55 protein-coding genes are annotated in these 56563 nt (G+C 60.3%); 35 read left to right on the forward strand and 20 right to left on the reverse strand.

Annotated features, from left to right (window positions below; all coding sequences use genetic code 11):
- Positions 1-551, forward strand: a 551-nt coding sequence (locus tag MGEO_RS21440; RefSeq protein WP_085640869.1) for a hypothetical protein, incomplete at its 5' end; no start/stop codon positions are given.
- Positions 552-586: 35 nt separating this feature from the next.
- Here the strand turns inward: MGEO_RS21440 and MGEO_RS17755 are convergent.
- Entirely contained in the window at positions 587-1141 is a 555-nt protein-coding gene (locus tag MGEO_RS17755) for a recombinase family protein (RefSeq protein WP_085640871.1), read from the reverse strand.
- Positions 1142-1447: 306 nt separating this feature from the next.
- Between MGEO_RS17755 and MGEO_RS21770 the strand changes: the two genes are divergently transcribed.
- A complete protein-coding gene (locus MGEO_RS21770) occupies positions 1448-1630 on the forward strand; it encodes a hypothetical protein (RefSeq protein ID WP_211297960.1) in 183 nt (60 codons plus the stop codon).
- A 346-nt stretch (positions 1631-1976) separates the two neighbouring features.
- Here the strand turns inward: MGEO_RS21770 and MGEO_RS17760 are convergent, their stop codons facing one another.
- From MGEO_RS17760 to MGEO_RS17775, 4 genes are all read right to left on the reverse strand, one after another.
- Positions 1977-2594 carry a hypothetical protein gene (locus MGEO_RS17760; RefSeq protein ID WP_085640873.1) on the reverse strand — a complete coding sequence of 206 codons (618 nt, stop codon included), beginning with the start codon at positions 2592-2594 and terminating at the stop codon, positions 1977-1979.
- Entirely contained in the window at positions 2591-3043 is a 453-nt protein-coding gene (locus MGEO_RS17765; protein WP_233139985.1) for a YbjQ family protein, read from the reverse strand. Before MGEO_RS17765 ends, MGEO_RS17760 begins: the two co-directional genes overlap by 4 nt.
- 58 nt (positions 3044-3101) lie before the next feature.
- Positions 3102-4031, reverse strand: a complete 930-nt coding sequence (locus MGEO_RS17770; protein WP_085640877.1) for a hypothetical protein — start codon at positions 4029-4031, stop codon at positions 3102-3104.
- A 414-nt stretch (positions 4032-4445) separates the two neighbouring features.
- Complete coding sequence (locus MGEO_RS17775; RefSeq protein WP_085640879.1) at positions 4446-5867, reverse strand: DUF6538 domain-containing protein; 1422 nt, start codon at positions 5865-5867, stop codon at positions 4446-4448.
- Between the two features lie 203 nt (positions 5868-6070).
- Here MGEO_RS17775 and MGEO_RS17780 point away from each other — a divergent pair, with 203 nt between their 5' ends.
- The 6 genes from MGEO_RS17780 (at position 6071) to tsf (ending at position 11571) form a co-directional block, all read left to right on the forward strand.
- Entirely contained in the window at positions 6071-6961 is an 891-nt protein-coding gene (locus MGEO_RS17780) for a YicC/YloC family endoribonuclease (protein ID WP_085640881.1), read from the forward strand.
- A 3-nt stretch (positions 6962-6964) separates the two neighbouring features.
- Complete coding sequence (gene gmk / locus MGEO_RS17785; protein ID WP_085640883.1) at positions 6965-7606, forward strand: guanylate kinase; 642 nt, start codon at positions 6965-6967, stop codon at positions 7604-7606.
- Positions 7603-8124, forward strand: coding sequence for a gamma carbonic anhydrase family protein (locus tag MGEO_RS17790; RefSeq protein WP_085640885.1), 522 nt, complete (start codon positions 7603-7605; stop codon positions 8122-8124). The genes gmk and MGEO_RS17790 overlap by 4 nt, the downstream gene beginning before the upstream one ends.
- Before the next feature lie 96 nt (positions 8125-8220).
- Entirely contained in the window at positions 8221-9522 is a 1302-nt protein-coding gene (locus MGEO_RS17795; RefSeq protein ID WP_085640887.1) for a HupE/UreJ family protein, read from the forward strand.
- A gap of 309 nt (positions 9523-9831) precedes the next feature.
- A complete protein-coding gene (gene rpsB / locus MGEO_RS17800) occupies positions 9832-10608 on the forward strand; it encodes a 30S ribosomal protein S2 (RefSeq protein ID WP_085640889.1) in 777 nt (258 codons plus the stop codon).
- Between the two features lie 87 nt (positions 10609-10695).
- Positions 10696-11571: a translation elongation factor Ts gene (tsf, locus tag MGEO_RS17805; protein ID WP_085640891.1), complete on the forward strand. Its 876-nt coding sequence runs from the start codon at positions 10696-10698 to the stop codon at positions 11569-11571.
- A gap of 317 nt (positions 11572-11888) precedes the next feature.
- Here the strand turns inward: tsf and MGEO_RS17810 are convergent, their stop codons facing one another.
- A complete protein-coding gene (locus MGEO_RS17810; RefSeq protein ID WP_085640893.1) occupies positions 11889-12650 on the reverse strand; it encodes a LuxR family transcriptional regulator in 762 nt (253 codons plus the stop codon).
- Positions 12651-13200: 550 nt separating this feature from the next.
- Here MGEO_RS17810 and MGEO_RS17815 point away from each other — a divergent pair.
- The 6 genes from MGEO_RS17815 (at position 13201) to phoB (ending at position 19359) form a co-directional block, all read left to right on the forward strand.
- The gene (locus MGEO_RS17815) at positions 13201-14238 is read left to right on the forward strand and encodes a substrate-binding domain-containing protein (protein ID WP_085640895.1); all 1038 of its coding nucleotides are present in this window, start codon (positions 13201-13203) and stop codon (positions 14236-14238) included.
- An 84-nt stretch (positions 14239-14322) separates the two neighbouring features.
- Positions 14323-15795 (forward strand): phosphate ABC transporter permease subunit PstC, encoded by a 1473-nt coding sequence (pstC, locus tag MGEO_RS17820; protein WP_085640898.1) that lies wholly within the window; start codon positions 14323-14325, stop codon positions 15793-15795.
- On the forward strand, positions 15792-17114 hold the full coding sequence (gene pstA / locus MGEO_RS17825; RefSeq protein WP_085640900.1) for a phosphate ABC transporter permease PstA: 1323 nt from the start codon (positions 15792-15794) through the stop codon (positions 17112-17114). Before pstC ends, pstA begins: the two co-directional genes overlap by 4 nt.
- Before the next feature lie 15 nt (positions 17115-17129).
- Entirely contained in the window at positions 17130-17930 is an 801-nt protein-coding gene (gene pstB, locus MGEO_RS17830; protein WP_085640902.1) for a phosphate ABC transporter ATP-binding protein PstB, read from the forward strand.
- Positions 17931-17934: 4 nt separating this feature from the next.
- The gene (gene phoU / locus MGEO_RS17835; protein WP_085640970.1) at positions 17935-18666 is read left to right on the forward strand and encodes a phosphate signaling complex protein PhoU; all 732 of its coding nucleotides are present in this window, start codon (positions 17935-17937) and stop codon (positions 18664-18666) included.
- Between the two features lie 3 nt (positions 18667-18669).
- Positions 18670-19359 (forward strand): phosphate regulon transcriptional regulator PhoB, encoded by a 690-nt coding sequence (gene phoB, locus MGEO_RS17840; RefSeq protein ID WP_085640904.1) that lies wholly within the window; start codon positions 18670-18672, stop codon positions 19357-19359.
- 30 nt (positions 19360-19389) lie between these two features.
- On the opposite strand, the gene MGEO_RS17845 is transcribed toward phoB, so the two are convergent.
- A complete protein-coding gene (locus tag MGEO_RS17845) occupies positions 19390-20439 on the reverse strand; it encodes an ATP-binding protein (protein WP_085640906.1) in 1050 nt (349 codons plus the stop codon).
- Positions 20436-21617 (reverse strand): trans-sulfuration enzyme family protein, encoded by a 1182-nt coding sequence (locus MGEO_RS17850; protein WP_085640972.1) that lies wholly within the window; start codon positions 21615-21617, stop codon positions 20436-20438. The genes MGEO_RS17845 and MGEO_RS17850 overlap by 4 nt, the downstream gene beginning before the upstream one ends.
- 135 nt (positions 21618-21752) lie before the next feature.
- On the opposite strand from MGEO_RS17850, the gene MGEO_RS17855 reads away from it, so the two are divergent.
- The 4 genes from MGEO_RS17855 (at position 21753) to MGEO_RS17870 (ending at position 25337) form a co-directional block, all read left to right on the forward strand.
- On the forward strand, positions 21753-22640 hold the full coding sequence (locus tag MGEO_RS17855; RefSeq protein WP_085640974.1) for a PfkB family carbohydrate kinase: 888 nt from the start codon (positions 21753-21755) through the stop codon (positions 22638-22640).
- Between the two features lies 1 nt (position 22641).
- A complete protein-coding gene (locus tag MGEO_RS17860) occupies positions 22642-23559 on the forward strand; it encodes a pseudouridine-5'-phosphate glycosidase (RefSeq protein WP_085640908.1) in 918 nt (305 codons plus the stop codon).
- A gap of 82 nt (positions 23560-23641) precedes the next feature.
- Entirely contained in the window at positions 23642-24322 is a 681-nt protein-coding gene (locus MGEO_RS17865) for a DUF502 domain-containing protein (protein WP_085640910.1), read from the forward strand.
- Positions 24323-24419: 97 nt separating this feature from the next.
- Positions 24420-25337: a calcium/sodium antiporter gene (locus MGEO_RS17870; protein WP_085640912.1), complete on the forward strand. Its 918-nt coding sequence runs from the start codon at positions 24420-24422 to the stop codon at positions 25335-25337.
- On the opposite strand, the gene MGEO_RS17875 is transcribed toward MGEO_RS17870, so the two are convergent.
- The 3 genes from MGEO_RS17875 to MGEO_RS17885 form a co-directional block, all read right to left on the reverse strand.
- On the reverse strand, positions 25321-26352 hold the full coding sequence (locus MGEO_RS17875) for a patatin-like phospholipase family protein (protein ID WP_085640914.1): 1032 nt from the start codon (positions 26350-26352) through the stop codon (positions 25321-25323). The two genes, MGEO_RS17870 and MGEO_RS17875, sit on opposite strands and share 17 nt — an antisense overlap.
- 82 nt (positions 26353-26434) lie before the next feature.
- The gene (locus MGEO_RS17880; protein WP_085640916.1) at positions 26435-27208 is read right to left on the reverse strand and encodes a 3-hydroxybutyrate dehydrogenase; all 774 of its coding nucleotides are present in this window, start codon (positions 27206-27208) and stop codon (positions 26435-26437) included.
- A gap of 78 nt (positions 27209-27286) precedes the next feature.
- Complete coding sequence (locus tag MGEO_RS17885; RefSeq protein WP_085640918.1) at positions 27287-27655, reverse strand: nuclear transport factor 2 family protein; 369 nt, start codon at positions 27653-27655, stop codon at positions 27287-27289.
- 242 nt (positions 27656-27897) lie between these two features.
- Between MGEO_RS17885 and MGEO_RS17890 the strand changes: the two genes are divergently transcribed.
- From MGEO_RS17890 to MGEO_RS17895, 3 genes are all read left to right on the forward strand, one after another.
- Positions 27898-29715 carry an extracellular solute-binding protein gene (locus MGEO_RS17890; RefSeq protein ID WP_085640920.1) on the forward strand — a complete coding sequence of 606 codons (1818 nt, stop codon included), beginning with the start codon at positions 27898-27900 and terminating at the stop codon, positions 29713-29715.
- A 5-nt stretch (positions 29716-29720) separates the two neighbouring features.
- The gene (locus tag MGEO_RS21200; RefSeq protein WP_233139987.1) at positions 29721-29837 is read left to right on the forward strand and encodes an entericidin EcnA/B family protein; all 117 of its coding nucleotides are present in this window, start codon (positions 29721-29723) and stop codon (positions 29835-29837) included.
- Between the two features lie 121 nt (positions 29838-29958).
- Positions 29959-30192: a hypothetical protein gene (locus MGEO_RS17895; RefSeq protein WP_085640922.1), complete on the forward strand. Its 234-nt coding sequence runs from the start codon at positions 29959-29961 to the stop codon at positions 30190-30192.
- A gap of 9 nt (positions 30193-30201) precedes the next feature.
- Here the strand turns inward: MGEO_RS17895 and MGEO_RS17900 are convergent, their stop codons facing one another.
- Entirely contained in the window at positions 30202-30822 is a 621-nt protein-coding gene (locus tag MGEO_RS17900) for a helix-turn-helix domain-containing protein (protein WP_085640924.1), read from the reverse strand.
- Positions 30823-30900: 78 nt separating this feature from the next.
- Between MGEO_RS17900 and MGEO_RS17905 the strand changes: the two genes are divergently transcribed.
- The 9 genes from MGEO_RS17905 (at position 30901) to MGEO_RS17945 (ending at position 39691) form a co-directional block, all read left to right on the forward strand.
- Positions 30901-32409: a class I adenylate-forming enzyme family protein gene (locus MGEO_RS17905; protein ID WP_085640926.1), complete on the forward strand. Its 1509-nt coding sequence runs from the start codon at positions 30901-30903 to the stop codon at positions 32407-32409.
- 68 nt (positions 32410-32477) lie between these two features.
- Complete coding sequence (locus MGEO_RS17910; RefSeq protein WP_085640928.1) at positions 32478-33113, forward strand: DsbA family oxidoreductase; 636 nt, start codon at positions 32478-32480, stop codon at positions 33111-33113.
- 5 nt (positions 33114-33118) lie between these two features.
- The gene (locus MGEO_RS17915) at positions 33119-33490 is read left to right on the forward strand and encodes a potassium channel family protein (protein WP_085640930.1); all 372 of its coding nucleotides are present in this window, start codon (positions 33119-33121) and stop codon (positions 33488-33490) included.
- A 66-nt stretch (positions 33491-33556) separates the two neighbouring features.
- Complete coding sequence (locus tag MGEO_RS17920; protein WP_085640932.1) at positions 33557-34777, forward strand: multidrug effflux MFS transporter; 1221 nt, start codon at positions 33557-33559, stop codon at positions 34775-34777.
- A gap of 37 nt (positions 34778-34814) precedes the next feature.
- Positions 34815-36029 (forward strand): NADP-dependent isocitrate dehydrogenase, encoded by a 1215-nt coding sequence (locus MGEO_RS17925; protein WP_085640934.1) that lies wholly within the window; start codon positions 34815-34817, stop codon positions 36027-36029.
- 5 nt (positions 36030-36034) lie between these two features.
- Positions 36035-36859 (forward strand): TPM domain-containing protein, encoded by an 825-nt coding sequence (locus MGEO_RS17930; RefSeq protein WP_085640936.1) that lies wholly within the window; start codon positions 36035-36037, stop codon positions 36857-36859.
- A 45-nt stretch (positions 36860-36904) separates the two neighbouring features.
- The gene (locus tag MGEO_RS17935) at positions 36905-37525 is read left to right on the forward strand and encodes a YitT family protein (protein ID WP_085640938.1); all 621 of its coding nucleotides are present in this window, start codon (positions 36905-36907) and stop codon (positions 37523-37525) included.
- A 237-nt stretch (positions 37526-37762) separates the two neighbouring features.
- Positions 37763-39298, forward strand: coding sequence for a trimethylamine methyltransferase family protein (locus tag MGEO_RS17940; RefSeq protein WP_085640940.1), 1536 nt, complete (start codon positions 37763-37765; stop codon positions 39296-39298).
- Between the two features lie 63 nt (positions 39299-39361).
- Positions 39362-39691 carry a DMT family transporter gene (locus tag MGEO_RS17945; RefSeq protein WP_085640942.1) on the forward strand — a complete coding sequence of 110 codons (330 nt, stop codon included), beginning with the start codon at positions 39362-39364 and terminating at the stop codon, positions 39689-39691.
- A gap of 55 nt (positions 39692-39746) precedes the next feature.
- On the opposite strand, the gene MGEO_RS17950 is transcribed toward MGEO_RS17945, so the two are convergent.
- On the reverse strand, positions 39747-40328 hold the full coding sequence (locus MGEO_RS17950; RefSeq protein WP_085640944.1) for an outer membrane protein: 582 nt from the start codon (positions 40326-40328) through the stop codon (positions 39747-39749).
- Positions 40329-40646: 318 nt separating this feature from the next.
- Here MGEO_RS17950 and typA point away from each other — a divergent pair, with 318 nt between their 5' ends.
- Together typA and MGEO_RS17960 are read left to right on the forward strand one after the other, a co-directional pair.
- A complete protein-coding gene (gene typA, locus MGEO_RS17955; protein WP_085640946.1) occupies positions 40647-42467 on the forward strand; it encodes a translational GTPase TypA in 1821 nt (606 codons plus the stop codon).
- Between the two features lie 38 nt (positions 42468-42505).
- Positions 42506-43198 (forward strand): DUF6639 family protein, encoded by a 693-nt coding sequence (locus tag MGEO_RS17960; protein WP_085640948.1) that lies wholly within the window; start codon positions 42506-42508, stop codon positions 43196-43198.
- Positions 43199-43229: 31 nt separating this feature from the next.
- On the opposite strand, the gene MGEO_RS17965 is transcribed toward MGEO_RS17960, so the two are convergent.
- The 3 genes from MGEO_RS17965 to recA form a co-directional block, all read right to left on the reverse strand.
- Entirely contained in the window at positions 43230-43517 is a 288-nt protein-coding gene (locus tag MGEO_RS17965; protein ID WP_085640950.1) for a DUF1330 domain-containing protein, read from the reverse strand.
- 3 nt (positions 43518-43520) lie between these two features.
- The gene (alaS, locus tag MGEO_RS17970; protein WP_085640952.1) at positions 43521-46196 is read right to left on the reverse strand and encodes an alanine--tRNA ligase; all 2676 of its coding nucleotides are present in this window, start codon (positions 46194-46196) and stop codon (positions 43521-43523) included.
- Between the two features lie 199 nt (positions 46197-46395).
- Positions 46396-47475, reverse strand: a complete 1080-nt coding sequence (recA, locus tag MGEO_RS17975) for a recombinase RecA (RefSeq protein WP_085640954.1) — start codon at positions 47473-47475, stop codon at positions 46396-46398.
- Between the two features lie 180 nt (positions 47476-47655).
- Between recA and MGEO_RS17980 the strand changes: the two genes are divergently transcribed.
- The gene (locus tag MGEO_RS17980) at positions 47656-48267 is read left to right on the forward strand and encodes a gamma-glutamyl kinase (RefSeq protein ID WP_085640976.1); all 612 of its coding nucleotides are present in this window, start codon (positions 47656-47658) and stop codon (positions 48265-48267) included.
- Positions 48268-48281: 14 nt separating this feature from the next.
- Here MGEO_RS17980 and MGEO_RS17985 read toward each other — a convergent pair whose 3' ends face one another.
- From MGEO_RS17985 to guaB, 3 genes are all read right to left on the reverse strand, one after another.
- Complete coding sequence (locus MGEO_RS17985; RefSeq protein WP_085640956.1) at positions 48282-50603, reverse strand: hybrid sensor histidine kinase/response regulator; 2322 nt, start codon at positions 50601-50603, stop codon at positions 48282-48284.
- 88 nt (positions 50604-50691) lie between these two features.
- Positions 50692-51849: an RsmB/NOP family class I SAM-dependent RNA methyltransferase gene (locus MGEO_RS17990; protein WP_085640958.1), complete on the reverse strand. Its 1158-nt coding sequence runs from the start codon at positions 51847-51849 to the stop codon at positions 50692-50694.
- Positions 51850-51867: 18 nt separating this feature from the next.
- Positions 51868-53316, reverse strand: a complete 1449-nt coding sequence (guaB, locus tag MGEO_RS17995) for an IMP dehydrogenase (protein ID WP_085640960.1) — start codon at positions 53314-53316, stop codon at positions 51868-51870.
- A gap of 137 nt (positions 53317-53453) precedes the next feature.
- On the opposite strand from guaB, the gene MGEO_RS18000 reads away from it, so the two are divergent.
- Complete coding sequence (locus MGEO_RS18000; RefSeq protein ID WP_085640962.1) at positions 53454-54413, forward strand: agmatinase; 960 nt, start codon at positions 53454-53456, stop codon at positions 54411-54413.
- Positions 54414-54510: 97 nt separating this feature from the next.
- On the forward strand, positions 54511-55662 hold the full coding sequence (locus tag MGEO_RS18005) for a CaiB/BaiF CoA transferase family protein (protein WP_085640964.1): 1152 nt from the start codon (positions 54511-54513) through the stop codon (positions 55660-55662).
- A gap of 347 nt (positions 55663-56009) precedes the next feature.
- Here the strand turns inward: MGEO_RS18005 and MGEO_RS18010 are convergent, their stop codons facing one another.
- Entirely contained in the window at positions 56010-56477 is a 468-nt protein-coding gene (locus MGEO_RS18010) for a DM13 domain-containing protein (protein ID WP_085640966.1), read from the reverse strand.
- Positions 56478-56563 lie beyond the last annotated feature (86 nt).

A 56563-nucleotide genomic window follows, 5' to 3' on the forward strand; every position in this document is an offset into this window, starting at 1 on the left:
TCCTGACCCTAGAGTGTTACGACAAGGTACTGGGCTTCGAAAAACCCCAAAGCACATCTGAAGCTGAAGCTGAAACCGGTGTACCCACGGAAACTATCGAAGAAGAGGTATCAAGCGGCAACAGTTGGGTCCTAGTCAAAGAACGAGATGGGTTTACCGAAGCGGATACTTCCTATGTGTACCTTGAAAGCGCGCAGGCAGGAGGAGGTATGCAAGACCTCAATGCCATAATCATTCGCTGTAATGGAGAAGGCGGCACGGAATTGTATGTTGTATCGGATGGATACTTGGGAAATGATCGTTTGCGCGTTAGGTACAGGTTTGATGACAATGAACCGATCTCCGAACGCTGGTCCCCATCGACTGACGGTCGTGCAGCATTCTTACCGAGTGGTTACCGTGATTTCCGCAGTGGGCTAACTTCGTCCGAAAGTGTACTTATGGAGGTAGAAGCCTTCAATGGAGCACGTCATCAGGGAGAGTTCGGAGGCCTTAGCAACAATGCAGAAGATCGCGACTTTGTAATGTCTGGCTGCAAGAGCAATAGCTGACCCCAGTTAGCCTTGGGTTCCATAGGGACCTCAACTCAGTTGGCTAGAATGCGATAAAGGCTCGCTCTCGAGATACCCACCTGCTCACAAACCTTCGCCTTTGACATACCCGTAGCAAGCAGAGCCTTTACACTGTCAGCCTTTGCCATAGCCGTAGGTTTACGTCCTGTGTATTTCCCCTCTGCGCGAGCCTTGGCAATACCTTCCCTCTGCCGCTCTAGCATCATCTCACGTTCGAATTGAGCAACGCTAGCCATCACGTTGAGCATCATCTTGCCAGTAGCCGTAGAGGTATCGACCTGTTGCCCCCCCATAGACAGGATCACCAACCCTGCGTCAGTGTCTTCCAATGTCTCCAACAGATCGCCTAGGTGCCGTACAGAACGTGCCAGACGGTCCAGCTTGCATACCACCAGCTTGTCACCAGAGCGAAGTGACTTGATGGCTGCGTCCAACTGCTCTCGTTCACCAACACTAGAAACCTGCTCTTTGTAGATGGTCTCACATCCGTGGTCCCGAAGGTCTCTAACCTGCGCATTTAACCCTGCGTCCTGTTCCAAGGTCGAAGTTCTTGCATATCCAACCAGCATGAGATGTCTCCCGTGATTCTCAATAGAATATTAGTATATTTTGAGAAATGCTTCAATAGAGTTGGTAATACGGCGTTTTAAGGCATCGTTCTCTTGTGCCATTGGGGCTTGGTCTATTGAGACAGTTGCCGACAACAGGGCGGATCCAATCTTGGTGGTTACATTGAGTTCTTAAGCCATTGTCATTAGGGTAAAGAGACGATGTATCAAAGGCATAGGTGATAAATGGCTAGTCGGAATCCGTCTGGAAATTCAAAAAGTGGAGTTGGCGTTTTCACATTTGTAGCAAGTCTTGTTTCGTGGGTCGTGGCGTTGGTTGGCACCATCGTTGGAGCCGTGTTGATCTTCGCGGGCGTTACCAGTGGTTCGAGGGAAATTGCCTTCTCTGGTGTAGCCATAATGATTGGCGGTTGGGTCAGTTCGGCAGGTCTCGGAACACTTGCAGAGATTAGCATCAAGCTGAGTAAACTTGGTGGCGATGATCAATGACACCCCCCCACATGGGAAACAGGGACCAGCCCCTACGTAAGAAATTGGCACCTCAGAGCGTGCACTGGCTACATAATTGGGTGATATTTATCAGTAGGTTACAGGTGAATACTCATGTCCGCACGAGTAGTTCACATGTATCCAAGCGTATGATCTTGCGTCAAATGTTGTGGTTAGGTCGGTCCTTGGTTAAGCCATTGGGAATACATGTGTTTTTTATGGCAAGTGGCTGTATCTACTTGAGACTATTCGGGTGCCACTCAAGCAAGCCTATGGTTCTTGCCCGAACATTGATAAAAATTCCGACCAACTCGCTACAGTCATTATGTATGGCTGTCAGACGAAACTATTTTTCCTGAAGCTGCTCACGTAATCGGGCGATGACGTCCTGCCACATACGACTATTCTTGATGAGACGTTCATTTTGCGCTTTGAGTTCTGCAATTTCCGCCTCCAACTCAATCAACCTTGCTAAACTTGCTGTGGTCTGGCTCTTGGTTGTCTTGGGCTCCTCTCGCGCGCGCTTCAGTTCCTCTCGCGCAAGCTGAAGGTCAACTTCTGACTGGTTCAGGTTCGCCTCCAGCTCCTTCATTCTAATTCTAAGTTCGGCCAGCTTGCCAAAGTCATTGTTAAGAGTTCGAGCGGCAGCAGTAACATCAGTACAAGTAAAGGACACCAAACCATTAGACTTGGACAGAACATCCAGTTGTAAGTTGTTGTACAGAACCGCGAGGAAATCAGGCCCCTCAAACGACCCAAGGATGTTATCGCTGATATCCCACTTTGCAGACAAAGGATTTTCTACGTTACCATCAATTAGCGCAACGGGGCCCTCTTCACCTTCGTGGAACGCGAGCACTAGCCCAAGATTTCGGGCTTCATCGTAACAAGCAAAACCAACATCCTGTGCTGCAGCTGCGCTACTCATCAATACCGCCGCGGCAGTGCTCCCGAACGGTCTCATTCTTCAATCCTCACAGCTGTTCCTGACGCCACCAGCATCACCATTGTCCAACCTGTCTCCCCGATCTGGGTATAATCTAAGTCCACACCGACGACCGCATTGGCACCGACAGCATGAGCCTCTCTCTTAAGTTCGTATAGGACGGTTTCACGAGCGTCTCGCATGGTCTTTTGAACTGCTTCTGAGCGCCCGCCTACAATGTTCCTTACTGTCGCAAACAAGTCTTTGAAAACATGCATTCCATACGCGCACTCTGCTGTGACGATGGAAATTCGTTCTTGAATTTGGAGGTCTTGCGCTTGTGTCTCAGTGGTAAGCATTACAGCTTCAATGGCCAGATCGCGTTCCACACGTTCTTGATGCTGTTGCTGGATTACGGGACTACCCGTTTCAATCGTATTTAGGTAATGACACTGGGCGCATAGACCGCCGTACCCGGATTCAAGCATTCCGAATTTCTTGCCACATCTCGAACAGTTCGCCATCCGTACACCTTACGCGTTTACTTCAACGTACTTTACATGCAGATACGTATTGTTCTTCGGCAGTCTCGAGAACCATGTAAAACATTGCAACCGCCATATCGCTCCCCATTTGCTCTGCAGGGCTTTCTGTCGCCTGCGCACTGTCCGCTAAGAAATTTTCGAGGATCGACGGGTGAGTTTTTCTCAAGAACGCACCAAGAAGGGCTCCGGTCATCATAGCTTGGTCTTCATTCGCATTTAATATGAATTGCGCTGACGCCGTCGATAGACCGGTAATTTGTGCAATCGTTGCTGCATCTGCACCTTCGTTCTCTTGCAGTGATGTCCAGATGTAACGAAGCTCGCGTTCACTAAGGTTTTGAACCAGATTTTGAATTTCGGAATAAGTGCTGCACGCAATGGGTGAAATGGCGGAACCAGTCTCCTGCGAAACAGTGTGGATGGTCGCAATTGATGAGGTTAAGCTGGATTGCTGATCACCCTCGTCTTTGCAGCCCTGAAATGGATAGTAGTCGCTGCCCGAAGAATAGTAAGTCTCATACGGGAACCGCTCTGATCGAAGAGCCATGAACTCAGTTCCAATCCTAGCCGCCATCTGCTGATCAGAAATTCCGGCAACACAAGGGTCTGCTATATCTTCAATTCCGATCAAGTCTCGGGTTTCAGCGGCTGACCTCGCAGCTTCCAAGAAGCAAGTCCATGTATCCGCATAGCTATCATTGCGAGCAGAGCACGCGTTGACGACAGGCTCAGCGGCTGGGCCGTAGTAATCACTGGTAATCATGTCCCCCAGAAGCTGAAAGGCGATGGCACCTTCTTTTAGACAAGTCGGAAAATTTGATGCGTTGGCTTTTGCATTGCATTCAGCGATCACAGCTTGGGGGATATCTTCAGACTGCGCCAACGCGTATGATGTCGTCATGGGAAGAAATAGTAAGGCCCAAAGCTTCATTTCCTGCCTCCAATGCGGTTAGATGCGTATTTCCAACCTAATACGACACAGAACGACACGTGAAGGGAGAACACGCGACCAGCCGGGTTCAGTTGTCGCGATAATGAACGTATGGGGTGCGAAATTATGTTTTTTGCGCAGCAGATTCTGTAAAGAATCGCGACTGTTTACACCCACTCAGAAAGCTCTGAAGCCACCTTGCAAGTCCGTACCGAATTTCACTTCCGAGCGTGACTCACCAAGTGCTTGGGATCAACCTTCGTTCACAGTAGTGCAGTGAAGCAAGGGTCAGCTGCATGTATTGTCAAAGCCCATTGCCCAAGGTTCCTGAGTCATCCCGCACCACAAATGCCCCTTACGCGGCTTCCATCCCGATGTGCACGGACACGGGTTTCCTTGGGTGATGCGTTTCTACTAAAGCCAAGGGTGGTCAATGGACATGATGGCTTCATAACGTGTCCTAAGGCTTGGTCCTTGTCCGTAACCAGCCGCAACATCACCTTGTCTATGACCTGTGATGAAGTCTGAAACTTCCTTGGGTACACCTGCGTCTCGTGCAAGGTCTTTAAAGGTGTGACGAAGACTGTGGGGAACTACCCTTGGGTCATCTATGAGGTTTCTGATGTGTTCCCTCAGGCGTCCTTTGCTGAAAGATACTGGAACAACATCGGCATTGTCATGCAGGGGTACTAGCCGCCTTGAGCCTTTGGTTTTGGGATCATCTTCCCTTAAGTCCATATACCGGATGCTGCCTTGTTCCCGCACAGGTGGTTTCTTGTGCAGTTCCCCGATACGCATCCCTGTTGTTATTAGGATTGCGAAAGCCTTACGATCCTCCTCGGGCATGTCCATCTGGAACAGGGCGTACAGTTGGTCATGGGTGAAGGGAAGGCGCTCTACAGCATCACTGCCAATGCCTTTGAGGTCTAGTCCGATCCAAGGATTATGTCCTATGTCGAGGTCTCTGTGTTTGTTGGCCCACTTGAATACATTAGACATAGCAGCGCGTAACACTCGTATACTTGATGCACTGGAGTCCTCACCAATCTCATTCAGGAAGTCATAGGCGTCGTATACAGTCACATCCTTTAAGGGTTTCTTTCCAAAGTCAGGATGATCGTGCCACTTACGTAACTGCCATCTATCGTTCTTGCGGGACTTCTCAGGCCTAGTTTCTTTGTATCGGTCCAACAGGTCACCCAAGGTCTGACCACCTGTCTGCACCTCTGGGGCATCAACTGCAAAATTCTTCATTTGCTCTATGACATTCCTCCGAAACACAGGGTGGTCTTGTGTCCTGTCGGCAATGCCTAGAAGTGCGTCTGTACTTAGTTCCTTTGATTGCAATTCATCTTTGTCCCCTTGGAAGTGCTTAAGCGGTATCGAGTGTCCAAGTGCGGTCAAGAGTTTGCAAAGGTCTACGTGAGTGCTGATCTTAATGGTAGGTTGCAGTTGGTATTTACCGTCGGGGTTCCGGTCGATGCCATGCAGGCCACTCGCATAGATACCCATAAAACCCATGCCTCTGCCCTTGAACGCAGATGTATCGACTGTGATGTAGCCGTTGGTGTACCATTGTTTTGTGTTGATACCCTCTTTTTCCAGCAAGGGCCTGATACTCTCGTAGAACTTGTCGCTGCGTTCCAAGAGCGTGTCGAACTCGTCATATATCACCTGAGTCAACTCGTGCTGTCTGAGTTGGGCTTGTCGTTTGTCGCTGGTACCTGTGCTGCGTCTGGCCTGTGTGTCGGTCCCGAAAGTGAGTTCCTTGGGCTTGGTAACACAGACGTACCATTTGCCTTTCCTCCGTTGCAGAGTGCTTGGTTTGTACTGCATGGTTTCTCCCCCAATATAGGGTCCAATATAGGGTCCAGTGCCCAAAAAAATCCAATAAGAAAAGAACGCTAGCACGGGCAGGCCGCAATTTGGCCCAGAGTCTTAACAAATGGTTAACGTCGCAGGATCGCCTGCGGCTTGCATCGCCCGGACGCAACGCGTAACCCGATGAGCAGAACAGGGGACCATCCGGGGGATACAGAATGCGCCACTCCATGACGGGTTTTGCCTCCGGGCAGGGTGAAGCTCTGGGACTTGCGTGGTCCTGGGACCTGCGCAGCGTCAATGCCCGTGGCCTGGACATTCGCGTGCGCGTTCCCGACTGGATCGACGGGTTGGAACAGGCTTTGCGGGCGCTGCTGACCAAGCGGCTCGCGCGCGGCAGCGTCACGGTATCCCTGCGACTTCAATCCAACGGGGCCGAGGCCACTCAGGAGCTTAACGAAGCTGCCTTGGATCGCGTGCTTATGGCGATGCTCCAGATCGAGGCGGAAGCGATGGCGCGCGGGCTGTCCCTGACCGCATCCTCTGCCGCTGATCTGATCACCCTCCGAGGCGTCATGGATACCGCCCAGCAGGCCGCTGATCCGGCCGAACTCCGCAAGACGCTGCTCGCTGATTTCGAGCCGGCGCTCGACAGCTTCATCGCGTCTCGGCAAAACGAGGGAACCGCGCTGGCAGAGGTGCTCACCGGACAGGTTGACCAGATTGCGGATCTGGTCACACAGGCAGAGACCGTCGCAGAGGCCCGAAAGGATGAACAGGCCGACAGGATGCGGGCAGCAATGGCACGTGTCATGGACGCCCAGGACACCATCGATGAGCAGCGCATCGCACAGGAACTTGCCCTGATCGCGGTCAAGGCGGACGTGACCGAAGAGATCGACCGTCTGCGCACCCATGTCGACGCTGCACGCGGTCTGCTTGACGCCGATGGCGCGGTGGGCCGAAAGCTGGATTTCCTGATGCAGGAGTTCAACCGCGAAGCCAACACGCTCTGTTCAAAGGCGCAGTCCGCACCACTGACGGCCGTCGGGCTTGAGCTGAAATCGGTGATCGAACAGATGCGCGAACAGGTGCAGAATGTGGAGTAAGCCATGACCAATCGCCGGGGTCTTCTGATCATCCTGTCATCGCCCTCGGGTGCCGGGAAAAGCACATTGTCACGCCGCCTTCTGGACTGGGATCCCTCGCTCAGCTTTTCGGTTTCGGCGACAACCCGTGCGCCGCGTCCCGGTGAAGTGAATGGTGAGCATTACCATTTTCTCAGCGAGGACGCGTTCAAGCGCGACGTGAACGCGGGCGACATGCTGGAACACGCGCATGTCTTCGGGAATTTCTACGGCAGCCCGCGCAAGCCGGTGCAGGCGGCCATCGACGCCGGCAATGACGTGCTTTTTGACATCGACTGGCAGGGCGCGCAGCAGATCGTGAACTCGGCCCTTGGTCCGCACACGCTGTCGATCTTCATCCTTCCGCCGTCGATCGCGGAACTGCGTCGGCGTCTGGAGAGCCGTGGGCAGGACAGCGCCGAGACCATCGGGAAACGGATGCAGAAAAGCTGGGACGAAATCAGCCACTGGGGCAGCTATGATTACGTTCTGGTAAATGACGATCTGGACCGCACCTTTGCCGATCTGCAAACCATCGTCACCGCGACCCGCCTGCGCCGCCTGCAACAGCCGGGGCTGGTCGAACATGTCCGCAAGCTGCAACAGGAATTCGAGGAATTGACATGACGCTTTATGCTTTGGACGATATTGCACCTCAGATCGCGGAAGACACATGGATTGCCCCGGATGCCAATCTGATCGGCCGCATTATCGTTGAGGACGCGGCAAGCGTCTGGTTCTGTTCAACCCTGCGGGGGGACAATGAGACGATCACCGTCGGTGCGGGCAGCAACATTCAGGAAAACTGCGTGCTGCACACCGATATGGGCTATCCGCTGACCATCGGAAAAGGATGCACCATCGGCCATAAGGTGATGCTGCATGGTTGCACCATCGGCGACAATTCCCTCATCGGGATGGGCGCCACCGTCCTCAATGGCGCAAAGATCGGCAGCAACTGCCTGATCGGGGCCGGGGCGCTGATCACCGAGGGCAAGGAAATCCCGGATGGATCGCTGGTCATGGGCGTCCCCGGGAAGGTGGTGCGCGACCTGGACGAGGCCGCGATAGAGGGTCTTCGGAAAAGCGCGCTTGGCTATCAAGCCAACATGCGCCGCTTCCGCGTCGGTTTGCGCCCGGCATAAGCCAGCCTGTCCGCAGGACTTTTTTCACCCTCATGGGTTGAACATGCGCGCGGCAACGTCACTGTTGCCGTATTGCGGAACGAGAGAGTGAGTGCGATGAAAACGATCTGGATCAATCTTTGCCTGATGTTTGCAGCCGCAATGGCGACTGCCCACGAGGTGCGCCCGGCGATTGGTGATCTCGAGGTGGTCGAGGGGCAGGTCGAGATCACCCTGACCCTGAACGGAGAAGCTCTGGCCGCAGAGGTCAGTCTCGAAGGCATCGCAAATACCGACGAACTGGACGCCTCCGCAGATGTGGACCGGCTGCGCGGGCTTGAACCGGACGCACTCCGCGCGGAACTGCAATCCCGCATGACCGGCTTCACCGAAAGCCTGAGCGTCACCGCCGGAGGTCAGGCCGTTCCGCTGACCGTGAACGCGATAGACGTCGACGAAGTCGGCAACACCGAACTGCCGCGCGATACCGTGCTCAGCATGACCGGACCGATTCCCGAGGGAGCGGACACGATCAGCGTTACATGGCCTGCTGCCTACGGCGCGCTCGTGCTGCGCCAACAGGGTGTCCAAGAACCCTATACCGGCTACCTCGAAGGTGGTCAGAGCAGCGGAGACATCCAGCTCGGCGGCGGCGATGAGGCCGGCGGTTGGGCCACCTTTGCCACCTATATCCCTGTCGGGTTCGATCACATCCTGCCCAAAGGGCTGGACCATATTCTTTTCGTCCTCGGCCTCTTCTTCCTGTCGACACGGTTCACGCCGCTGCTGTGGCAGGTCACGTCCTTCACGCTGGCGCATACGGTGACGCTGGCGATGGCGGTGCTGGGCATCGTTTCGGTGCCTGCGAGCATCGTGGAACCCCTGATCGCGGCGTCCATCGTCTATGTGGCGGTTGAAAATATCGTGTCCGACAAGCTCCACCGATGGCGGCCCTTCGTGATCTTCGGTTTCGGTCTGCTGCACGGTCTGGGATTTGCCAGCGTGTTGGGTGAATTCGGCCTGCCGGACGGGCAGGTGATCCCGGCGCTGATCGGGTTCAACATCGGGGTGGAACTGGGCCAGCTTACCGTCATCGCAATCGCCTTCATCCTGGTCTGGTACGCCATTCGGGTCGACGAAGGAGAGGCGGATGTCGCCCCGGCGCAGGGAATATACGGTGCGCTGGCCGTGATCCTCGTAGGCCTGGGCTTTGCGATGAACACGGAAGGCTTCCAGGAGGTGATGGGGGCCTCTGCCATGGTGTTCTTCTGGCCGCTCGCGGCCCTCGCGGTGCTTTGCGCGGTGTCCGCCACTCTGGTTGAACAGATCGATGCCTATCGTCGCTACGTGGCCGTTCCAGCCTCTGCAGCGATTGCGCTGGTCGGCGCATATTGGTTCATAGAGCGGGTCTTTCTGTAATCCGAAAAAGCGCAACTTTGGCCTATTGCCTTCAGCCGAAGGCGATAGGTCCGCTTACCTGTCGGTGTCCCGGATTTCCGGCGAAACCGACCGCATCAGATTTTGCCGGACGAAGGGTAGCATTTTCGCAAACAGCCCCAAAATGTTCCCTCGATCTGGCTCTTGCACATGCAGGAAACCCCCGCTATACGCGCGCCACTGACACCGCAGGCGGGGTCGGGCCTTTGGGGGAGACATCCCCAAATGTCCACCGGTTGGCCATCTGGCTGATACCCCCGCTGAGGATTGAAACCGGAAAGGATACGACACATGGCTCTTCCAGAGTTCACCATGCGTCAGCTGCTTGAAGCTGGCGTTCACTTCGGCCACCAGACGCAGCGTTGGAACCCGCGCATGAGCGAGTTCATCTATGGCGCGCGCAATGGCATCCACATCATGGACCTGACGCAGACCGTTCCGATGCTCGACGCAGCATTGAACGTGATCCGCGAAACCGTGGCCAAGAACGGCCGCATCCTGTTCGTCGGCACCAAGCGCCAGGCGCAGCAGCCGATCGCAGAAGCCGCTGAAAAATGCGCACAGTATTACATGAACCACCGCTGGCTGGGCGGTACGCTCACCAACTGGCAGACCGTTTCCAAGTCGATCCAGCGTCTGAAATCCATCGACGAACAGATGGACGCCGGCGCAGAAGGCCTGACCAAGAAAGAGCGTCTGGGCATGGAGCGCGAGCAGGGCAAACTGCAGGCGTCGCTGGGCGGTATCCGCGAAATGGGCGGCGTGCCTGACCTGCTGTTCGTCATCGACGTCAAGAAAGAAGCGCTGGCCGTTGCCGAAGCCAACAAGCTGGGTATCCCGGTTGTGGCGATCGTCGACACCAACTGCTCGCCCGAGGGTGTGGATTACATCATCCCCGGCAACGACGATGCAGCCCGCGCCATCAGCCTCTACTGTGACCTGGCCGCGCGCGCCGCTCTGGACGGCATGACCGCTCAGATGGGTGCCGCCGGTGTTGACCTTGGCGCCCTCGAAGACGCGCCGGTTGAGGAACTGGTCGAAGAAGCGCAGGCCGCCACAGCCGAATAAGCGTTACCGCGCCGTTACACAGATATGACAGGGCAGGGCGGTCCATGGGCCGCCCACGCGCCCGTAAAACTATGAGGAGAGCCGAAGATGGCGATCACAGCAGCACTCGTGAAAGAACTGCGCGAAATGACTGGCGCAGGCATGATGGATGCCAAGAAAGCACTGGTGGAAAACGACGGAGACATGGAAGCGGCCGTTGACTGGCTTCGCACCAAAGGTCTCGCCAAAGCCGCCAAGAAATCCGACCGGACTGCCGCAGAAGGCCTCGTTGCCGTTAAGGTTGAAGGTGGCAAGGGCGTTGCGGTTGAGGTGAACTCTGAAACCGACTTCGTCGGCAAGAACGCTGAATTCCAGGCGATGGTCAACGCAATCGCAGGTGCCGCGCTGACAGCATCCGATATCGAAGACCTGAAGTCCAAAGATCTCGGCGGCAAGACCGTACAGGACACCATCACCGACAAGATCGCCACCATTGGTGAGAACATGTCGCTGCGTCGCATGTCGACCGTCGAAGGCGGGCAGGTCGTGTCCTACGTCCACAACGCTGCCGCAGACGGAATGGGCAAGATCGGCGTTCTCGTTGCGCTGTCTGCCGACAACGAAGCCTTCGGCAAGCAGGTCGCGATGCACATCGCAGCTGTAAACCCGGCGTCGCTGTCCGCAAACGACCTGGACCCGGCCGTTGTCGAAAAAGAGCGCCAGATCCAGATCGACATCGCACGTGAGTCGGGCAAGCCCGAGCAGGTGATCGAGAAGATGATCGAAGGCCGGATGAAGAAGTTCCTCAGCGAAGTGACCCTTCTGGGTCAGTCCTTCGTGATCAACCCGGATCTCACTGTCGAAGCCGCCGCAAAAGAAGCCGGCGTCGAAATCACCGGTTTCGTCCGTCTCGAAGTGGGCGAAGGCATCGAGAAGAAAGAAGAAGATTTCGCAGCCGAGGTTGCCAAAGCTGCTCAGGGCTAATTTCCTGAAATCTTTATAAAAAGTGAAGCGGCGCTGTCTTAATTGGCAGCGCCGCTTTCTTCGGGAGCAATGGACTGCATCATATTGGGGATGATGCGATCCCCCGACGGGCCGGAAAAAACGAACCGCGACAGGTCATCCTTTACCGGGCAGGCCGGGTTTCTTTGAATGAGACCCGCAGAGCCCTGAAAATATATGGGATGCGGGTCCCTTGTTCCTTGGCCAAAATTGCCACCACTCACGGAACATCAACAGTCTGCCAATTTACGCGAGGTCAAGGAAGTCCGGATTTCCGTACCTCACAGTTTTTTCACGCCTCAGGCGTCGCTGTTGAACATCTGGTTCTGTAGAGCGGCCTTCAGGACTGCCTGCGCCGTGGTATCGACGTTCAGAGCTTCACGGGCCAGGCGCAGGTGTTTTTCGACCGTTGCGGGCGTCAACCCCATGATCGTCGCGATGTCCTGCATCGTCTTGCCGCCGCCGACCCATTCCAGCGCCTCGCGCTGCCGTTTCGTGAGCGTCTGGTTCGGCGGATTATAGGGCAGGGTCAGGATCTTCAGGTGAACGATATTGTTCATCAACTGGATCAAGTCACCCGAAGCGTCCCACACAGCATCCACATCCGCCTGAGACATTCCAGGCTCTGCAATCAGTGCGATGGCGCCTTTGGCGCGATCCGACAGACTGCGGAAACTGATCGAGTAACCGGCTGTGATGCCGTTCTGCGCGTTGAACTCAAGAATGCGCCGCTCGTCGTCAGTGACGGTTCCGCTTTCCATCATCATCCTCAGAAGCGTCCAACTCGATGCGCCATCATTCTCAAGCGCCCAACGCACCATCGGAGCCGAACGGTACAAACCATCGTTGATGAACCGCGTCACGTAGCCGGAGTCGATGTTCGACAGAACGATAAAGTCGTCCGGATCGCCAAGCGAGGTCGCTGTCCGGAACCGTGTGAAGCCGTAGAGCAACCGATCAAAGCCGAAACCCGCCATGCGGCGGCAATGCAGATCCCACAATTCTTCAATGCTGCTGGAATGCGTCAGGTCCAACAGGGCTGCATTTTGTTCGGGTGTCATCGTAACCGGATTCTCAATACCACACAGCGTGTCTACGGTGCGGACAGTCGTTTTGTCTATACGGTGCTCTGGCTATATATTACATAATACTGATTATAAGATTAATGTAGGCACCAAGACGCCACTTACTCTATTTGAATCAAGCGCATACGACACACAGTTAATGCTCCGTGGAAACGCATGACCGAAGCAGGAAATTCGCAAACCGCACTACTCTGTCTGTCTGCACGCAAAAAGACCCGAGTCGATTCCTACTCCAGACCGAACCATCATCAGTGAAATGTCACCAAACACGTACCACCTGGCCTTGAGTGCTCGGAAAGCCCTATTCAATCCATTTGTTCCGGCACAGATCGAATAAATCAGCCGAAGATAAAACCACCTTCTTTTAAAGCCTTGCGGAAAACTCCGCATAATTCCGTTACGTCAACGCCCGGTGTCATAAAACAGTTACGTAACTGTCACAAAAGCATGGCCAAAGCTGACTAGACACGGCGCCAACGGTCATCAGGGGGATGGCCGAGAGACATCCAATCAAGGAGCTGACGTAATGTCTGTAAAACTCTCTGTATCCGCACTCGCGATCGTCGCGGTATCTGCAACTGCCGCTGCTGCGCGTGACAACGTTCAGGTGGCTGGGTCGTCGACCGTCCTGCCCTACGCGTCCATCGTTGCCGAGGCCTTTGGCGAAAACACCGACTTCCCGACACCGGTTGTCGAATCCGGTGGCTCGTCTGCCGGCCTGAAGCGCTTCTGCGAAGGTGTGGGCGAAAACACAATCGACGTGGCAAACGCTTCGCGTGCGATCCGCGAAAAGGAAATCGCCGCCTGCGCGGAAAACGGCGTGACAGACATCATCGAAGTCCGCATCGGCTATGACGGCATCGTGTTTGCGTCTCAGCAGTCCGGCCCCGCGTTCAGCGCATTCGAGCCGTCCGATATCTTCAACGCCATCGGCGCGAAGGTTCTCAAGGACGGCGCAATCGTCGACAATCCGCACAACTCCTGGGCCGAGTTCAACGCAGACCTCCCGGACGCGGAAATCGCGATGTTCATTCCCGGCACCAAGCACGGCACACGTGAAGTGTTCGAGGAAAAGGTTCTGCTGATCGGCTGCGAGGCAACCGGCGCAATGGAAGCCATGATCGCTGGCGGAATGTCCGAGGACGATGCGGAAGACGCCTGCCTTGACGTGCGTCAGGACGGCAAGTCGGTCGACATCGACGGTGACTACACTGAAACCCTCGCCCGTATCGACGCCAACACCAACGGCATCGGCGTGTTCGGTCTCGCGTTCTACGAGAACAACACCGACAAGCTCAAAGTGGCCACCATGTCCGGCGTCGAGCCGACAACCGCCACCATCGCATCCGGCGAATACCCGGTCTCCCGCCCGCTGTTCTTCTACGTCAAGAAAGCGCATATCGGTGTGATCCCGGGCCTAAAGGAATACGCACAGTTCTTCGTTGCCGATGAACTCGCAGGCCCGAACGGCCCGCTGGCCAACTACGGCCTCGTATCTGATCCGGAACTGGCAAAGACCCAGCAGATGGTTGCAGACGAAAAGGTCATGGGCGCAGACATGTAATCTGCCCTGACGCTTCGACAGGAGGCGGCATATTTCGCCGCCTCCTTTTCCTTTTAGGTCATTTTCAAAACCGCTGGGGGCAAAATGCCACTACTTTGGCTCTTTCTGATCGTGCTCGCGATTGCGGCAGGGGCATACGTCCTTGCCCGGGTTCGCGTGCTTGCGATGGCAGGCGAGAATCGTCGCGCCTTGCATTCGCTGCCGGTCTATTACGGCAGCAATGCCGCGATGAAATCGGGCGTCCCTGCCCTGCTCGTTCTGGCGGTCTGGCTCGTGGCGCAGCCGTTGGTGATCGACACGATCGCCTCCGGTCACATCCCTGACAGCGCCATCGCGGAAACCACATCGCGCGGTCTGGTCATGGCAGAAGTACGCCGCACCGCCGACGGCATCGATATGGCCATTGCGTCCGGAGAACTGAGCGAAACAGCGGCGCGCGACCCGCAGGCTGACATAGAGGATCTGTCGGCGCGCCTGTCCGACGCCGGCGCAATCCTGACATCCGAGATCACGCCGCCTGTGTTCCGCGCGGCACAGGAACTGCGCGCTCTGAGCGCTGTCGGAACGCAGGCCATGACGATCATCGTCGTGCTGATCGCACTGTTCGGAGCGCTGTGGGCTCTGCGCGAAACAAAACCGGACTTCCGGGCGCGCAACGTCGTCGAACAGGGTGTGCGTGGTCTGCTCATTGCAGCTGCGTCGATTGCGATCCTGACCACCCTCGGCATCGTTCTGTCGCTGGTCTTCAACACGGTCGAGTTTTTCCGCCTCTACCCGGCGTCCGAGTTTTTCTTCGGCACCAACTGGGCCCCCAGCTTTTCGGGCCGCGGCGGAGCTTCGGATCTTGGCATTGTGCCGCTTCTCTGGGGGACCTTCTACATCTCGCTCGTGGCGCTCATCGTGGCAGTCCCGATTGGCCTGTTTGCCGCGATCTACCTTTCCGAATACGCCAGCCCCAAGGTCCGCGCGGTTGCGAAGCCGTTGCTCGAGGTTCTGGCGGGCATCCCAACGATCGTCTACGGCCTGTTCGCCCTGTTGACCGTCGGTCCGCTGCTTATGCGCGTCTTCGGGGATGAGGGTCTGGGCTGGATGCAGGCGGGCACCGCCGTGATGACGGCAGGCCTGGTCATGGGCATCATGCTGATCCCCTTCGTGTCCTCCCTCTCCGATGACATCATCAACGCCGTACCGCAGGCGCTGCGCGATGGCTCTTACGGCCTCGGAGCCACACAGTCCGAGACCATCCGGCAGGTGGTTCTGCCAGCCGCCCTGCCCGGCATTGTCGGCGCGATCCTTCTGGCTGCATCCCGCGCCATCGGTGAAACCATGATCGTGGTTCTTGGTGCCGGGGCCGCCGCGCGGCTGAGCCTCAATCCCTTCGATGCGATGACCACGGTCACCGCCAAGATCGTGTCACAGCTGACCGGCGACTCCGACTTCGCTTCCCCTGAAGCCCTCGTCGCATTTGCCCTCGGCATGACCCTCTTTGTCATCACACTCGGGCTCAATGTCTTCGCCCTCTACATCGTGCGCAAATACCGGGAGCAGTACGAATGACCGACATCAGCATGGGCGGTTCCGCACCGAAATCCTCGCTTACAACCGTGGATGCGCGCACACGCAAGCGCAACGCGGCCGAAAAACGCTTCAGGGCTTACGGGCTGACGGCCATCGCGATTGGCCTGTTATTCCTGATCGTTCTGGCTGTCTCCATCATCCGCTCCGGTGTTCCTGCCTTCACGCAGACCGAGGTCCATATCGACTTCACAATCACACAGGAGCAATTCGACGACGCCGAAAGCCAGATGCTCAAGACGAGCGCCTATCAGAAGCTGTTCATCGCGGCGCTGCAGTCTCAGCTTGAAGACCGTGGGCTGGAAGTGTCCTTCGACCCGGCCGCAATCGAGCGGCTGCTTGGCAAGACCGGCGGCACGATCCGCGAATACTATCGTGAAAACCCGGATCAGATCGGCACCCCGGTACGGTTTGAACTGGCCGCATCCTCGCGCGTTGACGGCTATTTCAAAGGGCGCGTGTCGCGTGACACGGTCGTGGACAGCCGCTTCCTGATGGTGAGCGATCTCGACCTTGTGGACGCGTTGCACGATGTGGGGATCATCACGCAGGCCTTCAACTGGAACTTCATCACCGGGTCGGACACCGGCGTCGACAATCCCGGCGGAGCCGGGATCGGCGTGTCGGTGATCGGGTCATTCTTCATGATGCTGGTGGTGCTGGTATTGTCCCTGCCCATCGGCGTGGCCGCGTCGATCTATCTTGAGGAATTCGCACCGCAGAACTGGTTCACCGACCTGATCGAGGTGAACATCTCCAACCTCGCCGCGGTGCCCTCCATCGTCTTCGGCATCCTTGGCCTCGCGGTATTCATCCAGTTCATGCACCTGCCCCAGTCGGCACCGCTTGTCGGCGGTCTTGTGCTGACACTGATGACCCTGCCGACGATCATCATCTCGACCCGCGCCTCGCTCAAGGCGGTGCCGCCGTCGATCCGCGAAGCCGCACTGGGTGTCGGTGCCTCCAAGATGCAGACCGTGTTTCACCATGTGCTGCCGCTGGCGGCGCCCGGCATCCTGACCGGAACCATCATCGGTCTGGCTCAGGCGCTTGGCGAGACAGCGCCGCTGCTGTTGATCGGGATGGTCGGATTCATCGCCCGCGCCTACCCCGAAGGCGTCGTATCGGGTTTCGTCGATCCGAACTCGGCCATGCCGGCGCAGATCTACACCTGGGCCGCACGCGCAGATGCGGGCTTCTATGAAAAGGCCTGGGGCGGGATCATCATTCTGCTCATCTTCCTTCTGACGATGAACATCATCGCGATCATTCTGCGTCGCCGCTTTGAGCGCCGCTGGTAAACAGGACCCGGCACCATGTACGATGCACCCCACTACACCAGACAGGAGACCGGCGTGACGGACGTCAAAATCAAAGCCCAGGACGTGCAGGTTTATTATGGCGACAATCACGCCATCAAAGACGTGACGGTTGATATTCAGGACAAGACCGTGACGGCGTTCATCGGACCGTCGGGCTGTGGCAAATCCACCTTTCTGCGCTGCCTGAACCGCATGAATGACACCATCGATATCTGCCGCGTCGAAGGCGATATCCGGATCGACGGCGACGACATTTACGACAAGCGCGTGGACCCGGTACAGCTGCGCGCCAAGGTGGGAATGGTGTTCCAGAAGCCGAACCCTTTCCCCAAGTCGATTTACGACAACATCGCCTACGGCCCGCGCATCCACGGCATGGCCCGCAACAAGGCCGAGATGGACGACATCGTGGAACGCGCCCTGCGTCGCGGCGCGATCTGGGATGAGGTCAAAGACCGCCTGCAAGCGCCGGGCACCGGCCTCTCCGGCGGTCAGCAACAGCGCCTCTGCATCGCCCGCGCCGTGGCAACAGAACCCGAAGTGCTGCTGATGGACGAGCCGTGCTCTGCGCTTGACCCGATTGCGACGGCCCAGGTTGAGGAACTGATCGACGAACTGCGCCAGAACTATGCGGTGGTGATCGTGACGCACTCGATGCAGCAGGCCGCCCGCGTCAGCCAGAAAACTGCGTTCTTCCACCTTGGCAATCTCGTGGAATACGACGACACTTCAAAGATTTTCACAAACCCCGAAGACAGCCGCACCGAAAGCTACATCACCGGACGGATTGGATAAGATCGTGACACATGAACATATCTCGAGCGCCTTCGATCGCGATCTGGAAGGCATACAGGCCCGCATCATGAAGATGGGTGGCCTTGTGGAACAGGCAATCCTCGACTCCGCGCAGGCCCTCGAAACCCGGGATCAGGAACTGGCTGAACAGGTCCGCGCCAATGACAAGGTCATCGACGAACTGGAAGAGCTTCTGAACGAGGAAGCCGCCCGCGTCATCGCGCTGCGCGCGCCCACGGCCATCGACCTCCGCGTGATCCTCTCGGTCATGCGCATGAGCGCCAATCTCGAACGTATCGGCGACCTCGCCAAGAACCTCGCCAAGCGCAATGCGGTCCTGATGACCATGCCGGCAATCAACGGCTCTGCCGCGCAGTTGCGTCGCATGTCACGGGACGTTCAGATCATGCTCAAGGATGCGCTGGACGCGTATATTCAGCGCGACGAGGTGCTGGCCCGCGATGTGATCGAACGTGACGTGGACATCGACCAGATGTACAACACGCTCTTCCGCGAATTCCTGACCTTCATGCTCGAAGATCCCCGCAACATCACCCCCTGCATGCATCTGCATTTCATCGCAAAGAACGTGGAACGCATGGGGGATCACGTCACATCGATCGCCGAGCAGGTCGTGTTCCTCGTCACCGGCGAGAAACCGGAAGAGCCCCGCCAGAAAGAGGACAACACTTCAACCGATGCCGACCTGTCGCATTCGGTCGAACTTGGGGACTAAGCCATGTCCGCCGGACAACCCACTGTTCTGGTCGTCGAAGACGAACCCGCACAACGCGAAGTCCTTGGCTACAACCTTGAAGCCGAGGGATTTCGTGTCGCCAAGGCAGAAAACGGCGAAGAAGCCCTGATCCTCGTCGATGAGGAACAGCCGGATATCATCGTCCTCGACTGGATGCTGCCCAATGTCTCGGGCATTGAAGTGTGCCGCCAACTCAAGACCCGCCCGGACACGCGGAACGTGCCGATCATCATGCTCTCGGCCCGCTCGGAAGAGGTGGATCGGGTGCGCGGCCTCGAGACCGGGGCGGATGACTATGTGATCAAACCCTATTCGGTGGTCGAACTGATGGCCCGTGTCCGAGCGCAGCTGCGGCGCACCCGGCCGGCCGCTGCGGGTCTGCGTCTGGAATTCGAGGACATCGTGCTGGACGCAGAAACCCACCGCGTCACCCGGGATGGCAGCGAGATCAAGCTGGGGCCGACGGAATTCCGCCTGCTGTCCACCCTGATGGAAAAACCGGGCCGTGTCTGGTCACGCGAACAACTGCTCGACCGGGTCTGGGGACGGGACATCTATGTCGATACGCGGACGGTCGATGTGCATATCGGGCGCCTGCGCAAATCGCTCACAATGTCGGGCGGGACCGATCCCCTGCGCACCGTGCGTGGTGCCGGATATTCCCTGGGCTGATCCGAACAGCTCCGAACGGCGCTGCCTCATTCAGTCCTGACGGCCATCCAGTGGCAGGATCACGGTAAAGGTACTGCCGGACCCGAAGCGGCTTTCAACCTGCAACCGTCCCCGGTGCCGGTTGACGATGTGTTTCACGATCGCAAGGCCCAGTCCGGTGCCCCCAAGCTCCCGAGACCGGTGGCTGTCGACGCGGTAGAACCGCTCGGTCAGCCGCGGCAGATGCACCGCGTCGATCCCCGGACCGGTGTCGCTCACCTCGATCCTGACCCCCTGCCCGCGCAAACGGCTCTCGTAGTCCGGCACCCCGAGGTGCATGCGAACCGAACCGCCGCGGTTTGAATACTTGATGGCGTTCTCAACGAGGTTGGTCAGCACCTGCCGGATCTGATCGGCATCGCCGGGGACCACGACCCGCGCCTCGGGAAGATGTACGGTCAGTTCAACGCCCGCGTCCTCCGCCAACCGGGCAAGACTGTGCCGCGTCTGTTCGATCACACCACCAAGATCCACAGGATCAATGGGACGCACCCGTTCGTCTGCCTCGACACGACTGAGCGACAGAAGATCCGACACCAGCCTGTTCATCCGCTCTGCCTCGGCCCCCATGATGCCCAGAAACCGCTCCTGCGCTTTCGGGTCGTTTCGCGCCGGTCCCTGCAGGGTTTCGATGAACCCGAGCAGAGCGGTCAAAGGCGTCCGCAGCTCGTGACTGACATTGGCAACGAAATCCCGCCGCATCTGTCCCGCCTGCTCCATCGGGGTGATGTCCTCGAAGGACACAAGGATACCCGAGCGCCCCAGCATCGGTACTGCGCCACAGGTCACGCGATAGGTGATGTCATGCTGCCCGTCATTGGTCAGGTAGCGCGTTTCCCTGCGCGTGCCGTCCTTTTGCACCTGCTCGATCGTGTCGAGCAGGATCGGCTGGCGCAGCGCCGTGATGAAGTGCCGCCCCTCGATATTCCTGCCCAGCAGGCGCTCCGCTGCCGGATTGGCTGCAAGGATCCGCTCGTCCGGTGCGATCAGCACCGCCGGGATCCCCAAAACCATCAGAATATCGCGGGGGGCTGCCGTCATTTCGTGGCCGCCACCGCAGCAAGCCCGGCATCAAACGCAGCGATCAGCGCGTCCGGGTCCTCAAGTCCGACAGATACGCGGAAGAAGCCTTCGGTCATTCCAAGTTTCTCACGGCCCTCGGGCGTCAGCGCCCGGTGCGACGACGAGGCCGGGTGCGACAGGGTGGTACCGACATCGCCAAGTGTCGGCGCAAACGCAATCTGGTCCGCCCCTTTCGTAAAGGCATTGGCTGCATCGCGACCACCGTCCAGTTCAAAGCTGACCATATTGCACCCCCGCCCCTGCAACACGCCCTGTGCGCGGGCGCGGTCCGGGTGGTCTGGCCGCGTCGGATAAAGCACGCGCTTGACCATGGGCTGCGCCGCGAGGTGGTCCGCCAGACGCGCCGCCGTGGCCTCGGCCCGGTCGAACCGCAGGTCAAACGACATCAGGCCCCGCTCGGCCAGCCAGCAGTCGAACGGGCTGGGCGTCAGTCCGGTCGTGACCGCGAAATCGTAAATCGCTTTGCTCAGAGACGCATCACGGGCCGCCACCCAACCAAGGGTCACGTCGGAATGCCCGGCCAGCAGTTTGGTCACCGAATGCAGCACCACATCGGCGCCAAGCGCAAAGGGCTGAACGGCGCGCGGTGTGGTGAACGTGTTATCCACGACAAGCAGAACGCCCTTTTCCCGACAAAGCTCTGCAATCCCATCGATATCGGCAATCCGCAGCGTCGGATTTGACACCACTTCGATTAGCACCAGTCGGGTGTTCGGCTGCAAAGCCGCCGCCACAGCCGTCACATCGGTCGGATCCGCCAAGGTCGTATCGATGCCGAGCCGGGGCAGATCGTCCCGCATCATCCGAAGCGACCGTCCATAAAGCTGATCGCCCCCGACAACATGATCGCCGGCCTTGCACAGGCCCAGCAGAACCGCGGTCACAGCCGCCATGCCCGACCCCAGAACCAGCCCCGGTTGCGGTGCAGCCTCCATGGCGTCGATCCGGCGGGCCAGCACATCGGCATTCGGATGACCCTCGCGCGCGTAGGTGTAGCCCTCGGTCCGACCCTCGTACTGATCGTCCAGCCGGTCCGGCGTCTCGCTCGCATAGACCACCGATGGCATGATCGGCGTGACCACCGGGGTCGACGCGCTCTCGGGCAGCCCACCGGGGCGCATCAGGGTGCGTTTCATCATTGTTGCCTGTCTCCAACCAAATCTTTGCAGCAGGCCTGCCACAAAGTCTCGACCGCAACAATGGGAGGCGCGACGGCACGTTCCGAAATCCCGGTCTTGCAACAGCGGGCAGGTCAGGCGATGACACGGGATATGACGACACGCCCGGATATTCTCTGCATCGGCTCGGTCCTCTGGGACGTGATCGGCCGTTCCGACCGCCACATGAAACACGGGGCCGATGTGCCCGGTCACATCACCCGGCTGCCCGGCGGTGTGGCGCTCAATATCGCGATGACACTGGCGCGGTTCGATCTGACGCCCGCCCTCCTCAGCGTCGTCGGGCGTGACCCGGAGGGCGAAGAACTTGTCACCGCCTGCGAGCGCCTCGGTCTGATCACGGATCACCTTTACCGCTCGGATGATCTGCCCACCGATCAATACATGGCGGTCGAGGGGGCGAACGGCCTGATCGCCGCGATTGCTGACGCACATTCGCTGGAACAAGCGGGCGACAAGATCCTGCGCCCCCTGATCACCGGCCCCCTCGGATTTGTAGAGGCTCCCTTCCCCGGACCCGTCGCGCTCGACGGGAACCTGACAGAGTCGCTTCTCGACCAGATCGTGCATCATCCGGCCTTCTCACAGGCGGACCTGCGCATTGCTCCGGCTTCCCCCGGCAAGGCCGAACGGCTTCTTCCCTTCATCCGCGCAGGGCACGGCGTGCTCTACGTCAATCTCGAAGAGGCCGGCCTGCTCTGCCAAACCGAATTCGAAAGCGCACCGCAGGCCGGGGCCGCGCTGGTGGAACGGGGGGCTGCCCGCGCTCTTGTGACCGATGGCGGCAATGTGACCTGCGACGCCACCCGGGATGGCATCCTGGCGGAACGTCCGCCCGAAGTGATGGTGACCCGCGTGACCGGGGCGGGCGACACCTTCATGGCCGCTCATATCGCATCCGAACTTCGCGGCGCCGACCGCCCCACCGCGCTGCACCGCGCCCTTGCCACAGCGGCGGCCTATGTCGCCGGAGGAACCTGATATGACCACCCTGCCCCTGGACATCTCCCTCGCCGTCAAAAACGCGCTGGACGCCGGTAAGCCGGTCGTGGCGCTGGAATCGACGATCATCACCCACGGTATGCCCTGGCCGCAGAACCTCGAAACGGCCCGTGCCATCGAGGCCACGGTGCGCGAGGCCGGTGCCGAACCCGCAACCATCGCGGTGATCGACGGGCGGCTCTGCGTCGGTCTGAGCGCAGACCAGCTGGAGGCACTTGCACAGGCCAAACAGGTCGCAAAGCTTAGCCGCGCCGATATGGCTGTGTGCATTGCGCGCGGCGGTACAGGGGCGACCACCGTGGCCGCCACCATGATTGCCGCTCATATTGCCGGGATCGAGGTCTTCGCCACCGGCGGAATCGGCGGCGTGCATCGCGGCGCGGATCAGAGCTTTGACATCTCCGCCGACCTGCAGGAACTGTCGCAGACCCCAGTGACCGTAGTGGCCGCAGGTGCCAAAGCCATTCTGGACCTGCCCAAGACCCTCGAAGTGCTGGAAACCCTTGGCGTTCCGGTCATGGCCTACGGTCAGGACAGCCTGCCTGCGTTCTGGTCCCGTGCCTCGACACTGAAAGCGCCGCTGCGCGCTGACACACCCTCCGAAATCGCCCGCGCGCACAGGATGCGCCGCGCTCTCGGTCTGCCCGGAGGCCAACTGATCGCCAATCCGATCCCGGCCGACGCCGAAATCCCCCACGCCGAAATCCACCCGATCATCACCCGCGCCACACAGGACGCCGAAGCACACGGCATCGCGGGCAAGGCGCTGACCCCCTACCTCCTGCAACGCATCTTTGAACTGACGGACGGACGCTCGCTCGACGCCAATGTCGCACTGGTGCTCAACAATGCCCGGCTGGGCGCGCAGATTGCACAGGAATTGACATCTTTGCGTTGAAAACCAGGCTGATGCGCCCTGCGCCCATTGTAGAGCCGTGCCGAACTTCCTACCTTCGCAAAGAACCAGTCACGGACAATCTATGACGACCCTATTCGATCCAGAGCGGCGCAAACCCAGCCTGTTCTCGCGGTTGCGCGCCAGCTTTCTGACCGGCATCGTCGTGATCGCGCCGGTCAGTCTGACCATCTGGCTCATCTGGTCGATCATGGGCTGGGTTGACGGATTTGTGCTTCCGCTGGTGCCCAGCCGCTTCAATCCGGAACAGTATATCGGCATCAACCTGCGTGGCGTGGGTGTGATCATCTTTCTTCTGTTCACCATCTTTGTCGGATGGGTGGCCAAGGGGCTGATCGGACGGTCACTGATCCGCTTTGCCGAAAGCCTCGTTGAACGGATGCCCGTGGTCCGGTCGATCTACAGCGGCGTGAAACAGATTGCCGAGACGATCTTTGCCCAGTCGGAACGCAATTTCGAAAAAGCCTGCCTCATCCAATATCCCCGGAAAGGGATCTGGGCCATCGGGTTCATTTCGACCGGGGCCAAGGGTGAAATCGCGCAGCGCGCCGAAACGATGGGAAACCTTATTTCGGTGTTCGTGCCCACGACACCCAACCCGACTTCGGGTTTCCTGCTCTTCTTTCCCGAAGAGGACGTGATCGAACTCGACATGACCATCGAGGACGCCGCCAAGCTGGTGATCTCGGCCGGGCTGGTCTACCCCAACGCCAAAGACCCGACCCAACCCGCCAAGGCTGCTTAATAATTTCGGCTGAGGACCTTGACGCAGCCATTGGCGCTGCACAGGTCTAGAACACGTCTCGCAGCGGTTGTGCACGCGACACGGTGGGGAATTTCCGGTGGATGTTGTCTTGGTGTTGTTCGGGCTGGCAGCCTTGCTGTTCGGCGGCGATGCCCTCGTGCGGGGTGCCGTCGGGGTGGCCCGCCGGTTTGGCGTGTCGCCTCTGGTCATCGGTCTGACGCTGGTCGGTTTCGGCACCTCTGCACCCGAACTCGTAACGTCGCTCAGCGCCGCGCTCTCCGGTGCCCCGGCCATTTCACTGGGCAACGTTGTGGGCAGCAACATCGCTAACATTCTTCTGATCCTCGGTCTGGCCGCGCTGGTCCGCCCGGTTGTCGCACACATGCCGGCCCTGCCGCGCGAAGCGGCTTGGGTCGGCGGCTCTGCCCTTCTGCTTGCGGCCCTGTCGCTCAGTGGTCAGGTCGCAACATGGGCGGGCGCAGGTCTTCTGGCCCTGCTCGCAGCCTATCTCTGGGGCGCATTCCGCAGCTCCCACGCGCCGGATGACGACCTGTCCATCCCGGCAGACCCGCTTGCCGGTGCCGCTCTGCGCCTGATCGCAGGGATGGCCCTGACCATCGCAGGCGCCATCGCGCTGGTGGACGGCGCAACCGGCATCGCGCGCGGCTACGGCGTGCCCGAGGCTGTGATCGGCCTGACACTGGTGGCCGTCGGCACGTCGCTGCCCGAACTCGCCACATCGGTCATCGCCGCGCGACGCGGCCAATCGGATGTCGCTCTGGGCAATATCCTTGGCTCCGGCATCTTCAACATCCTCGGCATCCTCGGCACCACCGCGCTGGTCGCGCCGCTGCCGATGGACCCGGTCATCAGCCGCGACATCTGGATCATGCTCGGCACAACCGCGCTTCTTCTGGCCCTGCTGTTCTGGCGCGCCCGGATCAGCCGCCTGTCTGGATCTGCCTTCCTCGCGCTTTATGCGGGTTACATGGCCTGGCTCAGCCAAACATTCTGACAAGATCCGCCGTCTGCCGTCGGCCCAGATCCTGTTTGTGATCTGCAAGAAACGCGCCTGCGGCATGACGGCCCGCAGCCTTGAGATCCGCAATCACCGAAGGCACCGGAACCAGCTTCGTCGCCACAGACAGATCGTTCATCAGGTCGTCATCGGCGATCATGTGAACCCGCATGTTTTTCATCGCGCCTTCCCGCACCGCGCCTTCGGCAATCAGACGCTGCACGAATTCGATGGCCCGCAACTCTCTCAAGAGCGAGGAATTGAAACTGATTTCGTTGATCCGGTTCTGAATTTCGTTCGGCATCACCGGCACGGCGTCGCGCTCGAGCGGGTTGATGTTCACGATCACCACATCATCGGGCAGATCGCCATGGAACAGAGGAAACAGCGCGGGATTTCCGGTATAGCCCCCGTCCCAGAACGCTTCGAGTGTTCCGGTCTGGGGATCCTCCACCTCGACCGCCTGAAACAGGGTCGGCAAGCAGGCCGAGGCGAGAATGCTCTTCGTGCTGATCGCATCCCCTTCGAAAATCCGCACTTTGCCGTCCCGCACCTGTGTTGCACAGACAAAGAATTTCGGGCCGTCCTTTGCGCAGACCCGGTCGAAATCGAACTGCGCCACGATCTTTTCCAGCGGATTCTCGTAAAGCGGCCCCCAGGCATAGGGAGACATCATCCTCCCAAATGTATCGCCAAGCAGGTAAGCGGGCGAAAACTCGATGCTCTTGCTCACCACACCCGGCGTCGGCAGCCAGGCCTGCATCCATTTCGGAACAGCCATGTCATCAAGCCGCGCCACCTGTGACCAGAGCCAGTCCAGAGTGTCGCGCGCGCCCTCCCGACCATTGACCAGCCACCCTGATTTGAGTGCGGCCCCATTCAGGGCACCGGCAGACGTCCCGGTGATCGCCGCGATCTCGATATCCTCTTCTTCAAGAAGACGGTCCAGCACACCCCAGGTGAACGCACCATGCGCGCCACCGCCCTGAAGCGCAAGATTGATGGCCACCATGGCGAACCTGCTCCTTCATCTTGCCCCTGAACTCCGGGGAGCGCGAGGGGCTGGCCCCTCGCATCATGCGACCGGGTGCGCCTCAGAGCGCGGTCCAGCCTCCATCGACCGAGATCGTCGTCCCGGTGATCTGCGCCGCAGCATCGGAACACAGGAACACAGCCGTACCGCCGATCTGTTCGACCGTCGCAAACTCTTTTGACGGCTGCCGTTCGAGGATCACCTTCTGCTTCGCCTCCTCCTCGGTCATGCCGTATTTCTTCGCCGTGTCGGGGATCTGCGCTTCCACCAGTGGCGTCAGAACGTAGCCCGGACAGATCGCGTTGCAGGTGATGTTCTCGCGTGCGGTTTCCAGAGCCGTGGTCTTGGACAGCCCGACAACGCCATGTTTGGCGGCGATATACGCGGATTTATAGGGCGAGGCCGTCAAGCCATGGGCGCTCGCAATGTTCACGATCCGGCCCCATCCCGCCGCGCGCATCATCGGCAGCGCAACCGCCGTGGTGTGAAACGCGGACGACAGGTTGATCGCGATGATCGCGTCCCACTTCTCGACCGGGAACTCATCGATCGGCGCGACATGCTGGATGCCGGCGTTGTTCACGAGGATGTCGCAGCGACCGGCCTGCTCGATCAGTGCGCGGCACTGGTCGGGCTTTGACATATCCGCCTGGATGTAGCGTGCGGTGACACCGTGTTCCTTGCCGATTGCCTCCGCCAGCGCATGGTCTTCGTCCCGGTCGGTGAATGAATTGATCACCACGTCAGCACCGGCGCGGGCCAGTTCATGGGCCACGCCCAATCCGATTCCAGAGTTCGATCCGGTGATGACAGCTGTTTTTCCTTTAAGCGACATGATCGCTCTCCTTGGTCTTTTTCGCTTGTGCAGCACGCTACATGCTGCGTTTGCGAAACACAAAGGAAGGATGTGCCCTTACATCTCCGGCGGCTGTGCGCCGAAAAATCCGATGATCTCTGTCAAACGTCCATCGGCGCCCACGCGGCCGCAATCAATGCCCTGCACCGGGATGGAGCCGTCCTCCAGCACCATCTGCCAACCAAAGCGGATCCGGTCATGGTGCCGGTCAACACCGGTACTCAGCTCGATTCGCGCACCCGGAAACTGCGCCTGCACACGGCCGATATGCGCATGAAGCGAATCGCGTCCCTGCGCCTCTCCGCTGGGGTCCTGATAAAGCCCGTCCTCGGCCCATGCGATCTCGAGCAGCGCGCCTCGCGCGCCCCCGTCCGCCTCGCACCACGCGTCGGTATAGGCCTTTAGAACTTGGTCCAGGCGATCCATGCGAGCCCCCTTTCTGTTGCGTCATCCTTGCAGGTCGGAATGCTTTGGCACAGAAAAAAACCCCGGCACGAAGCCGGGGTTAAGTTATTGAGGCAGGTTTCATACAGGCAAGAAACCTATCGAGCAGTAAGTTCTTTATAGGCAATCTTTCGCAGCGATCCAAGCTAAAAGTTTGAAAAGGCACAAAAGCCCCGTTACCGTCAGCGACAATAAAACAAGGGCAGACAGGGATTGTTGCAAAAATGAGACCGGATTTTTTCTTGAGCCGCCGGATCGGCATCGCCGCGCTGGCACTTGCATGTGCCGCGCAAGCGGCCACGGCAGAGCCGCAGCACGGCATAGCTATGTATGGCGACCCCGAATTGCCACCGGATTTTGTGTCCCTGCCCTATGCCAATCCCGATGCCCCCAAGGGCGGCCGGATCGTCACAGGCGAGGTTGGCAGCTTCGACAGCCTCAACCCGCACATCTCCAAGGGCTCTACACCCTGGCAGCTTCGCTTCCTCGCCTATGAAAGCCTGATGGGCCGGAACTGGGATGAACCCTTCACGCTTTATGGCCTTCTCGCCGAATCAATCGAGGTGGGCGAGAATCGCGAATGGGTTGAATTCGTCCTGCGCGAAGGGGCCAAATTCTCGGACGGCACGCCACTCACCGTCGAAGACGTGATGTGGTCCTATGAAACCCTCGGCACGATCGGCCACCCGCGTTATCACGGCGCGTGGAACAAGATCGCCTCGATGGAGCAGACCGGCCCGCGCTCCATTCGGTTCACCTTCAACGAACAGGATCCGGAAATGGCGCTTCTCATCGGAATGCGCCCGATCCTGAAAAAAGCCCAGTGGGAGGGCAAGGATTTCGACGCCTCCGGCATCGACGAGGTGCCGATCACCACTGCCCCCTATGTCATCGACGATTTCGAAGCCGGGCGCTTCGTCAGCCTCAAGCGTGATCCGGATTACTGGGGCGCCGACGTGAACTTCATGCGCGGTCAGGCCAACCTCGATGAAATCCGCATGGAGTTTTACGGCGACGGCACCGCCATGTTCGAGGCCTTCAAGGCCGGCGTTCTGAACTCCAGCCGCGAATTCAACGTCGAGAAATGGGACACCCAGTACGATTTCCCCGCGATCGACAACGGCGATGTGATCAAGTCGGTAATCCCGCATGAACGCCCCTCGGGCATCACCGGGTTCGTGATGAACACCCGCCGGGATGCGTTCAAGGATTGGCGCGTGCGCGATGCGATGCTGCATGCCTTCAACTTTGAATTCATCAACGAAACCATGACCGGCTCCAAACAGCCGCGCATTACGTCGTATTTCTCCAACTCGGTTCTGGGGATGCAGGACGGCCCGGCCGAAGGACGCGTTCGGGAACTTCTCGAACCCTTTGCCGATGAATTGCTTCCGGGGGCCCTCGATGGCTACGCGCTGCCAGTCAGCGATGGCACCGAACGCAACCGCGGAAACATCCGCACGGCGATCACTCTGATGGAGGAGGCTGGCTACACCATCACCGACGGTCAGATGGTCGGCCCGGACGGTGCGCCGTTCACCTTTGAAGTCGTTCTCAGCCAGGGAAGCGCCGAAAACGAGGCCATCATCGACCTCTTCATCCAATCGCTCGAACGGATGGGAATTACTCCGACGGTCACCACCATCGACAGCGCCCAATACAACGAACGCGTCAACACCTACGATTTCGACATGACCTATTACCGGCGCGGTCTCTCGCTCAGCCCCGGCAACGAACAGAAACTGTATTGGGGCTGTGACGGCGTAGAGGCTGAAGGCACGCGCAACTACATGGGCATGTGTTCCCCGGCTGCCGAAGCCATGATCGACGCAATCCTGAATTCACCAAGCCGGGACGATTTCATCGCCTCCACCCGTGCGCTGGACCGGATTCTCACCACCGGGCGTTACGTGATTCCGATCTACCAATGGAACATCAGCCGGATCGCTCACGCCAAGGAACTGAAATACCCGGAAAACCTGCCCATCTACGGCGACTGGATTGGCTGGCAGCCCGATGTCTGGTGGTGGGAAGAGGAGTAATCCCCTTGCGCCCTTGGATTGCAGCACTTCTGGTGGCAGGCGCACTCAGCGCCTGCGCCACGGTTGACAGGATCGGACAGGATATCTCTGCCGGATCCCGCACCGTTCAGGGCTGGTTCTGACCTAATCTTCGACCAAAGTCTGCGGTCAACTGCCCCATTTGACCGCGCGCCGCTTTTCCCCAGCAAAATCTGCATGCCATCGTGCACCGTGCGAGGGGCGTTTTTAGGGAAGGAGCGCCTGATGGACTGGACTGAACTCACCGAAAACTGGAACGGCGCTCTTGCGCGCCTCGAAGCCCGGTTTCCCCTTCTGAACCGTGACTCGCTGCCCCATCCTCCCGAGTCTCTCTCGGGCCTGACACGGCATCTTGCCGACACCCACGATCTGACCGCCCTCGAAGTACGCGAAGAACTGACCGATTGGCTGTTTGTCGAATCCCTAGCCCGGCAGGCGAGCGAATTCGGGCTCGGCTGATCCCGGTCCTCAGTTCAGCGATGTCACCCAGAGGATGCTGGCATCGTCATCGGAAACCGAAATCACGTTATGCCCCATGGTGGCATCGTAATAGGCGCTGTCACCACGCCGCATTTCCACCGGTTCATAGAATTCAGTGTAGAGCCGGATCACACCGGTGAGGACGTACAGAAACTCCTCCCCGTCATGGCGCACCCAGCCGTCGAATTCATCGACCGACCGCGCGCGCACCCGCGCCCGGTACGGAAGCATCTGCTTCTTGGTCAGCGATTCCGCCAAAAGCTCGTGTTCATAAGTGGTTGTGGCGTGTTGTTGACCCTGTCCGCTTGGTGTCACCACCATCCGTCCATTCACCTTTTCCCGCTGGGGCGGTGTGAAAAGCTGTGGCACGCTGATCTGCAACCCTGTCGCCAGTTTCTTCAGCGCGTCATAGGTGGGCGACATCTGACCGTTCTCGATCTTGGAAAGCGTCGATCGCGCCAAGCCCGCCTGCTGCGCCGCCTGTTCAAGGGTCCAGTTCCGCGCCTTGCGCAGATCACGCACCCGTTCGCCAAGGTTAAGTGGCTCGGGCTGGTCATGCGCGCCGCTGTCGCGCGCGATGCGTATCAGGTTCTTCGGATCATCGGTCATGGCAAAACCTATAGTCGGGCGGCGCATACCCCGCAACCTGCGCTTGCGGCGCTTCCGATTGCGGCCTAGGGCTGTGACATGACATCCGTTTTCGACAACGGCCAGTGGCCCCCCTGCCCGCAGGATTTCAACCTGACCGCCCATGTTCTTGCCGCAGCGGACCGCCTGCCGGACAAGATTGCGCTCGCCGTTGTCAAACCCACCGGCGCGCAGCGCTGGAGCTATGACCGTCTGCGCAGCGCCATCCTCGGCACGGCCACCGGGTTTCTGCAAAGCGGGCTGAGCCCGGGCGACCGCCTGCTGATGCGCGTCGGCAACTCTGTCGAGTTCCCGGTGGCTTACCTCGCCGCAATCGCCGTTGGCATAGCCCCCATCCCGACCTCATCGCAGCTGACCGAACCCGAAGTGCAGGTCCTCATCGACATGACGGCGCCTGCCGCCATCCTGCATGACGGACAAACCGCCTGCCCGGACACCCTCCGCGTGATCCGAACGGCGCAGATGTCCGAGTGGTACGGCCTTCCACCCGCAGCCTATGCATTCGGAGACCCAGAGCGGCTGGCGTACATCATCTTCACCTCCGGCACCTCCGGCAAACCGCGCGCAGTCTGCCACGCCCATCGCGCGATCTGGGCCCGCGGGATGATGATGGACGGCTGGTATGGGCTGACCGAACACGACCGCCTGATGCACGCAGGCGCATTCAACTGGACATACACTTTGGGAACCGGCCTGCTGGACCCATGGACAAGGGGCGCGACAGCGTTGATCCCGGCTCAGGGCGTGGATCACGCGCAGATTCCCTTGCTTCTGAAGCGCCACGAAGCCACGATTTTCGCCGCAGCACCCGGCGTTTATCGGAACATCCTGAAGTCCGGCCCGCTGGACCTCCCCAAGCTCCGTCACGGTCTTTCTGCCGGGGAAAAGCTGCCCGCATCGATCCGGGAGGCCTGGCACAACGCCACGGGCAGTCAGATGTACGAAGCCTTCGGCATGTCGGAATGCTCGACCTTCATATCGTCCTGTCCGGGCACAACCGGGTTGAGCGCCAACAGCCTTGGCTGGCCCCAGCAGGGCCGCCGCATCGCGATCGTCGACGAAACGGGACCGACCCCTATCGGCTCAGAGGGGATTATCGCCGTGCATCAAGCCGACCCCGGACTGATGCTGGGCTATCTCGATCAGCCAGAGGAAACACGATCGCGCTATCAGGGCGACTGGTTCCTGACCGGCGATCTCGGACAAATGACGGAAACCGGCGAAATACTCTACCTGGGCCGCAACGATGACATGATGAATGCGGGAGGATACCGCGTCAGTCCTCTTGAAGTCGAAACCGCCCTGCTTGCGCACCCGGACGTCCACGAGGTCGGTGTCACCGATATCGAGGTCAAACAGGACACCCGTATCATCGCCGCCTATTACGTGGCGGATTGTGACCTCGATCCCGACGCTCTTGGCGCGTTCGCCGCCGAACGGCTTGCCCGTTACAAACAACCTCGACTCTATCAGCGCATCGCGGCACTCCCGCGCAACGCCAACAACAAGCTCATGCGCCGCGCGCTTCCCGAACAGCGTCCGGGCTGATCCGGACCCGCTTATCATTCGTCCAATGGTCTGCTAGACCAAGGCGAACGGTTTGGAAGGAAAGCGTAATGGTCAAACTCGATATCATGTCAGACCCGATCTGTCCCTGGTGCTATATCGGGAAAGCCAATCTGGACCGCGCTCTCGCACAGCGGCCGGACCATCCCTTCATGATCACCTGGCACCCGTTTCAACTCAACCCCGACATGCCCAAGGGAGGCATGGACAGGCGGACCTATCTTGAAACCAAATTCGGCGGCAAAGAAGGCGCGGTCAAAGCCTACGCGCCCATCGTGGACCACGCCGAAAAGGCTGGTGTGACGATCAATCTCGAAGCCATCAAGACGACGCCGAACACTCTCGATGCGCACCGCCTTATCCATTGGGCCGGAATCGAGGGACGACAGACCGAAGTGGTGGATGCGCTGTTTCAGGCCTACTTCGTAGATGGCCGAGACATCGGCGATGCAGACGTTCTGGCCGATATCGCGGACTCCTGTGGCATGGATGCGAGTGTTGTCCTGCGCCTGCTGGCCACCGACGAAGACCGCCGCGAGATCGTTGAGCGTGATGCCGCTGCGCGTGGAATGGGGATCAACTCCGTTCCCACATTCATCGTCGCCAGCCAGCACGCCGTTCCCGGTGCCCAACCCACCGAACTTTGGCTCAAGGTTCTCGACGATCTGGCGCAGACCGCCTCCTGACGCACATGCAACTCCCGTTCCGCATCATCACACTGGTTGTCACACTCGCGATGATCGTGATCGGGGGCACGGCCTTTTTCCGCTGGGCCGAAGGCTGGAGCTGGCTCGACTCCTATTTCTTCACCGTCGTGACGCTCTCAACGGTCGGCTATGGCAGCCTCGTACCTGCGACCGCTCTGGGAAAAATCGGGACCACGGTGTTCATCTTCCTGGGCTTGGGCGTATTTGCCTTTGCCGTTCAACAGTTTGGCATGTTCGCCATGCGCCAGCGCGAAGAACACACCGAATGGCTCGTCGCCCGGTTTCAGGAGCCCGACGAGACCGCCAACACCGACGCCGATCCGGCTGAACCGTCAACCCCGCCCGACAAAACCTGAACACGATCACCTCTGTTCCCACAAAGCACATGGTGCTAGGGCACTGGCATACCTTCCGGAGTCCCCATGTCCACCGCCATGTCGCGTACAGAGTTTGTCGCCCTGATGGCCATGCTTGCCGCGACCGTGGCGCTGTCCATCGACGGCATGCTTCCGGCCTTGCCGCAGATCGCCGAACAGCTCTCGCCCGACAACATCAATCAGGCCCAACTGATCGTCACCAGCTTTGTTCTGGGTATGGGTCTGGGCACCTTCGTGACCGGACCGCTCTCGGATACGTTCGGACGCAAACCCGTGATGCTCTGGGGGTCTGTCCTGTATATCGTCAGCGCGGTTGTCGCATCGCGCGCGCAGTCGCTTGAGGTACTGCTGGCCGCGCGCGTCTGTCAGGGGTTGGGTGCAGCGGGACCGCGCGTCGTGGCGATGGCGGTGATCCGCGATCTCTATGCCGGGCGCGGCATGGCGCAGATCGTGTCATTCGTGATGATCGTCTTCTCACTTGTCCCGGCCATCGCACCGCTGCTCGGGTCCATCGTGATCGACATCTGGAACTGGCGCGCGGTGTTCTACGGGTTTGTCGCCTTCTCGGCGATCTCCGCCCTGTGGGTCGCCATCCGCCTGCCCGAAACGCTTGCCCCGGAAAACCGCCGATCCCTGCGCATCGATGCGCTGCGGGGTGCCGTGGTGGAAATGTTCGTCCACCCCGTTGTCCGCATCTCAATCGCGGTACAGGCGCTGTCCTTCGGCATGCTGTTTGCCCTCCTGTCCTCCATCCAGCAGATCTTCGACATCACGTTTGGCAGGGCCGAGTCCTTCCCGCTCTGGTTCGGAGCGGTCGCCATCGTCGCCGCGTCCTCCGGCCTGCTGAATGCACGACTGGTGATGCGGCTCGGCATGATGTTTCTTGTCCGCGCCATGTTGCTGGCGCAGGTCTTTCTGTCTGCCGCAATGATCCTCGTCGCCATCGCCGCGGCCAATGGGCACGTGTCAAACGACCTGTATTTCGGCGCGTTTATTCTGTGGCAGGTGTCGCTGTTCTTTCAGGCCGGCATGACCATCGGCAATCTGAACGCCATCGCGCAGGAGCCGATGGGCCATATCGCGGGCATGGCCACCAGCGTGATCAGTTCGGTTGCGACGGTCTGCGGCGTGATCCTCGCCGTACCGGTGGGACTGCTGTTTGACGGCACCGCCCTGCCACTGTCGGTCTCGATCTTCCTTCAGGCCGCAGTTGGTCTGGCCCTCATGCGGCTCATGGTCCGGGTCGATGCGCGGCTGACAACCTGATACGCTCAAAACCAAGACTGCGGAAAGGACGCGCCCCATGACGAAAATCAAGGTCGATAACCCCATCGTTGAAATGGACGGCGATGAAATGACCCGCATCATGTGGGATTTCATCAAGCAAAAGCTGATCCTGCCCTACCTCGACATTGACCTTCTTTATTACGATCTCGGCATCGAGGAACGCGACCGCACCAACGATCAGATTACCGTCGACGCCGCCGAAAAGACCAAAGAAGTCGGCGTTGCCGTCAAATGCGCGACCATCACGCCGGATGAAGCGCGCGTCGAAGAGTTTGGCCTCAAGCAGATGTGGCGCAGCCCGAACGGCACGATCCGCAACATTCTGGGTGGCGTGATCTTCCGCCAGCCGATCATCTGCCGCAACGTGCCGCGCCTTGTACCGGGATGGACAAAGCCCATCGTCGTGGGCCGCCACGCGTTTGGCGATCAGTATAAAGCCACGGATTTCAAATTCCCCGGCGCGGGCAAACTGTCGATGAAGTTCGTCGGAGAAGACGGCACCGTGATCGAACGCGAGGTCTATGACGCGCCATCGGCAGGCGTGTTCATGTCGATGTACAACCTCGACGCCTCGATCCGCGATTTCGCCCGCGCGTCGTTCAATTACGGTCTGAACCTTGGCTGGCCGGTCTACCTGTCCACCAAGAATACCATTCTGAAACAATACGATGGCCGCTTCATCGAAATCTTCGCGGAAATCTTCGAGGCTGAATTCAAAGACGCGTTCGATGCCAAAGGCATCGAATACCAGCACCGCCTGATCGACGACATGGTGGCCTCCGCGCTGAAATGGTCAGGAGGCTTTGTCTGGGCCTGCAAGAACTACGACGGCGACGTGCAGTCCGACTCCGTGGCGCAGGGGTTCGGGTCACTAGGCATGATGTCGTCCGTCCTGATGACCCCCGATGGCAAGATCGTCGAGGCCGAGGCGGCACATGGCACCGTCACCCGCCATTACCGCCAGCATCAGGCCGGAGAGCAGACCTCGACCAACTCCATCGCATCCATCTACGCTTGGACCGGCGCGCTCAAGCACCGTGCGAAGCTGGACGAAAACATCAGCCTGCGCGCCTTTGCCGAAACGCTGGAGCGGGTGGTCGTGGAAACGGTAGAGGCCGGGTACATGACCAAGGATCTCGCCCTTCTGGTCGGGCCCGAGCAAAGCTGGTTGACCACGATGGGCTTTCTGGAAAAGCTGGATGAACGGTTGAACGCGGCTTTGACGGGGTAAGAACGATGCGGTGGTGTCTGATCCTTCTGACGGTCCTTGCTGCGCCGCTCTGGGCTCAGACATACCCGGACTACGAGCGGACCACGATCACCGATCAGGCCGATCTTCTGAGCGACGAGGAAGAAACCGCGCTCGATGCACGTCTGGCAGGTCTGCGCCGCGACACCGGGGTTGAGTTGGCCGTTCTGACCCTGCTTTCACAGACACCCTACGCCCCTGACGACAGCATCGAAACCTTTGCAACGGGACTGTTCAATCATTGGGGAATTGGCGATGCCTCGCGCAACGATGGCATCCTCGTTCTGATCCTGTCCGAAGACCGGGCCATGCGGATTGAACTGGGCGCAGGCTATGGGCGCGACTGGGACAGGACTACGGCCGAGGTGATCAATCGCTCGTTCCTGCCCGGCTTCGAGTCAGGCGACTATGCCAGTGGAATTTCCACCGGTGTCGAAGATCTGATCGCCTCCATCGCGCTGCCGTTTTCGGGTGGGCAGGAGGCGCCCGCCTCATCGGAACCTCCAATGGGATGGATCGTCTTCACCGCCATTTTCGGCTCGCTCCTGCTGATGGCCCGACAGACGATCGGCGACTGGACCACCCGCTTCCGCCGCTGCCCGAATTGCGGACATCGGACGCTCAATCGAAAGCGCAAGGTGCTGCGCAAGGCCAGCCGCAACTCCGAAGGCAATGGCGAGGTTCTCACCCGCTGCTCCCAGTGCAGCTATCGCGATCAGCGGACCTATACGATCCCGCGCACGCGGTCTTCGTCGTCAGGCAGTTTCAGCGGCGGACGCTCCGGTGGAGGTGGGGCAACCGGACGCTGGTGAAACCACCGGGTTGACAAGGCCAGGATATGTCATAATTCCTGACCTATGTTTCTGCTGAGCAAACCACCCGCCGACCGGCACACACTTTTCGAAGACGCACAAGGCATCCTTGTCGGTGCAACGCTTGTTGCACTCGCGGTGCAGTTTCTGACGGCATCAAACCTGTTGACCGGGCAAATCGCAGGCCTGTCGCTTCTCGGCAGTTACGTCACGCCGTGGTCCTTCGGCGCAATCTTTTTCCTCCTCAATCTGCCGTTCTACCTGTTGGCCATCCGGCAGCTTGGCTGGATCTTCACGCTCAAGACCTTCGGGGCGGTCACGGTCATGTCGGTGATATCGGAAGTGCTGCCAGCGGTTCTGCGGATCGAAACCCTGCACCCCGCCCTTGGCGCTGTTCTTGGCGGAATCCTAGCCGGTGTCGGCCTGATCGTTCTCTTTCGCCATGGTGCCACGCTGGGCGGCGTCGGCATCGTCGCGCTGTGGCTTCAGGACACGCGCGGTTTCGCGGCCGGGAACACGCAACTGCTTTTCGACCTGTTTGTTTTTGGTCTGGCGGTGTTTCTGATTCCCTTTGAGGTGGTGATCTGGTCCCTGCTGGGCGCTGTGATCCTGAACCTGATCATCACGGTAAACCATCGTCGCGACAGGTACGTCGCCCGATCCTGAGGCGTTCTGCCCATTAATCGGTCAAAAACGACATTCTGTCGCGAATGGCACAGAATGTCGCACCGCGACACCCCAGCATTTGCATAACTCAATCGGAGACGCAGATGCGCGGTGACCGGTCCGCCCTTTCCTTGGTGATACGCACCATCGGTGCGCGCCGGGGCCGTGCTGCGCGTGGCAGACCCTGAGAGGCCAAACGCCCTCGCCCTGCCCGATCCACGTTTTGAAAGACCTCACATGACCGATACGTCCCCCCGCCGCGCCGGAGGCCGTGCCGCCCGCCGTCAGGCCCGCGCCAACCCGCTTGCCGAAAATCTGCGTCCCATCCGCCCCGGCATGACCGGAGGACGTTATGAGCCGCTGACCGCTTCGGACCTCGACCGCATCCACAACGCCGCCCTTCGGGCGCTCGAGGAAATCGGTCTCTCCGACGCTCCTGCCTCTGGCATCAGGATCATGACAGAGGCCGGGGCGATCCTTGGCGACGATGGCCGTATCCGATTCCCGCGTGCGCTCGTCGAAGACATGCTCGCCAAGGCCAACCGCACCGTGACTCTGTGTGGCCGTGACCCGCTCCATGACCTCGACCTGTCCGGCACCCGAGTGCATTACGGCACCGCAGGCGCCGCGGTACACATGGTGGATGTGGACACCGGACACTACCGCGAAAGCACGGTACAGGATCTGCACGACGCCGCGCGCATCGCGGATCAGTTGGACAACATCCATTTCCTGCAACGCCCCATGGTCGCCCGCGACATTCCCGACAACAGAGAGATGGACCTAAACACCATCTACGCCTGCTGTTCCGGGACGCTGAAACATGTCGGCACCTCTTTCACCGAACCGTCCTTCGTGCCGGATGCTTTTGAATTGCTCCACCTGATTGCAGGCGGCGAAGAGGCGTGGCGCGCGCGGCCCTTCGTGTCGAACTCGAACTGCTTTGTCGTACCCCCGATGAAATTCGCCACCGAAGCCTGCGAGGTGATGGAAGCCTGCATCCGGGGCGGAATGCCGGTGCTGCTCCTCAGCGCCGGTCAGGCCGGGGCCACTGCCCCAGCGTCGATCGCTGGTGCCATCGTCCAGGCCGTCGCGGAATGTCTTGCGGGGGTGGTCTATGTGAACGCCATGGCGCCGGGGCATCCAACGATATTCGGCACATGGCCCTTTGTGTCCGACCTTCGAACGGGCGCAATGTCGGGCGGGTCGGGTGAACAGGCGCTTCTCACGGCAGGTTGCGCACAGATGCACCGCTACTACGGCCTCTGCGGCGGCGCAGCGGCGGGTATCGCGGATGCCAAGCTGCCCGACATGCAGGCTGGATGGGAGCAGATGTGCTCGAACGTCATGGCAGGGCTCTCGGGCCTCAACATGGTCTACGAAGCCGCCGGGATGCACGCCTCGCTGCTGGGGTTCTGCCATGAAAGTCTGATCCTCGGCGACGACCTGATCGGACAGGCGCTGCGTTGCGTGCGAGGGATCGAAGTGACCGAGGACGACCTGAGCCTCGAGGTCATGCGCGCCACCTGCCTTGGCGGTCCGGGTCATTACCTCGGCAGCGACGACACGCTGAACCGGATGCAGCGCGACTATGTCTACCCGGTGCTGGGCAACCGCGCCTCGCCCAAGGAATGGGTCGAACAGGGTCGGCCGATCCTTGTTGAAAAGGCCACGGAACGGAAAGAGAGAATTCTCTCAAAACCGTCGCGTGCGCGTTTCGATCCGGTCACCGACGTCGCGATCCGAAACCGGTTCAACATCCACCTGAATTGATCCAGCCCCATGGCGCGGGGGCTGGTCCCCCCGCGCTGAATGGGCCAGGTCCGGAGTCGTTCCATGCCCTATTTCATCCTCATGCTGGCCGTGCTGGCCGAAACCATTGGCACCACAGCGTTGCAGGCCAGCCAGCAGTTCAGCCGCCCCCTGCCCTCGGTCATCGTCGTGATCGCCTATGGTGCCGCGTTTTACCTGCTGGCCGTCGCTCTCAAGACCTTTCCGGTAGGCATCGCCTATGCCATGTGGTCCGGGATGGGCATCGTCTTTATCGCGATCATCGGCTTTGCGGTGTTCGGCCAGCGGCTCGACTGGCCCGCGATCCTCGGGATCGCGCTGATCATGGCGGGGATTTTGGTCATCAACCTCTTCTCAAACACCGCCACCCACTGAAAAACGCGCACCGGACGGGCCGATGCGCGTTTCCATGCCTTACGAGCGCGTGGGATCAGAAGCGGAAGCTGCCCCGGATCGACACCGTGTCCGCTTCGACATCGACGCCGGTTCCGTCGAAATCGTCAAAGCGGTGAGCAAGGTATTCGCCACCCACAGTGATCTGCTCGGTGACTTTGTATTCGACACCCAGACCGCCAACGAACCCGGTGTCGTCACCGATATTGGTGTTCAGCTGTGCCGCACCCACGGTGCCGTAAACCAGTGTCCGGCCAAGGTCGTAGCCACCGCGCACCTTCGCACGCAGCACGTCATCCACCTCGATGCCGCCCAGCTGGATATCCTCGCCGGTCTGGTAATCGAGTTCACCACCAACGACGAACTGGCCGAAATCGTAGTCATACCCACCGTAAACGCCATAGACGCCTTCGCTGTCGTCCAGATCATCGGCGTCGGCAGAGAGGTTGCCGAAGCTCAGGCCGCCATAGGCACCGGTCCAGTCGCCGCCCATCTGGGTCGGGGCCACGGTGACCGGCTCCACGATCATCGGCTCCACCGGAGCCAGATCGGCGCTGCCTGCATAGGTCGAGGTCGCTGCCGTGGCCACAAGGGCTGTTCCAAGCAGAATATGTTTCATGAGAGTTCCTTTCTCGGTTTGCCTCATTTCACGGCGGCAGTGCGCATCTCGCCTGCCGCGCTGTTGTGCCAACGTCGGAACTCCTGATCCTGTTTCAAGCAGCGGGGCAGCACATTCTGAAAAGCCCCCGAAATCCGGCCAAAGGCCGCCCAATCCGGCCCCTCCGTCAGTGCTTTATTGCCGGTTCCCTGTCACGCTGTTGTGAGGCACCTTTGGTGCCATCCCGGCAACACTTATCTCATCGGCCTTTTTTGCTGGCCTTCTCCGGCGGTCCCTTGTAACCCCCGCCCAACTCTTCCCTGTACGAGACCAAGATTCATGGACCTTCGCAACATTGCGATCATCGCCCACGTTGACCACGGCAAGACGACGCTGGTTGACGAACTGCTGAAACAATCCGGTGCCTTCCGCGCGAACCAGGCCGTCGCCGAACGCGCGATGGACAGCAACGACCTCGAACGCGAACGCGGCATCACCATTCTGGCCAAGGCCACCTCGGTCGAATGGAAAGGCACACGCATCAACATCGTCGACACCCCCGGCCACGCCGATTTCGGCGGCGAGGTGGAGCGCATCCTGTCGATGGTCGACGGGGTTGTTCTGCTGGTGGACGCGGCCGAAGGCCCGATGCCGCAGACCAAATTTGTGACCTCCAAGGCGCTGGCGCTTGGCCTGCGCCCGATTGTCGTTCTGAACAAGGTCGACAAGCCCGACGCCGAGCCCGACCGTGCGCTGGACGAATGCTTTGACCTTTTCGCGAACCTCGACGCGAACGAAGACCAATTGGACTTCCCCCACATGTACGCGTCTGGCCGGTCCGGCTGGGCCGACATGTCGCTTGACGGGCCGCGCAAGAACCTCGACGCGCTGTTCAAACTGATCGTCGATCACGTGCCTGCCCCCAAGCAGATCAAGCATCAGAACGAAGACTTCCGCATGCTGGCCACCACGCTCGGCTCCGACCCGTTTGTGGGCCGCATCCTGACGGGCCGTGTGGAAACCGGCCGCCTCAAGGTGGGTGCCACCGTGCAGGCGCTCAGCCGCGTGGGCCAGAAGATCGAACAGTTCCGTGTCACCAAGATCCAGGCGTTCCGGGGTCTCGGAATGCAGGACATTGACGAGGCACTGGCGGGTGACATCGTCAGCATCGCGGGCATGTCCAAGGCTACTGTGGCCGACACGATTTGCGCGCTGGCCGTGGATGAGCCGCTTGAGGCTCAGCCGATCGATCCGCCCACCATCACCGTCACCTTCGGCATCAACGACAGTCCACTGGCGGGCCGCGACGGCAAGAAGGTGCAATCACGCGTGATCCGCGAACGTCTGCTGAAAGAGGCGGAATCCAACGTCGCGATCAAGGTCAAGGACACCCCGGGCGGCGAAGCCTTCGAGGTTTCGGGCCGTGGCGAACTTCAGATGGGCGTTCTCATTGAAAACATGCGTCGCGAAGGGTTCGAACTGTCGATCTCGCGCCCGCAGGTGATTATGAAGGAAGACGAGAATGGCCAGCTTCTGGAACCGGTCGAAGAAGCCACGATCGACGTGGATGACGACTATTCCGGCGCAGTGATCGAAAAGCTGACCGGCACGCGCAAGGGTGAACTGGTCGAAATGCGCCCTGCCGGTGCCGGCAAGACCCGCATCATCGCCCATGTCCCGTCGCGCGGCCTGATCGGCTATCACGGTGAATTCCTGACCGACACACGCGGCACCGGTGTTCTCAACCGCGTGTTCCACGGCTGGACCCCGCACAAAGGAGCGATTCCGGGTCGCCGGGCGGGCGTTCTGATCTCGATGGAAAACGGTGAGGCCGTGGCCTACGCCCTGTGGAACCTCGAAGAGCGTGGGCGCATGTTCGTCGGTCCTCAGGCGCAGGTCTACACCGGCATGATCATCGGCGAACACAGCCGCGACAATGATCTTGAGGTGAACCCGCTCAAGGGCAAGAAGCTCACCAACGTCCGCGCCTCGGGGTCGGACGAAGCTGTGCGCCTGACCCCGCATGTGCAGTTCAGCCTCGAAGAGGCCATCGCCTATATCAATGACGATGAACTGGTCGAAGTCACGCCCAACGCAATCCGGCTGCGCAAGCGCTACCTGGACCCGCATGAGCGTAAGCGGATGTCGAAAACCAGCTGACACTGTTCAAATCGGCGCGCGGGCCCTAGTCTGACGGCATGTTCCTGCGCGCCTTTCGCCTTTTCGGCCTCGCCTCTGCGGTGGCCGCAGTCTCGACAGCCCACGCCGAAACGCAGCTTTGCGAAAACGGCGTGGTGACTGCACACAGCTCCCAACAGAACCATCTGCCCCTGATGTGCGCTGCCGCAGACCGCGCCCTGACGGTTTTCGATCAATGCGCGCTGACGCCGCCCACCGCCATCGACATCTTTGTGTCGGATCTTTCAGACCAATCCTGCCTTGGGCTGTTTCACTGCGGCGAAGCCCGCATCGAGGTCATCGCCCCCGACGTCATCGACACAAAACGCAGCGATATCGGCCTGTTCAATCCTCTGACGTCCGAGCGCCTGTTCGAAAGCGTGATCGTCCACGAAATCGCACATGCCGCTGTTGATCTCACGCCGTGCCCACTCGCCAGCTGTGTGGCGACCAGTGAATATTTCGCCTACACGGTTCAGCTTCTCGATTTGACCGAGGACGAACGCGAAACCGTCATGGCATCCGCGTCTGCGGCCTCTGCGCTGCCGGCGGATCCCGTCAAACATGACGAGATCAACGCCTTTCTGCTCTACATGGCGCCCGATCTTTTCGTCGACAAGGTTTGGCGACACGTCACCGGGCGCGGTGACCCCTGCCTGCAGCTGCGCCGCATCCAGGACGGCTCCCTGATCTTTGACAGGTTCCACCCCTGACGGGCCACGCTTCTGCCTGACCCTGGCTGGATTATTCGCTCGTTTCGACGATCAGCAATTCCCGCTCGGACGCGTCGCGCGCATGATTCAGAGCCTTTTGATACTCAGGGCTGTTGTAGCAGGCCTCAGCATCTTCGACCGACGGGAATTTAGCCACGACATTGCGCGGGCGCTCCTGACCCTCAAGCTGGACATACCGGCCACCGCGCGCAATGAAATGCCCGCCGTGTTTCGCAATCGCCGGTCCGGCAAGTTCGGCATATTTCGCATAGGCCTCGGGGTCCGTCACCGTGACATGGGCAATCCAGAGTGCAGGCATGGTTTATCCTCCCAAAACGGCTTCAGCGGCCTTGATTGCAGCCTCGGCGTTCTCGGCCGATGCACCGCCGCCCTGCGCCATGTCCGGACGGCCACCACCGCCCTTGCCACCCAATTCTGGCACGGCGGCCTTGACCAGATCAACGGCGGAAATCCGGTCCGTCAGATCCTGGGTCACGCCAGCCGCAACAGCCGCCTTGCCCCCGGTATCTGCGATCAGGAGCACCGCACCCGACCCGATCCGCGACTTGTGTTCGTCGATCAGCGGCGGCAGGTCCTTGCCCGATACGCCCGAAAGAACCTGCGCCATGAACTTCACACCGTTCACCTCGCGCGCCTCGGCTCCGCCGCCCTGCCCGGCGCCTCCGGCCATCGCCAGCTCGCGCCGCAGCTGCGCCACTTCATTGGACAGCGCCTTGCGCTCGTCCAGCAGCGCCCGCACCCGTGCCGGCACATCCATTGCCTGCGCCTTCAGCTCCAGCGCCACTTCAGCCAGTCGATGATCCTGCTCGGACAAGTAGCGGAACGCATCCGCCCCGGTCAGCGCCTCGATCCGGCGCACACCCGCGCTTGATGCGCTGTCGCCCAGTGTCACGAACACTCCGATATCGCCTGTGCGCCGTACATGCGTGCCGCCGCAGAGTTCCAGCGAATAGGTGTTACCATTGCTGCCCTTGCCCGAACCCGACTGCGTCCCCATCGACACGACGCGCACTTCATCGCCGTATTTCTCGCCGAACAGCGCCTGCGCCCCGATGGCGCGGGCATCATCCGGCGTCATGATACGGGTTTCGACCGGCGCGTTCTGGCGGATGTAGTCGTTGACCTCGGCCTCGACCTTCCGCAGCTCGTCAAGCGTCAGCGCCTTGCCATGGCTGAAGTCAAACCGCAGCCGGTCCGGCGCGTTGAGCGAGCCCCGCTGCGCAACGTGATCGCCAAGCGCCCGGCGCAGCGCCTCGTGCAGAAGGTGCGTGGCCGAATGGTTGGCGCGGATCGCCGTGCGGCGTTTGTGGTCAACCTCGAGCTGGACCGCTTCGCCTTTCTTGAAGGTACCGCTCTTGACCGTGACGTGATGGGCAAACACCTTGCCGCCCCCCATGCGCTGCGTATCGGTCACTTCGGCCTGATCGTCTTCGTTCTCCAGACGGCGCAGCCAGCCGGTGTCCCCGACCTGACCGCCGGCTTCGCCATAGAACGGGGTCTGGTTCAGAATGATCCAACCACTGTCCCCTTCGGCAAGTGCATCGACCACGGCCCCGTCCTTGACCAGAGCCACCATCTGCCCTTCAGCGGCTTCGGTGTCATAGCCAAGAAAGTCCGTCGCGCCGTGGGTTTCGGCAAGATCGAACCAGACCGCGGCATCCGCCGCTTCACCCGTGCCGGACCACGCCGCGCGGGCCTTGGCCTTCTGTTCCGCCATCGCGGCATCAAACCCATCGGTATCGACCGTCCGCCCCTTTTCGCGCAGCGCGTCCTGTGTCAGATCGAGCGGGAATCCGTAGGTGTCGTAGAGCTTGAACGCGGCTTCGCCTGGCAGAGGCGCGTCATCCGACAGCCCCGAAAGCTCGTCGTCCAACAGTTTCAGACCCCGGTCCAGCGTCTGCTTGAACCGTGTTTCCTCAAGCCGCAGCGTTTCCTCGATCAGCGCCTGCGCCCGCGGGAGTTCCGGATAGGCCGCCCCCATCTGGCGCACCAGCGCGGGCACAAGTCGGTGCATCATCGGATCCTTCGCGCCAAGCAGATGCGCATGACGCATCGCCCGCCGCATGATCCGGCGCAGCACATAGCCGCGCCCGTCATTCGACGGCATCACCCCATCCGCAATCAGGAACGAGGTCGAGCGCAGGTGATCCGCGATCACCCGGTGATGCGTCTTGCCCGGACCGTCGGGATCGGTCGAAGACACATCCGCCGACGCTTCGATCAGCGCCCGCATCGTATCGGTGTCGTAGTTGTCATGGCTGCCCTGAAGCAGCGCTCCGATCCGCTCCAGCCCCATGCCGGTGTCGATCGACTGCATGTCGAGCCCTTTCATCGAGCCATCTTCGAACTGCTCGTTCTGCATGAAAACGATGTTCCAGATCTCGATGAACCGGTCGCCGTCTTCTTCCGGGCTTCCCGGAGGGCCGCCCCAGATATGATCGCCGTGATCATAGAAGATCTCAGTGCAGGGGCCGCAGGGGCCGGTCGGGCCCATCTGCCAGAAATTGTCCGATGTGGCGATGCGGATGATCCGGCTTTCCGGCACACCGACCTTCTTCCAGATTTCGAATGCCTCGTCATCGGTGTGGTAGATCGTGACATACAGCCGGTCAGGCGACAGTTCGAAATGCTTGGTGATCAGTTCCCAGGCAAAGGGGATCGCCTCTTCCTTGAAGTAGTCGCCAAAGCTGAAATTCCCCAGCATTTCGAAGAACGTGTGGTGCCGCGCCGTGTAGCCGACATTGTCGAGGTCGTTGTGCTTGCCGCCCGCGCGCACACATTTCTGCGCTGTCGTCGCGCGCTTGTAGTCGCGGTGTTCAAGCCCGGTGAACAGGTTCTTGAACTGCACCATACCCGAGTTGGCGAACATCAGCGTCGGGTCATTGCGCGGCACAAGCGGGCTCGAGGCAACTACCTCGTGGCCCTGTTTTTCGAAGTAATTCAGAAAGGTGGAGCGAATATCGTTCAGCGTGGGCATGTATGGACCTGACGTTGCAGCTGTTCTGTCACAGGCGGACCTGCGGCGGGCGTTTTCGGTTCGGCTTGAAATAGCCCCTGCTCAAGGGGCTGTCCACAGGATAGGACGTCCCAAAATGCAATCAGGGCAGCCCATGGGCTGCCCTTCATCATTTGTTGCGCGGCTGGACCCTCGTCAGGTGGGCCACCCCGGTCCCGGATCAGGAATCGTCCACCACGTCGTCGCCACCGCCATCGCTGTCGTCCATATGGAAATCCAAGCCATGCGCGGCGCGGATCTTGTCCTCGATCTCAAGCGCAATGCCGGTGTTTTCCTTCAGGAAGGTCTTGGCATTTTCCCGGCCCTGGCCAATGCGTTCATCGCCGTAGGAATACCAAGCGCCCGATTTTTCGACGACGCCTGCTTTCACGCCAAGATCGATCAGTTCCCCGGTCTTGGAGATGCCTTCGCCATACATGATGTCGAATTCCACCTGCTTGAACGGCGGGGCGACCTTGTTCTTGACCACCTTCACCCGCGTGGCATTACCAACCACCTCATCGCGGTCCTTGATCGCACCGATCCGGCGAATATCGAGACGGACCGAGCTGTAGAACTTGAGAGCATTGCCCCCGGTGGTGGTTTCGGGACTGCCGAACATCACACCGATCTTCATGCGAATCTGGTTGATGAAAATCACCATGCAGTTCGAGCGCGCGATCGAGCCGGTCAGCTTGCGCATCGCCTGGCTCATCAAACGGGCCTGCACGCCGACGCTGCTGTCACCCATGTCGCCTTCAAGCTCGGATTTCGGCGTCAGTGCCGCGACCGAGTCGACCACCACGAGGTTCACGGCCCCCGACCGGACCAGCGTATCGGTGATCTCCAGCGCCTGTTCGCCGGTATCGGGCTGAGAGATCAGCAGTTCATCCAGATCGACGCCCAGCTTCTTCGCATATTGCGGGTCAAGCGCGTGTTCCGCGTCCACAAAGGCGCAGACACCACCTTTTTTCTGTTCCTCAGCCACGCAATGCAGCGTCAGCGTCGTTTTGCCCGAGCTTTCGGGACCATAAATCTCGATGATCCGGCCTTTCGGCAGACCACCGATTCCCAGCGCGATGTCGAGACCAAGAGATCCGGTCGAAGTGGCCTCGATGTCCCGGATGGCGTTTTCGCCGCCGAGTTTCATGATCGAACCCTTGCCGAACTGCCGTTCGATCTGGGCCAACGCCGAATCGAGGGCTTTCTGTTTGTTCGCGTCGCGCTTGCTGTCCATTGTCAGAAGATCTGCCGTTGCCATTGCTTTTGATCCTTATTCCACACCCGGTGCAGGGCGGCAATTGCTGCTTTCGTTCACCTCTTGTTCTCACATCTTATGAGATCAAAACGCGAACATTTCAACTTTTAATTTCAGTCTCAGTGTTGCGCGGGTTGGTTAAGGAGTGGTTTATGGCCGTGCGGACAAACCGGGGTGATGGGCATGTTGGTATTCTGGAATGAACGGCTGGTGCTGTTGTCGGTGCCGAAAACCGGGACCCATGCCTACAGTCAGGCGCTCGGTCCGCGCGCGTCGATGGTGGTGAGCGATCCGCCCGAGCTCAAACATGCGCCGGTCTATCGTTACAACCGGTTCTTTCGCCCCATGTTTGAAAAAATGGGCGCAGAGCAGATGGATCTGGTCGCCGTTATCCGCGAACCTCTGAGCTGGCTCGGAAGCTGGTACCGCTACCGTCAACGCTCCGCGCTTGATGGGCGGCCTGCCTCGACCCGGGGCATGTGTTTCGATGCTTTTCTGACGGCCGCCTGCGCAGAGACGCCGCCTGCCTTCGCCAACACGGGATCGCAGGCGAAATTCGTGGAACCGCGTCCGAACGGCACGGCTGTGCGGCATCTGTTTCGCTACGAGGATCAGCCCGGCCTCCAACGGTTTCTGTCCGACCGGCTTGGTCCCCTGCCCGACATCCCCTCGGTGAATGTCTCCCCGCGGCAGGATCTTTCCGTAACGCCGGAGACCGAAAGCCTTGTGCGCAGGCGTCGCGCCGACGACTTTGCGCTGTGGGATTCGATCCCCGTTGGGGGTCTGCACCTCTGAAGACCACGCAGAATCTAGGCCTCGACGACCAGCTCCGGCACCGTCGCACCGGACTCGAGCTGCTGGCTGACAATCGCGGTCAGGTCATTCAGGGAAAACGGTTTCGCGAGAAACGCCGACGCCTCGATGCGCGCGCCTTGGGATTTGAAAACATCTTCGGCATAGCCTGACATGAAGACAACCGGTACGTCAGGGCGGTCCGCACGCGCCTTGCGCACCCAGCTGGGCCCGTCGAGGCCTGGCATCACGACATCGGTCACGAAGACGTCGACCTTCAGGTCGTGGTCCCGAAGCAGGTCGAGCGCATGTTCGGCGCTGCTTGCCTCGATGACCTTGAACCCGCGATGTTCGAGTGCGCGCGACGCGAATGCCCGAACCGGTGCTTCATCCTCGACCAGCAGAACGACTCCGCCACCGATCCGTGAGGTTGCGGGCTTCGGTTTGCTCACCGGGGCCTCAACCAGCGGCACCGGTTCTTCGCAAACCGGGAACATCAGGGTAAAGACGCTGCCCTTGCCCACCGTGCTGTCCAAAAAGATGAACCCGCCGGTCTGTTTGACGATGCCGTAAACGGTGGACAGCCCGAGGCCCGTGCCTTCGCCCGTGCGTTTTGTGGTGTAGAACGGCTCGAACACCTTTTCGAGCTTGTCGGCGGGAATGCCTTTGCCCTCATCCTGGACCCGCACCAGCACATACCGCCCGGCGGGCACCTTTGCCCGGCCGTTCTTCATGCCTCTGTCCAGTACCCGTTCATCGGTTTCGATCAGGATCGTACCGCCCCGCGTCATGGCATCGCGGGCATTGACCACGAGGTTCATGATCACCTGTTCCAACTGCCGCTTGTCGGCCCGGATCGAGGGTAGATTGGGGTTCTGGCGCAGCTCAAGCGCCACTTTCTCACCCACAAGCCTGTTCAGCAGATGTGTCAGATCCGACAGGATATCCCGCAGATCAAGACGCTCGGGGCGCAGAGTCTGTTTGCGCGAAAAGGCCAGAAGCTGCCCCACCAGACCCGCCGCACGATTTGCGTTCTGATGGATCTGGATCAGGTCGGCATATTCCGGATCACCCTGATCATGCCTGAGAAGAAGCAGGTCACAATGCCCGGATATTGCCGTCAGCAGGTTGTTGAAATCATGCGCGACACCACCGGCAAGCTGCCCGATCGCCTGCATTTTCTGGCTTTGGACGAATTGCGCCTCAAGGCTTTTCAGTTCGGTTGCGTCATTCAGCACGGCAACCAGACAGGTTTTCCCGTTCTCGACCACGCGCGTGAGCGTGACCTGAACGAACACCTCCTGATCGGATCGCGTCAGACGCAGGAATTCAGACCTCGCCAAGCCTTTTCCGGTCGCCGCGTCAGCCAGCCAGTCGGGGATGGAACGGCCAAGCCCTTCCATGAGGTCCGACAGATTGCGGTCCTCGTCGCGGGTCGCATGAAGCAGCTCGCGCGCGCTTCGGTTCGACTGAGCGATCACGCCCTCGGGCGTGACCTTGAGCAACGGCACCGGCAAGGCATCGAACCCGGCATCCTCACCCGCGCCGGAGCCTTCAGCCCCGGCGGGTATCAGAACCACCTCTTCCCGTCCCAGACCGGCATCATGCAGGGTGAGCGTATACTCCTGTTGACTGTCGGATCGCAGGTGATGAACCTGTCCGGGTCGCAGCGGCATATCCTCGATCAGATCGTCAATCTGCCGGATACGCCCCCCGGCCAGCGCACGCGCCGCCGGATTCATCCAAAGGACCGTGCCACCCCGACCCATGGTCAGAGCCGGATACTGAACCTTGCCACTTCCGGGCGACCGGTCTTCGTCAAAAACCTCCAACCGCCACATCAGCGCGTCGGGACCGACCTGATGCGCTGACAGCCGGAGGTGCTTGTCGGGCAGCACAACTTTTTCCGACGCGATGCCATCGATCAGTGCCGCGGACTGAACGCGGTGAATCAACCCGGAAGCATCGGCCACATAACGGCCCACAAGCATCGCAAGGCTTTGCCCATCACCCGCCCTTAAAGTCTTTGCCGCCACGCGGTTTACCCGCAGAACCGCCCCTGCGTGATTGGCAAGAACACAGGCGGCTACATCATGTTCGACGAGCAACGACATGGTATCAAATGCTTTTCGGCCAGCGTGGTGTTTTATCCCCTGAAGCAGAAGCATCGCAAATGCGAGCCCGCCAAAGCCCAACCCTGCGGCCCCGAAACCGGTGCGCAGGGCGGGATGCGTGGCAACGGACCACAGCACACCGCACAGCGCGGCAAACCCCAGCAGGACCGCCCCTGTAGACAAAGGGCGGGTCGGGGTTGTGGCAGCTCGGTCTGAAAAGGCCATCAAGCAGGTCCTCGGGACGTCGGTTCCCGCCATATGACCGCAAGAGGATTAAGCGACACTTAAGATGGAAACACGTATAGGTTGTATTTCACATCCCGCGGCGGGTCAATATCGCGACGAAAAACCCGTCCCCGCCCGTTTCAAAGCCAAAGCGCTGCTGTCGCTGGCACGTCCAATCGGGATGAGATGCCAGAAAGGCCTCCACCTGATCCTCGTTTTCGCGACTCAGGACAGAGCACGTCGCGTATACAAGCACCCCGCCCTCTGCGACCAGACCCGTGACCTCCGCAAGGATCTCCTTCTGGATCTCCGTCAGGCGGTCAAGACGCTCCAGCGTCAGGGTCCATTTCCCTTCCGGGGCGCGCCGCCACGATCCGCTCCCGGAACAGGGAACATCGCACAGAACCACATCAAAGGGACCGACAGGCTTTTGTGTCAGCGTGACATCCGCCCCGGCCCGCGCGGCCCGTGCAGGCAGATCCGACATGCGTTTCGGGTCGGCATCATGCGCCACAACCGGCCCTTTCAGCCGCGCTGCCAACGCAAGCGTCTTGCCGCCTCCACCGGCGCAGTAATCCAGCGCCGACATTCCCGGCTCCAGCGGGATCGCGTCGACAACTGCCTGACTGGACAGGTCCTGTAACTCGACCAGACCCGAGCGAAACGCCTCGGATTGAGCAATCCTGCGTGCGCCTTCCGTGACCTCAAGCGCGGTTTCCGATAGGGCGTGCGGCACGGTCCCGATGCCCTCTGCGGCCAACGCGTTCTGCGCAGCGGAACGGTCCGCCCTGAGTGTATTGACCCTCAGAAACACGGGCGCGCGGTGACGCAACGCCTCACCCATCGCATCAAGTTCGCCAGGCACATCTCTGTTAAATAGATCAAAGAGCCAATCCGAAAGATCCATCGCAACGGCGCCGTCCGGGGTATCTCCCGCCGCACGCTCCGCGTCGGTCAACGCGGCCAGCGCGTACCCGTCACCTGTGAAAACGGTCTCCGGATCTTCACCGATCTGCCGCAACCGGCCCAGCACCCGCGCGCGCCCAGTCGCCCCACCGCCCAAAGCGGCGGTGCTGCGCCAGCAGCGCAGGATATCAAACACATGATCGCGGATCGCCGCACGGTCCTTGGACCCGGCAAACCGCGACTTCCGCGCCCAGGTGGTCAGCGCTTTTTCAGCCGGTTCCCCCGCCCCGATCTGGTCGAGAATATCAGCGGCGGCAGCCCATCGTGCGGCAGGTGTCATGCGATCAGCACAGGCAGATCAGGAGAGCCGGTAGTTCGGCGACTCGCGGGTGATCTGCACGTCATGCACATGGCTTTCCTTGAGCCCGGCTCCCGTGATCTTGACGAACTGGCAGTTTCTCCGCATCTCGTCGATCGTGGCGCAGCCGGTATAGCCCATGGCGGCGCGGAGACCGCCCACAAGCTGGTGCAGCACTGCGCTGGCCGAACCTTTGTAGGGCACCTGACCTTCGATACCTTCCGGCACCAGTTTGTCGTTGGCTGCGTCTTTCTGGAAATACCGGTCGGCCGAGCCACGCGCCATAGCGCCAATCGAGCCCATGCCGCGATAGGCTTTGAAGCTGCGGCCCTGATAGAGGATAACCTCACCGGGGGACTCGTCGGTCCCGGCGATCATGCTGCCCACCATCGCGCAGGAGGCCCCCGCCGCAATGGCCTTGGCGAAGTCGCCCGAGAACTTGATTCCGCCATCCGCAATCACCGGGATGTCACCGGCCGCCCTGGCGCAATCCATGATCGCGGTCAGCTGCGGTACACCCACACCGGCCACCATACGGGTGGTGCAGATCGAGCCCGGGCCGATACCCACTTTGATCGCATCCGCGCCCGCATCGATCAGGGCGCGCGTGGCCTCGGCGGTGGCGACGTTGCCGGCGATCACCTGCACTTCGTTCGACAGGGTCTTGGCGCGGGTCACGGCCTCGATCACGCCCCGGCTGTGACCATGCGCGGTGTCGATCACCACGATATCCACACCGGCGGCGACCAGCTCCTGTGTGCGCTCGAACCCGGCATCACCCACCGAGGTAGCAGCGGCGACACGCAGACGGCCCAGATCGTCCTTACACGCGGTCGGGTTCAACACCGCCTGCTGCGTGTCTTTGAGGGTCAGCAGCCCGGTGAGCTTGTCATTGGCGTCCACCACCAACAGCTTTTCGATGCGGCGCGATTTCATCAGGCTGATCGCTTCGTCCCGGTCGGCCGGTTCGCGCAGAATCGCGAGATCCTTCGAGGTCATCATCACGCTGACCGGCGTGTCGTCCGACGTGGCGAACCGCATGTCGCGGTTGGTGACAATGCCAACCACGCGCCCCGCGTCGTCCACCACCGGGAAGCCGGTGAAATTGTATCGTTCGATCAGGGCCTTGGCGTCCGCCAGCGTCTGATCGGCGCGCAGCGTAACCGGGCTGTAGACGATGCCGGATTCAAAGCGTTTGACCCGTCGCACCTCGCGCGCCTGCTGTTCGACGCTGAGGTTCTTGTGGATCACGCCCATGCCGCCTGCCTGCGCCATGGTGATCGCCATGCGGCCTTCGGTGACCGTGTCCATGGCAGAACTGAGCAGCGGAATGTTCAGCGCGATGGTTTTCGTCACGCGCGTCCTTGTGTCTGCCGTCGCCGGCAGAACTTCGGATGCCCCAGGCACCAGCAGAACATCATCAAAGGTGAGAGCCTCGCGAATCTCCATCGGAATCCCTTTCCACGGACAGCATCGTTAGGCACGTCCCTATTGCACGGGTTGCCCTTGGGGGAAAGCCCCAATCGGCTCTTTACGGCTGCGTGCCGCTGCCTCAGTCTGCGGGCAACGCAAGAGGAGCGACACCCATGGCACATGGATACGAGGCGGGACGCCTGAACCTGCCCTTCACCGGCATCTGCACCTTCGGCCGCAACCCATACATGGCGGACTGGACCAGCATCGACGCCGATGTGGCGATCCTTGGCGCGCCCTTCGACGCGGGCACCCAATGGCGCGCAGGCGCGCGGTTCGGCCCGCGTGGGGTGCGCGAGGCCTCGACGCTCTTCAGCTTTGGCCATGCCGGGGCCTATGACCACGAGGACGACGCGACCTATCTGGCGGACACGCGCATTGTCGATCTGGGCGATGCCGACATCGTGCACACGGACACGGTGCAGAGCCACGCCAATATCCGCAAAGGCGTCGAAGCGATCCGCGCTGCCGGTGCATTGCCTGTCGTGATCGGTGGGGACCATTCGATCAACATTCCCTGCATCGACGCGTTTGAAGGTGCAGAGCCGTTCCACATTCTTCAGATCGACGCGCATCTGGATTTCGTCGATGAACGTCACGGCGTGCGCAACGGCCACGGCAACCCGATGCGCCGGGCCTCCGAAAAAGCGTGGGTCAGCGGCATGACCCAAGTGGGCATCCGCAATGTCAGTTCGACTGCACGGGAAGGCTATGAGGACGCCCGTGGCCGCGGCTCGGACATTCTGTCGGTGCGGCAGGCCCGCAAGCTCGGCCCCGAAGGCGTGGCGAACCGCCTGCCCCAGGGCGCGCCCGTCTACATCACCATCGACATCGACGCTTTCTGCCTGTCGATTGCACCGGGCACCGGCACGCCGAGCCATGGCGGGTTCCTCTATTACGACGTGCTGGAACTGCTGCAGCAGGTGGCCAACCGGCACGAGATCGTCGGCATCGACCTTGTCGAAGTAGCTCCGGATTACGACCCGACAGGTTCAACCTCGATCCTGGCCGCACAGGTGCTCATGAACCTGCTCGGCTTCATCTTCCATGCCCGATCCCTGCGCGGCACCTGATGAGACCTGCCGGGTTTCCGCCGAAAGGACATGGTGTTGTTGCACTTCGGTGCGGGGATGCCTTCACTAGGGAAAACTCCGACTCGACAGGCTCCCCATGACGAAACCGCTTTCCGGCATCACAATCCTTGATCTCACGCACGTGCTGGCGGGACCGTTCTGTTCCATGACGCTGTGTGACCTTGGCGCGGACGTGATCAAGGTTGAACGTCCCGGCACCGGCGACGACACCCGCGCCTTCCCCCCCTTTGCAAACGGCAAATCCGCCTATTTTGCCGCCATCAATCACGGCAAGAAATCGATCGCGCTCGACCTCAAATCCGAGGCGGACCGCGCGATTTTCGCACGTCTGCTGGCGCGCGCCGATGTGATCCTCGAAAACTACCGCCCCGGCGTGATGGAGCGCATGGGCTATGGCTGGGAAACACTGCACGCCGAGTATCCCCGGTTGATCTACGGCGCGGTCTCGGGCTTTGGCCACACCGGACCCGAGGCCAAGCGCCCCGCCTATGACATGGTGGTGCAGGCGCGCGGCGGTGTGATGTCGATCACCGGCGAAAAAGACCGCGATCCGGTGCGTGTCGGAGCGTCCATCGGGGATATCGTGGCGGGGATGTTCCTCTGCCAGGGGGTACTTGCGGCGCTGATGGACCGGGAGCGCACCGGCAAAGGACGGAAAGTGGACGTGTCGATGCTCGACTCGCAGCTTGCGATCCTCGAACACGCCATCGCCATCACCACCGTAACGGGCAACCCGCCTGCCCCAACCGGCGCGCGTCATCCGTCGATTGCTCCGTTTGAGACCTTCCACGCCTCGGACGGGCTGTTCGTAATTGCGGCGGGAAATGACGCATTGTTCGAAAAGCTCTGCGTGGCATTGGACCTTCCGCTGTCGGATGACCCGCGCTTTGCCACCAACCCGGCCCGGGTCGAGAACGCCCGCCTGCTGAAACGTCTGATCGAGGCCGTGACCATCGACAGGACGCGGTCGCACTGGATTGCCAAACTGGGTGCGGCGGGGATCCCGAGCGGACCGATCCAGAACGTCGAACAAGTGCTGCGTGACCCACAGATTCTGGCGCGGAACATGGTGGTGGATGTGCTCGACCGCAACGGACGTCCGGCCTTCAAGGCGGCCGGCAACCCGATCAAGCTCAGCGGTATGGCCGACCCGACTGTGCGCCCCGCCGCACCGGATCTCGACGGTGATCGGGGTGAAATCCTGCGCTGGCTTGAGGACAAGGGCTAAGCCCATTGGAACGGGCTTCAAGGCCATTCGAATGGCCTTTCCCGCACCGAACGCACGGTTTCGAAAGCATTAACATCTCTGCCGCACCTTCCCCGGCACAAAAGCTTTTGAGCGGGAAGGGTCACTCCCATGCCGCGACACCAGAACTGACATCGCTCTCAGATGCCCCAAATCGGGGACGACCATGAGAGACCGGTCACAGAAGGCCCCGATCAGTCGGGGTACAGGTCCGAAGCCACGGCTTTGCCAGCATGAGAGAACGGTCAGGCCCACGGGGCGGCGCCGCTTCCACTAGGTACAGAGTTCGACACCCTGCCCGCATCCGCGTGGCGGGGTCGTCGTGCCTGTTATTTATACTGCCCGGCGGTGATGAACTCGCCGAAGGCTTCACACCAGACCACCACAGTGGTGTACTCTGCGACGTCAACGCCTTCGGGGACCTCAAGCAGGAAGCCTGAGAAGGATTTGACGTCCCCGATCAGCACCGCCTCGGATTTGATCGGCTTGAACGCGTCTTCGTGATCGACAAACTCCTTGGTCAGGTAGAGCTTGTAATCCGGCCCCGGTGCCAGCTTGCCCTCATGCACGATTTCCTGAGGTGTGACGCTGATCATGCCCTCTCCCCAATGCAGAAAATCGCTTCCGCGCAGTTCTCGGGTCAACTCCACCGAATACAGCGCGCGCGATGCCTTTTCCTCGAGCATGGCCGCATCGGGCGCAGGGGCTGCGGTGAGGATCGGCAGGATGTAGATGCCAAGCGCCAAACCCGCGGCAAAGGCCGCGCCATGGGTGATCAGACGGAACAGGTTACGCATGGAGCACTCCACCACAAAGTCGCCGCCACTCTTGCACCGGGCGTCCCAGCCGGTCAACGCTGCATCCCATGACGCTCTGCATAAAG

This window comes from Marivita geojedonensis (assembly GCF_002115805.1).
GTDB lineage: Bacteria > Pseudomonadota > Alphaproteobacteria > Rhodobacterales > Rhodobacteraceae > Marivita > Marivita geojedonensis.

What these genes read in the sequence shown, in the direction of transcription:
- MGEO_RS17755 (WP_085640871.1), bottom strand. Translation starts at nt 1,141, where the DNA reads ATGCTGGTTGGATATGCAAGAACTTCGACCTTGGAACAGGACGCAGGG.
- MGEO_RS17760 (WP_085640873.1), bottom strand. Translation starts at nt 2,594, where the DNA reads ATGAGACCGTTCGGGAGCACTGCCGCGGCGGTATTGATGAGTAGCGCA.
- MGEO_RS17765 (WP_233139985.1), bottom strand. Translation starts at nt 3,043, where the DNA reads ATGCTTGAATCCGGGTACGGCGGTCTATGCGCCCAGTGTCATTACCTA.
- MGEO_RS17770 (WP_085640877.1), bottom strand. Translation starts at nt 4,031, where the DNA reads ATGAAGCTTTGGGCCTTACTATTTCTTCCCATGACGACATCATACGCG.
- MGEO_RS17775 (WP_085640879.1), bottom strand. Translation starts at nt 5,867, where the DNA reads ATGCAGTACAAACCAAGCACTCTGCAACGGAGGAAAGGCAAATGGTAC.
- MGEO_RS17780 (WP_085640881.1), top strand. Translation starts at nt 6,071, where the DNA reads ATGCGCCACTCCATGACGGGTTTTGCCTCCGGGCAGGGTGAAGCTCTG.
- gmk (WP_085640883.1), top strand. Translation starts at nt 6,965, where the DNA reads ATGACCAATCGCCGGGGTCTTCTGATCATCCTGTCATCGCCCTCGGGT.
- MGEO_RS17790 (WP_085640885.1), top strand. Translation starts at nt 7,603, where the DNA reads ATGACGCTTTATGCTTTGGACGATATTGCACCTCAGATCGCGGAAGAC.
- MGEO_RS17795 (WP_085640887.1), top strand. Translation starts at nt 8,221, where the DNA reads ATGAAAACGATCTGGATCAATCTTTGCCTGATGTTTGCAGCCGCAATG.
- rpsB (WP_085640889.1), top strand. Translation starts at nt 9,832, where the DNA reads ATGGCTCTTCCAGAGTTCACCATGCGTCAGCTGCTTGAAGCTGGCGTT.
- tsf (WP_085640891.1), top strand. Translation starts at nt 10,696, where the DNA reads ATGGCGATCACAGCAGCACTCGTGAAAGAACTGCGCGAAATGACTGGC.
- MGEO_RS17810 (WP_085640893.1), bottom strand. Translation starts at nt 12,650, where the DNA reads ATGACACCCGAACAAAATGCAGCCCTGTTGGACCTGACGCATTCCAGC.
- MGEO_RS17815 (WP_085640895.1), top strand. Translation starts at nt 13,201, where the DNA reads ATGTCTGTAAAACTCTCTGTATCCGCACTCGCGATCGTCGCGGTATCT.
- pstC (WP_085640898.1), top strand. Translation starts at nt 14,323, where the DNA reads ATGCCACTACTTTGGCTCTTTCTGATCGTGCTCGCGATTGCGGCAGGG.
- pstA (WP_085640900.1), top strand. Translation starts at nt 15,792, where the DNA reads ATGACCGACATCAGCATGGGCGGTTCCGCACCGAAATCCTCGCTTACA.
- pstB (WP_085640902.1), top strand. Translation starts at nt 17,130, where the DNA reads ATGTACGATGCACCCCACTACACCAGACAGGAGACCGGCGTGACGGAC.
- phoB (WP_085640904.1), top strand. Translation starts at nt 18,670, where the DNA reads ATGTCCGCCGGACAACCCACTGTTCTGGTCGTCGAAGACGAACCCGCA.
- MGEO_RS17845 (WP_085640906.1), bottom strand. Translation starts at nt 20,439, where the DNA reads ATGACGGCAGCCCCCCGCGATATTCTGATGGTTTTGGGGATCCCGGCG.
- MGEO_RS17850 (WP_085640972.1), bottom strand. Translation starts at nt 21,617, where the DNA reads ATGAAACGCACCCTGATGCGCCCCGGTGGGCTGCCCGAGAGCGCGTCG.
- MGEO_RS17855 (WP_085640974.1), top strand. Translation starts at nt 21,753, where the DNA reads ATGACGACACGCCCGGATATTCTCTGCATCGGCTCGGTCCTCTGGGAC.
- MGEO_RS17860 (WP_085640908.1), top strand. Translation starts at nt 22,642, where the DNA reads ATGACCACCCTGCCCCTGGACATCTCCCTCGCCGTCAAAAACGCGCTG.
- MGEO_RS17865 (WP_085640910.1), top strand. Translation starts at nt 23,642, where the DNA reads ATGACGACCCTATTCGATCCAGAGCGGCGCAAACCCAGCCTGTTCTCG.
- MGEO_RS17875 (WP_085640914.1), bottom strand. Translation starts at nt 26,352, where the DNA reads ATGGTGGCCATCAATCTTGCGCTTCAGGGCGGTGGCGCGCATGGTGCG.
- MGEO_RS17880 (WP_085640916.1), bottom strand. Translation starts at nt 27,208, where the DNA reads ATGTCGCTTAAAGGAAAAACAGCTGTCATCACCGGATCGAACTCTGGA.
- MGEO_RS17885 (WP_085640918.1), bottom strand. Translation starts at nt 27,655, where the DNA reads ATGGATCGCCTGGACCAAGTTCTAAAGGCCTATACCGACGCGTGGTGC.
- MGEO_RS17890 (WP_085640920.1), top strand. Translation starts at nt 27,898, where the DNA reads ATGAGACCGGATTTTTTCTTGAGCCGCCGGATCGGCATCGCCGCGCTG.
- MGEO_RS17895 (WP_085640922.1), top strand. Translation starts at nt 29,959, where the DNA reads ATGGACTGGACTGAACTCACCGAAAACTGGAACGGCGCTCTTGCGCGC.
- MGEO_RS17900 (WP_085640924.1), bottom strand. Translation starts at nt 30,822, where the DNA reads ATGACCGATGATCCGAAGAACCTGATACGCATCGCGCGCGACAGCGGC.
- MGEO_RS17905 (WP_085640926.1), top strand. Translation starts at nt 30,901, where the DNA reads ATGACATCCGTTTTCGACAACGGCCAGTGGCCCCCCTGCCCGCAGGAT.
- MGEO_RS17910 (WP_085640928.1), top strand. Translation starts at nt 32,478, where the DNA reads ATGGTCAAACTCGATATCATGTCAGACCCGATCTGTCCCTGGTGCTAT.
- MGEO_RS17915 (WP_085640930.1), top strand. Translation starts at nt 33,119, where the DNA reads ATGCAACTCCCGTTCCGCATCATCACACTGGTTGTCACACTCGCGATG.
- MGEO_RS17920 (WP_085640932.1), top strand. Translation starts at nt 33,557, where the DNA reads ATGTCCACCGCCATGTCGCGTACAGAGTTTGTCGCCCTGATGGCCATG.
- MGEO_RS17925 (WP_085640934.1), top strand. Translation starts at nt 34,815, where the DNA reads ATGACGAAAATCAAGGTCGATAACCCCATCGTTGAAATGGACGGCGAT.
- MGEO_RS17930 (WP_085640936.1), top strand. Translation starts at nt 36,035, where the DNA reads ATGCGGTGGTGTCTGATCCTTCTGACGGTCCTTGCTGCGCCGCTCTGG.
- MGEO_RS17935 (WP_085640938.1), top strand. Translation starts at nt 36,905, where the DNA reads ATGTTTCTGCTGAGCAAACCACCCGCCGACCGGCACACACTTTTCGAA.
- MGEO_RS17940 (WP_085640940.1), top strand. Translation starts at nt 37,763, where the DNA reads ATGACCGATACGTCCCCCCGCCGCGCCGGAGGCCGTGCCGCCCGCCGT.
- MGEO_RS17945 (WP_085640942.1), top strand. Translation starts at nt 39,362, where the DNA reads ATGCCCTATTTCATCCTCATGCTGGCCGTGCTGGCCGAAACCATTGGC.
- MGEO_RS17950 (WP_085640944.1), bottom strand. Translation starts at nt 40,328, where the DNA reads ATGAAACATATTCTGCTTGGAACAGCCCTTGTGGCCACGGCAGCGACC.
- typA (WP_085640946.1), top strand. Translation starts at nt 40,647, where the DNA reads ATGGACCTTCGCAACATTGCGATCATCGCCCACGTTGACCACGGCAAG.
- MGEO_RS17960 (WP_085640948.1), top strand. Translation starts at nt 42,506, where the DNA reads ATGTTCCTGCGCGCCTTTCGCCTTTTCGGCCTCGCCTCTGCGGTGGCC.
- MGEO_RS17965 (WP_085640950.1), bottom strand. Translation starts at nt 43,517, where the DNA reads ATGCCTGCACTCTGGATTGCCCATGTCACGGTGACGGACCCCGAGGCC.
- alaS (WP_085640952.1), bottom strand. Translation starts at nt 46,196, where the DNA reads ATGCCCACGCTGAACGATATTCGCTCCACCTTTCTGAATTACTTCGAA.
- recA (WP_085640954.1), bottom strand. Translation starts at nt 47,475, where the DNA reads ATGGCAACGGCAGATCTTCTGACAATGGACAGCAAGCGCGACGCGAAC.
- MGEO_RS17980 (WP_085640976.1), top strand. Translation starts at nt 47,656, where the DNA reads ATGTTGGTATTCTGGAATGAACGGCTGGTGCTGTTGTCGGTGCCGAAA.
- MGEO_RS17985 (WP_085640956.1), bottom strand. Translation starts at nt 50,603, where the DNA reads ATGGCCTTTTCAGACCGAGCTGCCACAACCCCGACCCGCCCTTTGTCT.
- MGEO_RS17990 (WP_085640958.1), bottom strand. Translation starts at nt 51,849, where the DNA reads ATGACACCTGCCGCACGATGGGCTGCCGCCGCTGATATTCTCGACCAG.
- guaB (WP_085640960.1), bottom strand. Translation starts at nt 53,316, where the DNA reads ATGGAGATTCGCGAGGCTCTCACCTTTGATGATGTTCTGCTGGTGCCT.
- MGEO_RS18000 (WP_085640962.1), top strand. Translation starts at nt 53,454, where the DNA reads ATGGCACATGGATACGAGGCGGGACGCCTGAACCTGCCCTTCACCGGC.
- MGEO_RS18005 (WP_085640964.1), top strand. Translation starts at nt 54,511, where the DNA reads ATGACGAAACCGCTTTCCGGCATCACAATCCTTGATCTCACGCACGTG.
- MGEO_RS18010 (WP_085640966.1), bottom strand. Translation starts at nt 56,477, where the DNA reads ATGCGTAACCTGTTCCGTCTGATCACCCATGGCGCGGCCTTTGCCGCG.